The 57,671-nt window shown below is 42.1% G+C and carries 48 protein-coding genes and 1 pseudogene (2 of these 49 running past the window's edge); 28 read left to right on the forward strand and 21 right to left on the reverse strand.

Annotated features, from left to right (window positions below; genetic code table 11):
* Positions 1-973 carry the 5' portion of an adenine deaminase gene (gene ade / locus E4S40_RS08365; RefSeq protein WP_135072942.1) on the reverse strand. 650 nt of this gene lie to the left of the window's left edge, so 973 of the gene's 1,623 nt are visible here — the first part of the coding sequence; its start codon is at positions 971-973; its stop codon lies beyond the left edge, outside the window.
* A 119-nt stretch (positions 974-1,092) separates the two neighbouring features.
* Between ade and cmk the strand changes: the two genes are divergently transcribed.
* From cmk to E4S40_RS08410, 9 genes are all read left to right on the forward strand, one after another.
* Complete coding sequence (cmk, locus tag E4S40_RS08370) at positions 1,093-1,800, forward strand: (d)CMP kinase (protein ID WP_135072944.1); 708 nt, start codon at positions 1,093-1,095, stop codon at positions 1,798-1,800.
* Positions 1,781-2,677 (forward strand): 4-hydroxy-3-methylbut-2-enyl diphosphate reductase, encoded by an 897-nt coding sequence (locus E4S40_RS08375; protein ID WP_135072946.1) that lies wholly within the window; start codon positions 1,781-1,783, stop codon positions 2,675-2,677. The genes cmk and E4S40_RS08375 overlap by 20 nt, the downstream gene beginning before the upstream one ends.
* A 133-nt stretch (positions 2,678-2,810) precedes the next feature.
* Complete coding sequence (locus E4S40_RS08380; protein WP_135072948.1) at positions 2,811-4,163, forward strand: Na(+)-translocating NADH-quinone reductase subunit A; 1,353 nt, start codon at positions 2,811-2,813, stop codon at positions 4,161-4,163.
* Positions 4,164-4,165: 2 nt separating this feature from the next.
* Positions 4,166-5,365 (forward strand): NADH:ubiquinone reductase (Na(+)-transporting) subunit B, encoded by a 1,200-nt coding sequence (locus tag E4S40_RS08385; RefSeq protein WP_135072950.1) that lies wholly within the window; start codon positions 4,166-4,168, stop codon positions 5,363-5,365.
* Positions 5,352-6,119, forward strand: coding sequence for an NADH:ubiquinone reductase (Na(+)-transporting) subunit C (gene nqrC, locus E4S40_RS08390; RefSeq protein ID WP_135072952.1), 768 nt, complete (start codon positions 5,352-5,354; stop codon positions 6,117-6,119). Before E4S40_RS08385 ends, nqrC begins: the two co-directional genes overlap by 14 nt.
* A gap of 30 nt (positions 6,120-6,149) precedes the next feature.
* Complete coding sequence (locus E4S40_RS08395) at positions 6,150-6,833, forward strand: NADH:ubiquinone reductase (Na(+)-transporting) subunit D (protein WP_135072954.1); 684 nt, start codon at positions 6,150-6,152, stop codon at positions 6,831-6,833.
* A gap of 15 nt (positions 6,834-6,848) precedes the next feature.
* Positions 6,849-7,460, forward strand: coding sequence for an NADH:ubiquinone reductase (Na(+)-transporting) subunit E (gene nqrE / locus E4S40_RS08400; RefSeq protein WP_135072956.1), 612 nt, complete (start codon positions 6,849-6,851; stop codon positions 7,458-7,460).
* A gap of 147 nt (positions 7,461-7,607) precedes the next feature.
* Positions 7,608-8,234 carry a 3-keto-disaccharide hydrolase gene (locus E4S40_RS08405; protein WP_135072958.1) on the forward strand — a complete coding sequence of 209 codons (627 nt, stop codon included), beginning with the start codon at positions 7,608-7,610 and terminating at the stop codon, positions 8,232-8,234.
* Between the two features lie 59 nt (positions 8,235-8,293).
* Positions 8,294-8,848 (forward strand): DUF502 domain-containing protein, encoded by a 555-nt coding sequence (locus tag E4S40_RS08410; RefSeq protein ID WP_135072960.1) that lies wholly within the window; start codon positions 8,294-8,296, stop codon positions 8,846-8,848.
* Positions 8,849-8,852: 4 nt separating this feature from the next.
* Here E4S40_RS08410 and E4S40_RS08415 read toward each other — a convergent pair whose 3' ends face one another.
* The 8 genes from E4S40_RS08415 to E4S40_RS08450 form a co-directional block, all read right to left on the reverse strand.
* The gene (locus E4S40_RS08415; RefSeq protein ID WP_135072962.1) at positions 8,853-9,755 is read right to left on the reverse strand and encodes a TolB family protein; all 903 of its coding nucleotides are present in this window, start codon (positions 9,753-9,755) and stop codon (positions 8,853-8,855) included.
* 48 nt (positions 9,756-9,803) lie between these two features.
* A complete protein-coding gene (gene selD, locus E4S40_RS08420) occupies positions 9,804-10,844 on the reverse strand; it encodes a selenide, water dikinase SelD (RefSeq protein ID WP_135072964.1) in 1,041 nt (346 codons plus the stop codon).
* Entirely contained in the window at positions 10,816-11,871 is a 1,056-nt protein-coding gene (gene mnmH, locus E4S40_RS08425; protein ID WP_135072967.1) for a tRNA 2-selenouridine(34) synthase MnmH, read from the reverse strand. Before mnmH ends, selD begins: the two co-directional genes overlap by 29 nt.
* Positions 11,872-11,935: 64 nt before the next feature.
* Positions 11,936-12,256 carry a thioredoxin gene (trxA, locus tag E4S40_RS08430; protein ID WP_135072969.1) on the reverse strand — a complete coding sequence of 107 codons (321 nt, stop codon included), beginning with the start codon at positions 12,254-12,256 and terminating at the stop codon, positions 11,936-11,938.
* Between the two features lie 120 nt (positions 12,257-12,376).
* Positions 12,377-16,669: a DNA polymerase III subunit alpha gene (gene dnaE / locus E4S40_RS08435; protein WP_135072972.1), complete on the reverse strand. Its 4,293-nt coding sequence runs from the start codon at positions 16,667-16,669 to the stop codon at positions 12,377-12,379.
* 215 nt (positions 16,670-16,884) lie between these two features.
* A complete protein-coding gene (gene rsmG, locus E4S40_RS08440; protein ID WP_135072974.1) occupies positions 16,885-17,529 on the reverse strand; it encodes a 16S rRNA (guanine(527)-N(7))-methyltransferase RsmG in 645 nt (214 codons plus the stop codon).
* Positions 17,529-18,140 (reverse strand): RNA polymerase sigma factor, encoded by a 612-nt coding sequence (locus E4S40_RS08445; RefSeq protein WP_135072976.1) that lies wholly within the window; start codon positions 18,138-18,140, stop codon positions 17,529-17,531. The genes rsmG and E4S40_RS08445 overlap by 1 nt, the downstream gene beginning before the upstream one ends.
* The gene (locus tag E4S40_RS08450) at positions 18,131-19,267 is read right to left on the reverse strand and encodes a glycosyltransferase (protein WP_135072978.1); all 1,137 of its coding nucleotides are present in this window, start codon (positions 19,265-19,267) and stop codon (positions 18,131-18,133) included. The genes E4S40_RS08445 and E4S40_RS08450 overlap by 10 nt, the downstream gene beginning before the upstream one ends.
* A 109-nt stretch (positions 19,268-19,376) precedes the next feature.
* On the opposite strand from E4S40_RS08450, the gene tgt reads away from it, so the two are divergent.
* Genes tgt through E4S40_RS08465 form a run of 3 tightly spaced genes read left to right on the forward strand, consistent with a single transcriptional unit; the run spans position 19,377 to position 22,494 of the window.
* Positions 19,377-20,507 carry a tRNA guanosine(34) transglycosylase Tgt gene (tgt, locus tag E4S40_RS08455; RefSeq protein ID WP_135072980.1) on the forward strand — a complete coding sequence of 377 codons (1,131 nt, stop codon included), beginning with the start codon at positions 19,377-19,379 and terminating at the stop codon, positions 20,505-20,507.
* A 1-nt stretch (position 20,508) separates the two neighbouring features.
* Entirely contained in the window at positions 20,509-21,582 is a 1,074-nt protein-coding gene (locus E4S40_RS08460; protein ID WP_135072982.1) for an LptF/LptG family permease, read from the forward strand.
* Positions 21,583-22,494: a DMT family transporter gene (locus E4S40_RS08465; protein WP_135072984.1), complete on the forward strand. Its 912-nt coding sequence runs from the start codon at positions 21,583-21,585 to the stop codon at positions 22,492-22,494. It begins immediately after the preceding gene.
* A 1-nt stretch (position 22,495) separates the two neighbouring features.
* On the opposite strand, the gene E4S40_RS08470 is transcribed toward E4S40_RS08465, so the two are convergent.
* From E4S40_RS08470 to ispE, 3 genes are read right to left on the reverse strand one after another with little or no spacing between them, the layout of a single operon-like run.
* Positions 22,496-22,828, reverse strand: a complete 333-nt coding sequence (locus E4S40_RS08470; protein ID WP_135072986.1) for a type II toxin-antitoxin system PemK/MazF family toxin — start codon at positions 22,826-22,828, stop codon at positions 22,496-22,498.
* On the reverse strand, positions 22,815-23,060 hold the full coding sequence (locus E4S40_RS08475) for a ribbon-helix-helix protein, CopG family (protein WP_135072988.1): 246 nt from the start codon (positions 23,058-23,060) through the stop codon (positions 22,815-22,817). Before E4S40_RS08475 ends, E4S40_RS08470 begins: the two co-directional genes overlap by 14 nt.
* A gap of 46 nt (positions 23,061-23,106) precedes the next feature.
* Positions 23,107-23,913, reverse strand: a complete 807-nt coding sequence (gene ispE / locus E4S40_RS08480; protein ID WP_135072990.1) for a 4-(cytidine 5'-diphospho)-2-C-methyl-D-erythritol kinase — start codon at positions 23,911-23,913, stop codon at positions 23,107-23,109.
* Between the two features lie 514 nt (positions 23,914-24,427).
* Here ispE and ilvD point away from each other — a divergent pair.
* The 9 genes from ilvD (at position 24,428) to leuB (ending at position 35,641) form a co-directional block, all read left to right on the forward strand.
* The gene (gene ilvD, locus E4S40_RS08485) at positions 24,428-26,107 is read left to right on the forward strand and encodes a dihydroxy-acid dehydratase (protein WP_135072992.1); all 1,680 of its coding nucleotides are present in this window, start codon (positions 24,428-24,430) and stop codon (positions 26,105-26,107) included.
* Positions 26,108-26,111: 4 nt separating this feature from the next.
* Entirely contained in the window at positions 26,112-27,806 is a 1,695-nt protein-coding gene (ilvB, locus tag E4S40_RS08490; RefSeq protein ID WP_237563150.1) for a biosynthetic-type acetolactate synthase large subunit, read from the forward strand.
* Positions 27,807-27,814: 8 nt separating this feature from the next.
* Positions 27,815-28,315 carry an acetolactate synthase small subunit gene (gene ilvN, locus E4S40_RS08495; protein WP_135072994.1) on the forward strand — a complete coding sequence of 167 codons (501 nt, stop codon included), beginning with the start codon at positions 27,815-27,817 and terminating at the stop codon, positions 28,313-28,315.
* Between the two features lie 36 nt (positions 28,316-28,351).
* On the forward strand, positions 28,352-29,395 hold the full coding sequence (gene ilvC, locus E4S40_RS08500) for a ketol-acid reductoisomerase (protein ID WP_135072996.1): 1,044 nt from the start codon (positions 28,352-28,354) through the stop codon (positions 29,393-29,395).
* Between the two features lie 12 nt (positions 29,396-29,407).
* Positions 29,408-30,916, forward strand: coding sequence for a 2-isopropylmalate synthase (locus E4S40_RS08505; protein WP_135072998.1), 1,509 nt, complete (start codon positions 29,408-29,410; stop codon positions 30,914-30,916).
* Between the two features lie 2 nt (positions 30,917-30,918).
* Positions 30,919-32,325, forward strand: a complete 1,407-nt coding sequence (leuC, locus tag E4S40_RS08510) for a 3-isopropylmalate dehydratase large subunit (protein ID WP_135073000.1) — start codon at positions 30,919-30,921, stop codon at positions 32,323-32,325.
* 92 nt (positions 32,326-32,417) lie between these two features.
* Positions 32,418-33,008, forward strand: a complete 591-nt coding sequence (leuD, locus tag E4S40_RS08515; RefSeq protein WP_135073002.1) for a 3-isopropylmalate dehydratase small subunit — start codon at positions 32,418-32,420, stop codon at positions 33,006-33,008.
* A 37-nt stretch (positions 33,009-33,045) separates the two neighbouring features.
* Positions 33,046-34,605 carry an alpha-isopropylmalate synthase regulatory domain-containing protein gene (locus E4S40_RS08520; RefSeq protein ID WP_394345410.1) on the forward strand — a complete coding sequence of 520 codons (1,560 nt, stop codon included), beginning with the start codon at positions 33,046-33,048 and terminating at the stop codon, positions 34,603-34,605.
* On the forward strand, positions 34,574-35,641 hold the full coding sequence (gene leuB / locus E4S40_RS08525) for a 3-isopropylmalate dehydrogenase (protein ID WP_135073006.1): 1,068 nt from the start codon (positions 34,574-34,576) through the stop codon (positions 35,639-35,641). Before E4S40_RS08520 ends, leuB begins: the two co-directional genes overlap by 32 nt.
* Before the next feature lie 144 nt (positions 35,642-35,785).
* Here the strand turns inward: leuB and E4S40_RS08530 are convergent, their stop codons facing one another.
* The 4 genes from E4S40_RS08530 to E4S40_RS08545 all read right to left on the reverse strand — a co-directional run bounded on the left by E4S40_RS08530 (position 35,786) and on the right by E4S40_RS08545 (position 41,976).
* On the reverse strand, positions 35,786-36,709 hold the full coding sequence (locus E4S40_RS08530) for a hypothetical protein (RefSeq protein ID WP_135073008.1): 924 nt from the start codon (positions 36,707-36,709) through the stop codon (positions 35,786-35,788).
* Positions 36,710-36,731: 22 nt separating this feature from the next.
* Positions 36,732-37,313 (reverse strand): hypothetical protein, encoded by a 582-nt coding sequence (locus tag E4S40_RS08535; RefSeq protein ID WP_135073010.1) that lies wholly within the window; start codon positions 37,311-37,313, stop codon positions 36,732-36,734.
* A gap of 404 nt (positions 37,314-37,717) precedes the next feature.
* Positions 37,718-40,750 (reverse strand): AAA family ATPase, encoded by a 3,033-nt coding sequence (locus tag E4S40_RS08540; protein WP_135073012.1) that lies wholly within the window; start codon positions 40,748-40,750, stop codon positions 37,718-37,720.
* Entirely contained in the window at positions 40,747-41,976 is a 1,230-nt protein-coding gene (locus E4S40_RS08545; RefSeq protein ID WP_135073014.1) for a metallophosphoesterase family protein, read from the reverse strand. Before E4S40_RS08545 ends, E4S40_RS08540 begins: the two co-directional genes overlap by 4 nt.
* A gap of 301 nt (positions 41,977-42,277) precedes the next feature.
* Here E4S40_RS08545 and E4S40_RS08550 point away from each other — a divergent pair, with 301 nt between their 5' ends.
* Positions 42,278-42,526, forward strand: coding sequence for a hypothetical protein (locus tag E4S40_RS08550; RefSeq protein ID WP_135073016.1), 249 nt, complete (start codon positions 42,278-42,280; stop codon positions 42,524-42,526).
* A 70-nt stretch (positions 42,527-42,596) separates the two neighbouring features.
* Positions 42,597-43,721 (forward strand): DUF4221 family protein, encoded by a 1,125-nt coding sequence (locus E4S40_RS08555; protein WP_135073018.1) that lies wholly within the window; start codon positions 42,597-42,599, stop codon positions 43,719-43,721.
* Here the strand turns inward: E4S40_RS08555 and E4S40_RS17285 are convergent.
* Entirely contained in the window at positions 43,704-43,826 is a 123-nt protein-coding gene (locus E4S40_RS17285) for a hypothetical protein (protein ID WP_262710597.1), read from the reverse strand. The two genes, E4S40_RS08555 and E4S40_RS17285, sit on opposite strands and share 18 nt — an antisense overlap.
* Before the next feature lie 102 nt (positions 43,827-43,928).
* Positions 43,929-44,252: pseudogene (locus tag E4S40_RS17290) on the reverse strand (integrase core domain-containing protein); the annotation flags it as partial.
* Between E4S40_RS17290 and E4S40_RS08565 the strand changes: the two are divergent.
* From E4S40_RS08565 to E4S40_RS08585, 5 genes are all read left to right on the forward strand, one after another.
* Positions 44,224-44,496, forward strand: coding sequence for a hypothetical protein (locus E4S40_RS08565; RefSeq protein ID WP_161971785.1), 273 nt, complete (start codon positions 44,224-44,226; stop codon positions 44,494-44,496). The pseudogene E4S40_RS17290 and the gene E4S40_RS08565 overlap by 29 nt on opposite strands.
* Positions 44,497-45,036: 540 nt before the next feature.
* Complete coding sequence (locus E4S40_RS08570; protein WP_135073024.1) at positions 45,037-46,158, forward strand: TolB-like 6-bladed beta-propeller domain-containing protein; 1,122 nt, start codon at positions 45,037-45,039, stop codon at positions 46,156-46,158.
* A 135-nt stretch (positions 46,159-46,293) separates the two neighbouring features.
* Positions 46,294-47,364, forward strand: a complete 1,071-nt coding sequence (locus tag E4S40_RS08575; RefSeq protein WP_135073026.1) for an efflux RND transporter periplasmic adaptor subunit — start codon at positions 46,294-46,296, stop codon at positions 47,362-47,364.
* Positions 47,365-47,367: 3 nt separating this feature from the next.
* Positions 47,368-50,412: an efflux RND transporter permease subunit gene (locus E4S40_RS08580; RefSeq protein WP_135073028.1), complete on the forward strand. Its 3,045-nt coding sequence runs from the start codon at positions 47,368-47,370 to the stop codon at positions 50,410-50,412.
* A 1-nt stretch (position 50,413) separates the two neighbouring features.
* Positions 50,414-53,596 carry an efflux RND transporter permease subunit gene (locus E4S40_RS08585; protein ID WP_135073030.1) on the forward strand — a complete coding sequence of 1,061 codons (3,183 nt, stop codon included), beginning with the start codon at positions 50,414-50,416 and terminating at the stop codon, positions 53,594-53,596.
* A 34-nt stretch (positions 53,597-53,630) separates the two neighbouring features.
* Here the strand turns inward: E4S40_RS08585 and E4S40_RS08590 are convergent, their stop codons facing one another.
* The 3 genes in view from E4S40_RS08590 to E4S40_RS08600 are tightly spaced (at most 54 nt apart) and all read right to left on the reverse strand, a layout consistent with a single transcriptional unit that may run on beyond the window.
* Positions 53,631-54,317: a hypothetical protein gene (locus tag E4S40_RS08590; RefSeq protein ID WP_135073032.1), complete on the reverse strand. Its 687-nt coding sequence runs from the start codon at positions 54,315-54,317 to the stop codon at positions 53,631-53,633.
* Positions 54,318-54,354: 37 nt separating this feature from the next.
* On the reverse strand, positions 54,355-55,704 hold the full coding sequence (locus E4S40_RS08595) for a hypothetical protein (RefSeq protein ID WP_135073034.1): 1,350 nt from the start codon (positions 55,702-55,704) through the stop codon (positions 54,355-54,357).
* A 54-nt stretch (positions 55,705-55,758) separates the two neighbouring features.
* Positions 55,759-57,671 carry the 3' portion of an alpha-ketoacid dehydrogenase subunit alpha/beta gene (locus tag E4S40_RS08600; RefSeq protein ID WP_135073036.1) on the reverse strand. Its footprint extends 94 nt past the window's final position, so only the last 1,913 of its 2,007 coding nucleotides appear in the window; the start codon falls outside the window, past its right edge; the stop codon is at positions 55,759-55,761.

Below are 57,671 nucleotides of genomic sequence, written 5' to 3' on the forward strand. Positions count from 1 at the left end.
CGTTTTCAGCTACTTTTTCCCCATTTATATAAGTAGCCTGTACCTGGAAATCTTTCAGGTCTCTGACTAAAATGAAATCTGCCGGATCACCAATACGCAATTGCCCCACCTCTAAAGAATAATGATGAATCGGATTGAGGCAGGCTGCCTGAAGCACTTTAAACAAATCCTTTCCCTTTGCAATTGCTCTAGCTGCCAATTCATTGATATGCCCCAAAGCTAGATTGTCGGGATGCTTGTCATCTGAGCAGAACATAATCATCCCAGGGTATTCATCGATCAGATCGATCAAGGCTTCGAAGTTTTTGGCGGCCGAACCTTCCCGAATGGCGATTTTCATCCCAAGTTTGATTTTCCCTAAAGCTTCGGAATAGGTAAAGCATTCATGATCCGTACTTGGACCCGCACTAACATATTTCTCTGCCAATTCGCCGATCAGTCCAGGCGCATGTCCGTCTATTGGTTTGCCATATTTTTGGGCAATTCGGATTTTTTCCATGACCAAAGGATCCCGATTCACTGTACCGGGCCAGTTCATCATCTCAGCCAAATAGATAATTTCCGGTCTGCTCATCAGTTCTTCGATATGAGAGGCGTCGATTTCCCCACCGGCTGTTTCAAAAGGTGTAGCAGGCACACAGGAAGGGGCTCCAAAATAGAATTTGAAGGGAACTTGTCTTCCATTTTCAATCATGTAATCGACTCCTTCAATCCCACAGACATTGGCAATTTCATGAGGGTCCGATACGGTAGCCACAGTTCCATGGACCACTGCGAGTCTTGCAAATTCCGAAGGAACGAGCATGGATGATTCCACATGCACATGGGCATCAATAAATCCTGGAAGTAAAAAAGGAAGATCCGGGTTGGCGTCGATTTCTTCAATTGCTGAAATTTTTCCTTTTTCAACAGTAATAGAAACCGAATAAATTTTTTGGTTAGGGATATCTACTAATTGACCTTGAATGTGCATGAAAATCAGTTTAAAAGGAGGAGAAATAAAGGCGGAATTCCCGACGCTCTCCAATTCATTTGCTTTAAAACTACTATATTTGCCCCAGAAAAATAAAAGGAGGCAAGCGCACTTTTTGGATGGGAAAAATAGTCATCGCAATTGACGGATATTCTGGTTGTGGAAAAAGCTCGACTGCAAAAGCAGTAGCCAAAGAATTAGGGTACACCTATATTGATTCAGGGGCCATGTATAGGGCAGCTACCCTGCATTTTTTAAACAATTATCTCACTGCTACCAATCCGAAAGATATTCAAAAGGGCCTCAAGGATTTGGAGATCAGTTTTCAATTGAACCCTGATACCGGTCAACAGGATACCTACTTGAACGGACTGAATGTAGAGCAAGAAATTCGAAGCATGCGCGTATCCGAGCGAGTGAGTGATTTTGCCAAGGTCAAGGAAATTCGGGAAGAACTCGTTGCCCAGCAGCAACGTTTAGGGAAGGAAAAAGGTGTCGTTATGGACGGTCGGGATATCGGTTCGGTAGTATTTCCGGACGCTGAGCTAAAGGTTTTCATGACTGCTGATCTCGATACCAGGGCTTTCAGAAGGCAAAAGGAACTATTCGAACGTGGTGAGATTGTAGACCTAGAAGATATAAAGGCCAATTTGGGTGAACGAGACCGAATAGACAGCAGTCGAAAAGAAAGCCCCCTTTTAAAAGTGGAGGATGCTGTAGAAGTGGACACCAGTAATTTGAGTTTTGCGGAGCAAGTCGCACAAATCGTGGGCCTTGCAAAGCAGCGAATTAATCAATTAGAGAATTATGCAAGTAACCATCGATAAAAATTCAGGCTATTGCTTCGGAGTGGAATTTGCCATCAAAATGGCAGAGGATGAAATGGAGCAATCAGACAAACTCTATTGCCTGGGCGATATCGTGCACAATGATATGGAGGTTAAGCGCCTGGCTGACAAAGGTCTTGTGGTCATTGACCGGGATCAACTTTCTGAATTGAGTGATTGCAAGGTTTTGATCAGGGCTCACGGCGAACCGCCTGAAACCTACAGAACTGCCATCGAGAATAATATCGAGCTGATTGATGCTTCCTGTCCTGTAGTTCTGAAACTGCAGCATCGTGTAAAAACTGCTTTTGATAAAATGGAGCGGGAAAATGGTCAGGTGGTTATTTACGGCAAGAAAGGCCATGCAGAAGTGATCGGATTGACCGGTCAAACCATGGAGAAAGCTATTGTGGTGATGGAGGATTCCGATTTGGAAAAAATTGATTTCAATCGTCCGGTAACCCTTTTCAGCCAAACCACCAAGAGCACCAAAGGCTTCTATGAATTATCCCAAAAAATCCAGGATCGTATCAAAGCTTCCAAAGGGGAATTGACTGAGGTAGATTTTAACGCAAATGATTCTATCTGCCGTCAGGTTTCTAATCGGGAACCTCAACTACGCCAATTTGCTAAGGAAAATGACGTGATCGTTTTCGTTTCTGGAAAGAAAAGCTCCAATGGGAAAGCCCTTTATCAAGTGTGTTTGGAAGAAAATCCTAGAAGTTTTTTTGTTGAAAATCAAACAGAGATACAACCTGAGTGGTTCTATCCCACAGATAAGGTTGGGATTTGCGGAGCGACTTCCACGCCTATGTGGTTGATGGAGGATGTCAAAAAACACTTGGAGTCCATGGAAGCAAATACGCTTCCTGTCTGAAATAGAGGGGATTCAGGTATAAATCCTACCGCTTACGAGAAAGTTGAAAGATTAAAATTCAAATCGCCTCAAAATAAAAAGGTATTTATTAGATTTGGGGCGTTTTTCAAAAGCCCATAGTTACGAAATAGATATGTCAAAAAACGTGAAGCTTAGGAAAGGCTTTGACATCAACCTGGCAGGAAAAGCAGCCAAAGAAATGGTTGACTTTGAGCCGGCTCAAACCTTTGCCATTAAGCCGACAGACTTTGTGGGTATGCAACGACCCAAAGTTCTTGTCAATGAAGGGGACACTGTCAAAGCAGGTACACCCATCCTATTCGATAAAGCCATGGACCAGGTGCAATACCTGTCTCCAGTATCCGGCGAAATCATCGAAATCAAACGTGGAGAAAAGCGCAAACTTCTTGAGATCAAGATTCTTGCTGACAAAGAAACCAGCTATGAGGATCTTGGTAAGATCGACCTGAAATCAACTGACCGAGCTACCTTGGTTGAAAAGTTGGCTGCAGGGGGAGTTTGGCCTCATATCATCCAGCGACCCTATGGGGTAGTGGCGAATCCAGCCGACGAGCCAAAGGCAATATTCATTTCTGCCTTTGATTCCAATCCGCTCGCACCAGATATGGGATTTGTTCTTCAGGGAGAAGAGCAATATTTCCAGGCAGGTTTGGACGCTTTGACCAAATTGACTAGCGGAAAAGTTCACCTAAATGTAAATGGAGCAGAGCAAGTTTCTGCTTTGTTTGCAAATGCAAAAGGTGTTCAAATCAATAAATTCTCCGGAGCTCACCCAGCAGGAAACGTAGGTGTGCAAATCCATCATTTGGATCCAATCAACAAAGGCGATATCGCTTGGACTGTGAGCCCTGTTGGCGTGGTTCAAATTGGTAAATTGATTGTAGAAGGCAAGTATGATGCTTCCAAAACCATTGCTGTAACCGGATCTGAATTGACGAAGCGTGGTTATGTAAAAACTATCTCAGGAGCTTCTGTTTCGACTTTTGTAAAAGGAAATCTTCAAAGTGGAAATATTCGAGTGATTTCAGGTAACGTATTGACTGGAGAAAAAATCTCCATGGAAGGTTACCTTGGTTTCTACCACAATCAAATCACTGTAATTCCTGAAGGAGATTATGAGGAATTTTTGGGTTGGTTGATGCCAAGTACCAAAAAGCTCAGCTTCCATAAAGCAATCGGAATGCTTTCTTTCTTGAATAAGGGAGAATTCAAAGTTGACACCAATACACACGGGGAAGAGCGTCCTTTCGTAGTATCCGGTGTATTCGAAAAAGTCCTTCCAATGGATATTCTTCCTACCTATTTGTTCAAAGCGATCATTGCTGAGGACTTTGATGAGATGGAGGAGCTAGGACTTTATGAAATTATTGAAGAAGATGTGGCCCTCTGTGAATTTGTGGATCCTTCTAAGAATGATTTGCAGCAGTTGGTAAGAAGTGGGATTGAATTATTAATGTATAGCTAAATATGAAGGCATTACAAAATCTTTTCGATAGCATAAAGCCGAATTTTGAAAAAGGTGGCAAATGGGAAAAATTCTATACTCTTTACGAAGGGCATAGAACCATTGCATTCGCTCCTGATTTGACTACCAAATCAAAAGGTGCACAAATTAAAGATGCTACTGACCTGAAGCGAGTGATGATCACAGTGGTAATCGCCATGATTCCTGCGTTGATCTTCGGTATCCTTAACATTGGTCATCAGCACTTCTTGGCAATCGGTGAAGAAGTTACTTGGATAGACAAGGCCTTGTTTGGTCTTTGGTCTGTATTACCTATTCTGATTGTATCCTATGCGGTAGGTTTGGGAACAGAATTTACTTTCTGTGTGATCAGAAATCACCCTGTTTCTGAGGGATTCTTGGTTACAGGGATGTTGATTGCGCTGGTGATGCCTCCGCATATTCCGCTTTGGCAGGTGGCTTTGGCTACTGTTTTTGCGGTTGTGGTAGGAAAAGAGGTGTTTGGAGGTACAGGAATGAATATTTTGAACGTGGCAATGACAGCGCGTGCATTCTTGTACTTTGCTTATCCAGCTCAAATCTCTGGTGATCAGGTATGGACTTATATGGGAGATCAAACACCTGTTGATGGTTTCTCTGGAGCTACTGCTTTGGCAGTTGCATACAATGCAGGAATCGACGGTGTACCTGTCAGTGATGCCTTAGCATCTCATAACGCTTCCTTGGGAGCTGATTTCAGTTTCTGGAATATGTTTATGGGATGGATTCCTGGTTCCATTGGTGAGACATCTACTTTGATGGCTTTGATTGGAGCAGTTATCTTAATTTATACAGGAGTAGCAAGCTGGAAAATTATCGTATCCGGATTCGGTGGAGCTTATTTGATGGGCTTGGTGATGAATCTATTTGCATCCAATGAATTCATGGCGATGGCTCCTCATTTCCACTGGGTGATGGGTGGTTTGGCATTTGGTGTTGTCTTCATGGCAACTGACCCGGTATCTGCCGCTCAAACCGAAACAGGTAAATGGGTTTACGGATTTTTGATCGGTGCTTTGACCGTTATTATCCGGGTAACAAACCCTGCATATCCAGAGGGAATCATGCTAGCCGTTCTTTTGATGAACGTCTTTGCTCCATTAATTGACTATTACGTAGTGAAAGCTAACAAAACAAGGAGGTTACAACGTGCAACAGTCTAACGCATATATTATCACATTTTCGGTCATTTTGACCGTAATTCTTGGCTTGCTTCTTTCAGGTACCTCTCAGGTATTGGGACCTTTGCAGCGGGAAGCTGAAGCTTTAGATAAGAAGAAGCAGATTTTAGGAGCTGTGATTTCTGGAGATGAAATCAGCGCTATGTCTCCTGAAGAGGTAAATGCTTTCTACACTTCTCATATTGCAGCTACTGTAGTAGATATCAATGGTCAGGAAGTTACAGAAAAAGACGGTGCTGCCGTTACTGCAGAAAATGTAGATATCGCAAAGAACTACAAAATGCCTGCTGAAGACAGATTGTATCCTGTGTTTATCTATCATGCTGAAGGAAACCCTGACGCTGTTGAGTCTTACATCCTTCCTCTTTACGGAGCAGGACTTTGGGATGCTATCTGGGGATACATTGCCTTGGATACTGATATGAATACTGTTGGTGGTATTACCTTGGCTCACGCTGGTGAAACTCCAGGTTTGGGTGCGAGAATTACTGAAGCCGGTGTTCAGCAGCGATATGTAGGAAAAGAAATCTTCGATGAGTCTGGTGCTTTAGTGGCTGTTGAAATGCAAAAGGGAGAGGGAAAAGATTATTCTTCCGATCCGCATAAAGTTGACGGTATGTCTGGAGCAACTATTACAGGTAATGGTGTGAATGCAATGTTGAAGGCTTATTTGGGTCATTACAGTGCATTCATTGAATCCAAAAAATCATCACAGGCTGTTGCGGCAGCTTTTTAATCAATCAATCACTCTCTGACAATCATACGTATGAGTACTGAAACAGTAGAAAAAGCGATCGAGAAAAAGCCCGCAGAAGCTTTATTCTCTAAGCGTAGAAAAAAACTCATCACGGATCCTTTGGTGGATGACAACCCGATCACCATTCAGGTATTGGGAATTTGTTCTGCCCTGGCTGTGACTACCCAAATGAAGCCTACCTTGGTTATGGCAATCTCGGTTATTTTCGTAATCGTGATGTCCAACCTGGTGATTTCAATCATGCGGAACACCATCCCAACTCGAGTTCGTATCATCGTTCAATTGGCGGTAGTTGCGACTTTGGTAACCTTGGTATCCGAAGTATTGAGAGCCTTCGCTTACGACATGTATAAGGAATTGTCTGTATTCGTTGGATTGATCATTACCAACTGTATTGTAATGGGTCGTTTGGAAGCATTTGCTTTGGGTAACAAGCCTTACGATTCAGTTTTGGATGGATTTGGTTCGGCACTTGGATATTCTTGGATCATTTTGACCGTAGCTTTCTTTAGAGAGCTTTGGGGATCTGGTTCTGTATTTGGAATTCAAGTATTTGAATATATCTCTGGTATTTTCGGTCCTGATTTCAAATTGGCTACGAATGGCTTGATGGTTTCTCCTGTAGGAGCTTTCATCATCTTAGGATTGATCATCTGGGTACAGCGTACCAAGACTGGCTATGTAGAACACTAAAACCGGTAGAAGAAAATGGATTTAATCAATTTAGGTATTCGGTCGATCTTTATCGACAACATGGTTTTCGCTTACTTCCTCGGCATGTGTTCATTCCTAGCCGTATCCAAAAAAGTAAGTACAGCCCTTGGCTTGGGTGCTGCGGTTATTTTTGTATTGACCGTAACTGTTCCAGTTAACTGGCTTTTGAATGAATATGTGTTGAAAGAAGGTGCGTTGACTTGGGTTAATGCTGAATTGGCAACCGTTGATTTGACTTTCTTGCGATTCATTATGTTCATCGCCATCATCGCTGCCATGGTACAATTGGTTGAGATGGTTGTTGAAAAATTCGCACCTGCACTTTATGGAGCTTTGGGTATCTTCTTGCCTTTGATCGCTGTAAACTGTGCGATCTTGGGTGGATCCCTTTTCATGGCTCAGCGTGATTATACCTTGGCTGAATCTGCTGTTTATGGTTTTGGTTCCGGTACAGGATTCTTCTTGGCCATCGTAGCCTTGGCAGCAATTCGTGAAAAATTGAAGTATTCTGCAGTTCCAAATGGTTTGAAGGGATTGGGTATCACCATGCTTTTGACTGGATTGATGGGAATTGCATTCATGTCATTCATGGGTATTGATCTATAAAATTAGATTTCATCAATATTTAGAGACCCTGAAAATTTCAGGGTCTTTTTTTGTTTTAGGCTATGGGGAAAGTTCTGGATTTTGGATTCAGAAAGGAATTGACCTCTTTTCTAATTATCTTCCCATATTCAATCAAAATTCCTAGCTATGAAAAACCTATTGTCGCTCTTTTCATTTTTCCTAATTGTCTTTTCCGCACAAGCCCAAACTGGTCAATGGATAGAACTCTTTAATGGGAAAGATCTAGAAGGATGGGAGATTTCAGAGAATCCCAGTTCCTTTTCTGTGATAGATGGGATGATCAAAGTTGATGGACCTCGAGCGCATGCTTTTTATCAAGGGCCGGTTGGAAATCATGATTTTAAGGACTTCGAATTGCTAGTGGAGGTGAAGACCATGCCCAAGGCGAATTCTGGAATTTTTATCCATACCCAATATCAAGAAAGCGGCTGGCCCAATAAAGGGTATGAGATCCAAGTCAATCAAAGCCATAGCGATTGGAGAAAATCCGGGAGTCTTTATTCTTTCAATGATGTACGAGATGTCTATGTAGAAGATGGAGAGTGGTATACCTATCACATCATTGTGGAAGGAGATCAGGCTACGGTTAAAATCAATGATCGAATTGTGATGGAATATGATGAGTCTGAGGATTCGAATCGTCCTGAAAATGCCGGAATGAAGGAGTTTGATCGTGGTACTATCGCCTTACAGGCTCATGACCCTGAGTCTGTGATTTATTACCGAAGTGTAAAAATCAAGCTTCTGGATTAAGACCTGAATAATTTTTTTGAGGCAATTCGATACGGCATTTCTTTTGCCTATAATATGCTATGGCATTTACTTATAGGCGAATTCTTTCCTATTTCTTCCGGGGTTTGTTGTTTCTAACTCCCCTTGCGGTCACAGGATATGTGATTTATGCAATTTTCGTTTTTTTGGATGGATTGATTCCTGTCCCTTTTCCTGGAATAGGTATCGCCATGGTACTGGCTTTGATTACATTTATTGGCTATCTGGCCAGCCTATTTTTCACCAAGCCCTTTTTTGACCTTTTTGAGCGGGCAGTATTTAAGATTCCCTTGGTTAATCTGCTCTATACTTCGATCAAGGATTTGATGGCAGCTTTTGTGGGGGAAAAGAAAAAATTCAGCTCCCCTGTAATCGTGCAGGTTTCTGAATCACTTTCACGATTGGGTTTTATCACTCAAGAAGATATGTCTATCATCGGAGAGCCGGAATTGGTAGCTGTTTATTTTCCACACAGCTACAATGTATCAGGAAACGTATTTCTCGTTCCCAAGGAGAAAATCAAACCCTTGAAGGGTGTGAAAAGTGCCGACGTGATGAAGTTTATGGTGTCGGGTGGAGTATCTAGCCTGAAGTAATAATTCAACGATGATACCTCACAAAAGCAATCCACTCTCCATCAGGTGACCAGGAATGCACATTGATGGTCCCTTGGCCACCATAGAATACTGGAGTCAAGTCCCGGATTTCTTTACTTTCTACATCTAAAAGCCTCAACTTGACATCCTTTCCAAAAGGATGTGCTCCTTTTTGGTCTTCTAAGTAGGAAATAATCACAGCAGTTTTTCCATCTGGTGATGGATGAGGAAACCAATTGTCGTAATCATCAAAAGTTAACTGTTCTTGTCCACTTCCGTCTGGCTTCATTCGGTAAGCATGCATTCTTCCAGTTCGGTGACTATTGAAGTAAATCCACTGTCCATCATAGGAATATTCCGGGCCATCGTCCAAGCCTTCGGCAGAAGTTAAGCGAACTTCTTTCCCTCCTTCAGTAGGAATTCCCCACACATCCCAATCGCCATTTCTTTCTGCACAATAGACCAAAGTCTTCCCATCAGGACTGATTCCGTGCCAGTAACTAGGATAATTTTCTGTGATTAGTTTGGGTGTCCCTCCTTCAAGGGAGATCGTATAAATCCTTGAACTTAGCCCTTCATCATTTCGGCTAAAGACTAGTGTTTTTCCATCAAAGCTTAGCCCATGGTCATTGTTTATCCGGTCAATTTGATCAGGAAAAAGAAGTCCCAACTTTTGACCGTCTAGACCAATTTTCTCTAATTTTCCTGCGGCATTTATCAAGAGGTAGTTCCCGTCTCTAGACCAATTTGGAGCTTCAAAGTGTCTGTTTTCTAGCAGAACAGTTTTTTCCTCTCCTGTATGGACATTCAGGATAACGAGTTCGCTTTTTATATTTTCAGGCACCTGGGAAAATGTGAGGAGAGGAGCGAGCACAATCAAAAGGGATAGGAGAAATCGGGAAATCATCTTAGCTGGGGTTGATGGCTTAATAAGTTACCAATCTTCTCCCACAAATTACAGCACTTCGACTTTAAAGACCTGTTTTTCAATAAATCGTCCAATCTCCCAGACGATTTGATTTTCAGACTTCATGGTGTCTTCAAACCATTTTTGATTTTCTTCACCTACAGCTATTAATAGTCCGCCACTTGTCTGAGGATCGCAGAGTGGTACCAAATCCATTCCATTTACCCCCTTTACTTTTGATTGAAAAGCATTCCAGTTTCGGTAGGTGTTGTCTGGAAAAATGAATTGCTTGATGTAATCCTGTACCCCTTCAAGAATGGGGAGCTTTGAAAAATCAACTTGTGCAGAAATTCCAGATGCTTCAGCCAGTTCGATCAGATGCCCTAAAAGTCCAAAACCAGTCACATCCGTCATGGCATGGACTTCTTCGTGATTTCCCAAAACCTGCCCGATATGATTTAAGCGACAGGCCGTATCCACTAAAGTCAGGTAATCTTCATCTTTGATTTTTTGTCTTTTCAAAGCTGTTGCCAATACACCAATCCCTAGAGGTTTTGTTAGATAAATGAGATCATTCGCTTTGGCACCTTGGTTGGTTTTGATTTTTCGTGGATGAACAATCCCATTCACAGAAAGTCCAAAAATCGGGTCTTTTGCAGCAATGCTATGTCCTCCTGCCAATTCGATCCCGGCAGTTTTACAGATGCTTTTGGCACCTTCGAGGACTTTGGCAGCTAGTTCGGGAGAGATTTTTTCTACCGGCCAACTTAAAATCGCATTGGCGAAAAGTGGCTTTCCACCCATGGCATAGACATCCGAAATGGCATTGGCAGCGGAAATTCTTCCAAAATCAAAAGGATCATCAACTATTGGAGTAAAAAAATCAACGGTATTCACCAACGCCAAATCTTCACTCACTTGATAGACCGCAGCATCATCTTTGGCGGAATTTCCAACCAACAAATTAGGGTCTGTCTGAGTCCAGGATTCGCTGGAAGAAAGAATTTGATCTAGAACAGCGGGTGCGATTTTACAACCACAGCCGGATCCTTCACTCCATTCAGTCAATCGTATTTTTTGCTCGTTCATATAGTTGGTCTTTCGATTGGATTAGCAAATCAATTTGTTTTGCTAAAGACAAGCCTGTCAAATCCAGGTTTAAAGTATGTTCTTTCGGATGTTTTTCCAGTTCAAACTCATAGGCTTTGTCGTAGTATGTCAATAGGTTTTGAATCCAGCTTGGATGATCTCCTTCTTCTATGGCTTCCAAAGCTTCTTTGGTTCGTAGTCCTCCTAATTTCTTGCTTAGTTTCTTGACAGCCTGTTTCAATTCTTCTTTTGGAAGCCCAGCATATTCTGACTCAATATGTGCTATCCTTTCATGTTCAGATTTGCTGATATCCAAATGTGGACTTGCTTGCATTTGGGAGAAAAATATATCTGGTAGGATTACGCGGCCAATTTTTCTACTTTCATTTTCCACCCAAATAGGGGAATCTGAATTCAGTTGAAGCAGTGCTTCTGTCAATTTATTTTCAAACTGTTCTACCGAAGGTTGGGGAGCTTGGCCTATTCCACCAAAGGCAGACCCTTTGTGATGGGCTAAATTTTCCAAATCCAAGACTTGTTCTCCAGCTTCTTTCAAATATTGGAGTAATACTGTCTTTGCGGTACCTGTTTTTCCGCCGAGGACAATAAAATTTCGCTTTTTTCGAACTTCCTCAAAGGTGAAGTTTCTATAGGTTTTATAGCCTCCTTTTAGCCTAAAAACTTCAAAACCAACCATGCTCAAAAGCCAGGAGAGAATTTGGCTGCGCATACCTCCTCTCCAGCAGTATAGGATGATTTTCCGATTTGGAAAACGCTTAATGGCTTCTTTTTGAATTTGATGAAAGCGTGGTCCTACCAATTCAAAGCCTTTGAGGGTGGCCTTTTCACTACCTTCTTCTTTGTAAAGTGTACCGATTACTTTCCGCTCTTGATCATTCAAAATCGGAATATTGACGGCTTCGGGAATATGGCTTTGGGAAAATTCCCCCTCACTTCGTGCATCTAGGATGGGGAGCTTTTGCCGAAGTTCCAAAAATTCAGAAAGTGAAATTAGGGTCTCTTTCATGCAATCCGAATATAAAAAAATGCCACTGGAATTCCGGTGGCATTTCGTTTTGGATAAGTTTTTATTAAAGCTGTGCTTCCAACTTTTGAGTCAAGATTGTTTTCGGAACAGCACCGATTTGCTTGTCTACAATTTGACCATCTTTAAAGAACAATAGGGTAGGGATAGACCTAATTCCAAATGCTTGAGCAACACTTGGATTGGTGTCAACATCTACTTTCCCAATGATAGCCTTTCCTTCATAATCACCAGCCATTTCTTCTACGATAGGTCCGATCATTTTACAAGGTCCACACCACTCTGCCCAAAAATCAATCAATACGGGCTTATCTGTTTTGATAACTTCCTCAAAGTTGGCGTCAGTTATTTCTACTGCTTTTCCCATTTTATAATACGTTTAGTTTCGGTTCAATTCTTCAAATATATGAGAGAAAGTAGATTACAGGGCAATAAGTTCAAATTGCTCGGCAAATAATTTCTATGAGCGATAGTTTTTTCTTTATAACTAGTTGCTGATCACCTTATAGGCGATCTCTGGAATCAGTTTTAACTCACTAATCAACTCCTCGCAAGGGTTAATGGAAAAGCGTTTCGAAAATAGCTCCAAAGTGATATTTTCTTTCCGGTCTTTGACGGTGAAATATAATTTGGCATCGCCTTTATACTTCTCAGTAATTTCCTCCAATTTCTCCATCAGGTCATAATTGAGGTCGTCCAAATCTATATTTACTCGAAGGCCTTTGACCATTTTCCCACGAACTTCGGAAAGCAGCATAATGGAACTCACCTTGAATTCCAATTCGTTTTCAGCCCATTTCTTCTGACCGACTTTTCCCTTGACGAAAAGGAACCAGCCTTTCATAAAATACTCCTTATACTTCACATAATCATCTCCAAAAAGGAAGAAAGTGAAACCTCCTTGATAATCTTCCAAGGTTAATGTCCCAAAGGGCTTTCCATTCTTGGTGGTCCGGTGAGCAAAGTCTGTAACGATCCCCGCCAATTGAACTTCATTTTTTGACCGAATAGAATCTAAATCATTCAAATCAGGCAAGGTGGAATTGGTAAAGCTCTCAATTTCCAATTTGTATTGATCCAAAGGATGTCCGGAGATATAAAGTCCAACCACCTCTTTTTCAATATTTAGCTGTTGAAGTTGAGAAAAAGGCTCCATTGGGTTCACGGTAGGTAAAGGAATATCCATTCCACCTCCTGCTCCTCCAAAAAGACTGACTTGAGCACTTTCTTCCTCCTGTTGGATCCGTTGTGCATATTTAACTGCCTTTTCGATCAGCGTTACATCACCTTCCGGAGCCTCTAAATATTGCCTTCGATGATGCTCGGGGAAGCAATCAAAACTTCCCGCCATGGCAAGTGCCTCCATGGTTTTCTTGTTCAGAGCCCGAGAATTCACCCGCTTGGCAAAATCGAAGATGTTTTTGAATGGGCCATTCTTTTCCCGCTCTGCGATAATATCATCTACTGCTGCCGATCCTGCACCCTTGATTGCGGCCATTCCAAATCGAATCTCTCCCACTTGGTTTACGGTAAAACCTCCTTTGGATTCATTTACATCTGGTCCTAAAACGGGGATTCCCATGCGCTTACATTCCTCCATGAAGAAGGTCACCTGTGTGATATCATTCATGTTGTTGCTGAGTACCGAGGCCATGTATTCAGCAGGATAATGTGCTTTGAGGTAAGCTGTCTGATAGGCTACCCAAGCATAACAGGTCGAGTGGGATTTGTTAAATGCGTATGATGCAAAAGCTTCCCAGTCAGTCCAGATTTTTTCAAGCTTTTTAGGATCATGTCCTTTTGCAGCAGCCTGATCGATGAACTTAGGTTTCATCTTATCCAACACGTCCTTTTGCTTTTTACCCATGGCTTTACGAAGAACGTCTGCTTCACCTTTAGTAAAGCCGGCAAGCTTCTGGGACAGCAGCATTACTTGCTCTTGGTATACGGTAATCCCATAAGTTTCCTCGAGATATTCCTTCATATCGTCGAGGTCATAGGTGATTTCTTTTTTCCCGTGCTTTCTATCGATGAACTCTGGGATATAAGCTAAAGGTCCCGGACGATAAAGGGCGTTCATTGCAATCAAATCGGCAAAAGCTGTAGGTTTCAAATCCCGCATGTATTTCTGCATTCCGGGACTTTCGTATTGGAAGATGCCGACTGTTTCACCGCGCTGGAAAAGCTCATAAGTCTTCTCATCATCTATCGGGAAATTATCAGGATCCAATTCGATTCCATGTCTTTCCTTGACGATTTTGCAGGCATCTTTGATCAGGGTGAGGGTTTTCAAACCCAGAAAGTCCATTTTTAGAAGCCCTGCAGATTCTACCACGGAGTTGTCGAATTGGGTGCAAACCATGTCGGAATCCTTCGCAAGCGCAACAGGGACAAAGTTGGTGATGTCATCCGGTGTGATGATGACACCACAGGCATGGATTCCGGTGTTTCGTACTGAACCTTCCAAAACGGTTGCCTGATTGACGGTTTTGGCGGATTCGTCTTGGCCTTGAGCTACTCGTAGTAATTCCTCAGCTTTTTGAATCAATTCAGCCTGTCCTTTCAATTTATCCGCTAAGGCGGATTTATTTTTTGCTAGGTCAAAAAGGACTTTTAGCTTCAAATCGGGAACCATATTGGCTAATCTGCTAGCTTCTTGCAATGGCAAATTAAGTACGCGAGCTGTATCCCGAATGGCAGATTTGGCGGCCATGGTGCCGTAAGTGATGATTTGAGCAACCTGATTCGAGCCATATTTTTTGATCACATAGTCGATGACTTTTCCGCGACCTTCATCATCAAAGTCAATATCAATATCGGGAAGTGAAACCCGATCCGGATTCAAAAATCTCTCAAAAAGGAGATCATACTCGATTGGATCCACATTCGTAATTCCAATGCAATAAGCAACTGCCGATCCTGCTGCGGAACCACGACCCGGCCCAACCGAAACGCCCATATCCCGAGCTGCTCGGGTGAAATCTTGTACAATCAAAAAGTAACCGGGATATCCAGTCCGTTCGATTGTTTTCAATTCAAAATCTAATCGTTCCTGAATCTCCGGTGTGATTTCACTGTATCTCTTTTTAGCACCTTCGTAGGTGAGGTGTCTCAGGTAAACATTTTCACCACGTTTACCTCCATCTACTTCATCTTGTGGGTCTTTGAATTCTTCAGGAATATCAAATTTTGGCAACAATACTTCCCGCGCAAGCTTATAGGCTTCGCACTTTTCTACAATTTCCTGAGTGCACTCGATAGCTTCCGGTAGGTCAGCGAAAAGCTTTTTCATTTCCTCAGGAGACTTCAGATAGAACTCATCATTTGGAAAGCCATATCGGAATTCTCTACCTCGCTTGCCAACATATTTTTTAGGTTTTTCTACCAGTTCCCCGTCTTTCACACAAAGCAAAATATCATGTGCTTTTGCGTCACCTTTGTCATTGTAATAGGTGTTGTTGGCGGCGAAATACTTGACATTGTATTTCTTAGCAAATTCGAGCAAAACCTCATTGACCTTCTCTTCTTCGGGAATTCCATGTCGGTTTAATTCTACATAAAAATCATCTCCAAACTGCTCTTTCCACCAGATAAAGGCCTCCTCAGCCTGTGTTTCACCTACATTCAAAATTAAAAATGGAATTTCTCCCCAAAGTCCACCGGTTGTAGCAATCAGGTCTCCTTTGTATTGAACGAGAAGTTCTTTGTCAATTCTGGGCACATAATAAAAGCCCTCGATATTTGCATAGGAGGCTAGTTTGGCCAAATTGTGATAGCCCGCTTTATTCTTTGCGAGAAGAACGGTTTGGTATCCGTCATCCTTGTTACTCTTATTTTTTCGATCTCGACATAGATTAAACTCACACCCCACAATGGGTTTGATTTCTGCAGCCATAGCAGCTTTCACAAAATGAAAAGCCCCCATCATATTTCCATGATCAGTCATGGCGATAGCAGGCATATTTAGGGATTTTGCCTTGGCGACCATAGCAGGGATTTCAGTCGTAGCCTGCAAAACCGAGTATTGGGTGTGAACATGCAAATGGGTAAAGGGCACATCCACCAATTCTGAAATGTCTGCCTTCCCGGCCTGCTTTAAAATTTCCTTAGCAGCTACCTTTTGTTCATCCTTTGCTTGGGCAAAATTTGCCTCACCCAAATCCGGAGCTTCATAGATCACTTGTTCCAAAAGAATCCCTTCCTCTGGAGGATGGACTCGGTGGGTGATCAATCCAAAGAAGCATCGAGCAGTCGCATCTACGTCATAGGCGGCATCGTGTGCATCGCCAAAGCCCTTCCCAAATAGCTTTTGATGGAGTTCCGTGAGGGTAGGCCATTTGTATTTTCCGCCTTTTCCTCCTGGAATCGCGCAAAAATCAGTAGAAATATCCTTGGTATCCAGTGGATTTGCAGTCAAAGGCATTCCCAATTCAGACCGAAGGAATTCCGAACCAACCACATTGATATCAAACTCAATATTGTGTCCGACTAGGTACTTGGCTTCTTTGACATCCTTTTCAAAAATCTCCAAAACCTCCTGTAAAATATGACCTTCTGCTAATGCTCTCTTCGTAGAAATACCATGAACCTTTTCTGCATTATAAGGAATGGTAAAACCTTCAGGTTTGATAATATAATTGTGATTGGAGAGAAGTTTTCCGGTAGCATCATGCAGTTGCCATGCCAATTGAACCAGCCTAGGCCAGTTGTCCAAGTCGGACATGGGAGCATTGTAATCGCGGGGTAATCCAGTAGTTTCAGTATCAAAAATGATATACATAGTCTGTCGGAAAATTGAGGCTTTAAATTAGGGTATTTGAGGTAAGCAAAAAATGGAATGGCAGGAATTGTCAGAGATAATTTTCCCAAAAAACAGAAGAGGTTTTTAGGGAGAAAATTCGTTGGCTTTTAGAAAATTTTTGACACCTGGACTTTATTGGAACTCTCTGGTTCCTTTTTCCAAATCAGAATAAATTTATTTCGATTTTACCTGGATTACCGCTTGTCTTCCCAAGGCATGTAAACCACTTTCTTGGTTTCAAAAAAGTCCTCCTTGAAATAGTCGCTCAAGTGGTAAGTGACATAGGATTTCCCGGTTTCCTCCATTTCTTCATCTACATCACCACCTTTTAGATATAAAATGCCGTTTGGAAACTCATTGAAATCTTCTTTTCGGATTTTTCCTTTTACCCAAGGGTAAAAATTGATCATTCGGGTCACTGCCCGGCTGATCACAAAATCATATTTTCTAACTAGTGTTTCTGCTCGCGCTTGCTGAGCTTCAACATTGCTAAGTTTCAGAGCACGAGCTACTTCTTTCACCACAATGATTTTTTTTCCAATAGAATCTACCAAATGAAAGTGTGTATCTGGAAAAAGGATAGCTAATGGGATTCCTGGAAATCCTCCTCCAGTCCCAATGTCCAGAACCTTGGTTCCAGGCTGAAAGCGCATGACTTTGGCGATCCCCAGCGAATGAAGGACATGGTGCACATAAAATTGATCCATGTCTTTGCGGCTGATGACATTAATCTTGGCATTCCAGTCTTCATACAAGGACTTCAATCGGTCAAATTGTTCGATTTGCCGCTCGCTAAGATTCGGAAAATAGGATAGAATCAATTCAGTACCGGAGTTCATCAGATGTGCTTTTCTTTGCCGGAAGCGATTTCATAAAGCAATTCTCTTGAGCGGTGTAATTGCGCTTTTACCGTTCCGAGAGGCTTGTCCAGTTCTTGGGCAATTTCTTCATAAGAGAGCTCATCAAAATAGCGCAATTGAACTAGTTTCCGGTATTTAGCTGGAAGTTTGTCCACAAAAATTCTCACCATTTCAATCCGCTGAGATTTGATGAATTCATCTTGTGGGTTGTTTTCATCATCTTCTACATCAATATTGACTGCGTTTCCGCTGTCATCGGACATGGTGGTATTTAAGCTCATGGTTTTGAGCTTTTTCTTTCTGATAAAATCAATTGCATTGTTTGTAGCAATTCGGAAAAGCCAAGTAGAAAAAGTATAGTCTTTTTTAAATCGATGTAGGTTTTTGAAAGCCTTTGCAAAAGCTTCCATGGTTAAATCTTCGGCATCATCTGCATCCCGAATCATTTTGAGGATCATGAAATAAACGGCTTTCTTGTACCGCTTCATAAGGGCCGCATAGGCAGACTGATCCTTCTCGATGACTGCTCGATCGATCAGTTCGAAGTCTTCTAAAGCCTTATTTGAAAAACCGCGTTCGTTTATTTCCATTTGATGTCTTTTGACTGATGGGAAAATGTCCCTAATCCCCAAAAATACCAGATATACAAGAAGTCGTTGACTAGGATATTGGATCGGGTTTTGGTCCCGTTAAGTTTTCGGTTGGCTGATGAATAAATCCAAAGTACCAACAGAACCCTTACGAGGAATATACCGAAAACGACGGGAAATTGTTCCCAATTTTGCTCCAATCCCAAATAAATCAGCAATCCAATACCTCCCGCCCAAAATAAAAGGTGGGAAAATGCAAACCAACCAATTTTCATCTTGTCTTGGCTTTTATACTGCTTCCCTACGTGCAAATGCCTTTTTTTCTGTCGGAAATAATCCTTCCAGTTGTCCTTTGGGATAGAAATAGTTCGTGCATCTGAGTCAATGACCACTTGGGTATTTTTTCCAGTTGCATATTTATTAATGAAAAGATCATCATCGCCCCCTTCAAAATGCCACAAGTCTTTGAATGCTTTTACATCCATAAAGAAGCTTTTGCGGTAGCAAAGATTTCTTCCAATTCCCATAAATGGTGCTTTCCATCTCGCAAAGGAGAGGTAAAACAAAGCTGTTTGAATGGTTTCGAATTGAATCCAACTGTTCAAAAAGCCTTTTATTGCGTCATAACCTCCGAATCCCAAAGAGAATGTCATTCCTTCGTTTCTAACTGGTGCGGTCATCTTTCGTATCCATTGATTGGAAGCAGGAATACAATCTGCGTCAGTTAAGAGGATAACGTCATGTTTGGCGACTTTGATACCTAAAGTCAGTGCATATTTTTTGGAAGTGACGTGCTCAGGGGTGTATTTTACGGTGACTGTACGAAGCTTGGGATAACGATCCATCATTTCCGCTAATAATCGGGATGTTCTATCCCGACTTCGATCATCGATCACCAAAACATCAAAATTCGGGTAATCTTGCTCAAAAAGTTTGGGGATTAAAAGCTTGAGGTTTTTGAATTCATTGTGAGCTGCAATGACAACAGTCACCCCTTCCTCGTTTTCGGATTGCTCTTTTTGCTTTTTAGGATTAAAGAATGCCGTTCTGCCAAAAATAGGCAAGAGGTAAATGAGTTGGATGAGGACTCCTAAACCGAAAATTATCCACAATAAAAATAGGGCCATAGGTCGATTGTGCTGGGCAAATATAAAATCAATTTCAGCATTCGTTTAAGAATAAAGGGATATTTTTGCGGGCAGATCATTTCCCGGAAATACGTCTAATTTCTTTTCGATGAAATTCACTTTACAGCATGCTGATCCCCAGACCAAAGCCCGTGCGGGGAAGTTAGAAACTGATCACGGAACTATCCTTACACCGATTTTTATGCCTGTTGGTACCGCCGGTTCGGTTAAGGCAGTTCATCAGCATGAGTTATTGGATCCGATTCATGCTCAGATTATTCTGGGGAATACCTATCATTTGTATCTCCGTCCGGGATTGGATATTCTGGAAAAAGCTGGAGGACTTCATCGTTTTATGGGTTGGGATCGTCCTATTCTGACAGATTCGGGAGGATATCAGGTATTTTCCTTGTCAGGAACCCGTAAGATAAAAGAAGAAGGAGTCATGTTTAAGTCACATATTGATGGCTCAAAACATCATTTTACCCCAGAGAATGTCATGGATATTCAGCGAACTATCGGGGCGGATATTATCATGGCTTTTGATGAATGTACTCCTTACCCTTGCGAGTATGGTTATGCCAGAAAATCTATGGAAATGACCCATCGTTGGTTGAAGCGCTGCATGAATCGATTTGACGAGACGGAAGGAAAATATGGCTATTCTCAAACACTTTTTCCGATCGTCCAAGGTTCTGTTTACAAAGATTTACGAGTTCAAAGTGCCCAATTTATAGCCGATCAGGGAAGAGAAGGGAATGCTATCGGTGGATTGTCCGTAGGAGAGCCGGCAGAGATGATGTATGAAATGACCGAAGTGGTGACGGACATTTTACCTAAGGACAAACCACGTTACCTAATGGGGGTAGGAACTCCGGCAAATATTTTGGAGTGTATTGCTTTAGGTGTTGATATGTTTGATTGCGTGATGCCGACCCGGAATGCCCGAAACGGAATGCTATTTACTTCTGAAGGAATCATAAATATTCGAAACGAAAAATGGAAGGATGATTTCAGTCCGATCGATCCAGGAATAGGAAGTTCAGTTAGTTCCTTTTATTCAAAAGCTTATCTTCGTCATTTGACCATTTCAAAGGAGATTTTGGCAGCACAGATTGCCAGTATTCATAATTTGTCCTTCTACCTTTGGTTGGTGGGAGAAGCAAGAGCCCATATTTTAGCTGGTGATTTTGCAAGCTGGAAAGCCGAAATGGTTAAGAAAGTAAGTACTCGACTCTAAAATGAAATTAATAGACCGTCTCATCATCAAGGATTTTTTGAAGACCTATTTCTTCGTGGTCTTGATGTTGATTTTGGTGGTTTTGGTGCTGGACTTTACAGAGAAAAACGATAAATACATCCAGAATCAGGTGCCAACTATAGAAATTCTCAAGTACATGGGGAATTATGGATTGTACCTGAATAACCTCCTAACCCCAATTACGGTCTTTATTTCGGTTATTTTCATTACTTCCAAAATGGCTGGTCGAACAGAAATCATTGCCATTCTTGGAAGTGGGGTAAGTTTTGTCAGATTGCTATTTCCTTTTCTTTTTTCAGCGGCTTTGATTGGCGGAGTCAGTTTTTTTCTGAATGGTTGGGTGCTTCCTGCTGCCACTGAAAATCTCACTGTATTTAAATTGGTGTATTTGGAAAAAGGAACTCCTCAAAACGAGCAAAATATTCATATCAAGGTAGGAGACGAAAGCTATGCCTATTTGAGCCGATTCTTTAAGACGAGTAATACTGGCTACAACTTTACTTTAGAGACAATACGAGATGGGGAATTACTTGCTAAACTTTCCTCTGATCGAATTGAATGGGATACAGCCAAAAGTGTTTGGACTTTGAGGAATTGGAGACTGCGCGAACTTGAAGAAGAAGGGGAAAAGTGGTCCGTGGGAACAGAATTAGATACAGTTCTTTCCATCATTCCAGATGATTTTGGGGTGCCTGATAATCACCATGAAACTCTCAAACTTCCCCAATTAAGTCGTCAAATTCGAATATTGGAAGAGCGAGGAGCAGATAATGTGAATTATTATAAAATTGAGCGCTATGTCCGATTTATGTCTCCTTTTGCAGCTTTGATTCTGACTTTTATAGGAGTGATTATGTCAGCTCGAAAAACTAGAGGAGGCTCCGGTTTTCAAATTGCCATGGGATTCTTGCTGGCTTTCATTTATATACTATTATTTATTCTGTCAAGGACCTTTGCAGAAAATGGTTCGGAATATCCCATTTTGGCTGTTTGGCTGCCTAACATCATTTTTGGATTAACTGGTTTGGTGCTTTACAAAACTGTCCCTCGATAGATGCAAGCCTCCATCAAAGACTATCTCTTACTCCATCTGATTGTCCTTATTTGGGGATTTACAGCCATTCTTGGTTTGTTAATTAGCCTTCCTGCATTGGAGTTGGTTTTTTATCGAACTTTGATTGCTTCTTTGGGAGTAGCTTTACTTTTTGCTTGGAAGAGAAAACCCATTTTGATTCCGCCTAGTCAAATGATCAAAGTGTTGGGCACGGGAGTTATTATCGCTTTGCATTGGATTTTATTCTTTTGGTCGGCTCGAGTTTCCACTGCTTCAGTTTGTCTTGCAGGGATGGCAACAACATCACTTTGGACAGCTTTTGTAGAGCCTTTCTTTAATCGAACCAAGGTGAAATGGTATGAAGTTGCCTTGGGCTTGATGGTGATTTCTGGGCTTTTGGTAATTTTTAAATTCGAGACTGGATATTGGCTGGGACTCTCCATGGCCTTGGCCTCCGCTTTTTTGGCAGCTTGTTTTTCTGTGATTAATGGTAGGCTGACTAAGCGTCATGACCCTTATCAAATTACCTTCTATGAAATGTCAGGTGCTTCGTTGTCAGTTCTTCTTTTTATGCCCATTTATGCTTTTTGGCTGTCGGATGGAGCAGGGATTCAGTGGGGCTGGCAAGGCTATGATTGGTTTTGGCTTTTGATTTTAGGAGGGGTTTGTACAGTTTATGCTTTTTCTGTTTCTGTAGAATTGATGAAGCGATTGACGGTATTTTCCATCAACCTTACGATAAACCTTGAACCTGTCTATGGGATTGTACTAGCTGTTTTGATTTTTGGGGAAAAGGAAAAAATGACCCCAGAATTTTATTTAGGTACCTTGATTATTTTGGTTTCAGTCTTGATTTACCCTGTATTGAATTACTGGAATAAACGGAGAAAAGCTGTTCGGACTTTGGGTTAATCTAAAGAGTAGTCAAATCCTTAAGTGTCTCTAAAGCAAGTGAAAGCTCAGTTTTTGTAATTTCCCCAATCTTTTCTTTTAGCCTTTCTTTGGTAATGGATCGCAAATGAAAAATCAGAATTTCTGAATTCTGTTTTAATCCGTTTTTTGGATTGGCCTTTAAAATCGGATTGCCCTTGTAGTTTTTTATTTTGCTAGTGAGCGGAGCGACGATCACTAAGTTTAAATACTTATTCATCAAATTTCCACTTAGGATCACCACAGGTCTGTAGCCCGCCTGTTCAGAGCCTCTTACAGGATTGAGGTCAGCATACCAAATTTCACCTTGCCTCATGCTCTTCCAGCTGCTTGAAGTAATCTGCCATTCCCTCCTCCGCCAAAGCAAGAGAGTCTTCATCCCCCGCTGCTCGTTTAAAAGATTGAATGTATTCTACCCTTTTGAGGTGTTCTAGGTATAGACGAAGGGCGTTTTCTAAAAGCTTATTTTTCGGAAGAGAAAGCTTTTTTGCCTCTTTTGTGAGCCTTTCCAAAAGATCATCAGGAAGTGAACTGGTAAAAGTAGCCATACAAATCATATTTATGATTTGTAAATATAATTTGTAAGTAATTTGATTACAAGTGTTTCTCAAATACAAAATACTCCCCTTTCCAGCTAAGGTTACTTGGCTTTTCATGGAAAAGCCCGAAGACTGTCGAACCCGAGCCCGACATAGCTGCATAATAGGCACCGGATTCATAGAGTTGGGTTTTGATTGCTTTGATTTCAGGATGGGATTGAAAAATGCTTGCCTCAAAATCATTAACCAATTCTTCTTTCCATCTGGATTTATCAGCCAAAACCTCTTCCAATTTAACGGAAGGATGCTTTGGAGTGACTCCCGCATAGGCTTCCTTGGTTCCAATGTGAATTCCGAGATAGATTAAAACCAGATAGGAACCTTGTAAGGAAACATCAATAGGCTGGAGTATTTCCCCCCTTCCCCTAGCGATTTTCGGTGCGTTTTCTACAAAGAAAGGGCAATCGCTTCCTAATTGGGCAGCATATTCTTCTAAGAAAAAATCATCCAGATGAAGGTCGAACAGGTTATTCATCAGTTTCAAAGCAAAAGCCGCATCTGCCGATCCTCCCCCTAGGCCAGCTCCCATGGGGATGTTTTTGTGTAGATGAATTTTCAGATTAGGTAGTCCCTGAAAATCCTTTCGGAAAAGCTTTTCGGCTTTTAAAATGAGATTGTCTTTAGAGTCTCCGGGAATGAAAAGCCCCGTGCTTTCCCAGCCTCCTTTTTTATCCACGATCATTTCCAAAGCATCAAAAAGTGGAATCGGAACCATACAGGTCTCGATTTCATGATAGCCGTCTGTTCGTTTTCCGGTAATGTGAAGGCCTAAATTGATTTTGGCATTTGGAAAGGTGATCATAGAATCTAGATTTCAAGCAAAATAAGGGATTTTTAAGAGGAAGTGCTTGACTATTAAGCTTGAGAAATTTTTAAAACTTCTGAATGGTGGTTGTTGAAAAAAGACTAAATCTTCATTTTTCTTGTCAAAATTGAAAAAAAGAATCGGTTTGGTTGAAAAAGAATCAATTCGATACAAAATTTTGAAATTTTAAAAAATTTAGAATTCCAATTCAAAAAATAGCTTTAAAATAAATATTTGAAAAATAATATTTTAAAATATATGAAAATACAAGAATTTATTTTCTGCAAAATTTAAAATATGACAAATTAAATATTGTATCTATGGTTTAAGAGGGTTAATTTTGAGTCGTCATTAATTGAAAAGCAGCTCAACCCAATACTATGAACGGAAAAGTCTTTTTGCTAAGCATTATTATTCTCCTTGAATTTTAAGGTGAGGCACTAGACTAATATCAACATATCAAACAAATAAGTGCCTCATTTGAAGAGGCACTTTTTTTTATACCCAAACTATGAACCTAAAGAAATACAGCTGGGAAATTTCAGATAACCCGGAGCATCCCGCCGGGAAAGCCATGCTTTATGCAACTGGCTTGTCTGACAAAAAAATGAAACAGCCTTTCGTTGGAATCGCGAGTTGCGGTTATGAAAGTAATCCCTGCAACATGCATCTCAATGATTTTGCCGGTCTCATCAAAGCCTCCTCTCAGGAGTATGATTTGACCGGTTTGGTTTTTAATACTATTGGGATTTCTGACGGAACATCCATGGGAACCATGGGGATGCGTTATTCGCTGGTATCGAGGGAAATAATTGCTGATTCGATTGAGTCTTTCATTTTGGGGCATTCTTTTGATGCTTGTGTAGCAGTCGCAGGCTGTGATAAGAATATGCCGGGTGCCGTTATGGGTATGCTTCGCATCAATCGCCCTTCTATTATGGTATATGGAGGTACGATAGCATCGGGTAACTATAAAGGAGAAAAGCTGAATATCGTATCTGCTTTTGAGGCTTTTGGTAAGAAAATTCAAGGGACGATCTCGGATGAAGATTACGATGGAGTCATCCGGAATGCCTGTCCGGGAGCAGGAGCTTGTGGTGGGATGTACACTGCAAACACAATGTCTTCAGCCATTGAGGCGATGGGAATGTCCTTGCCATATTCGGCTTCGTATCCAGCCAATTCACCTGAAAAACTTCGGGAATGCCGGGAAGTCAGTCAGTACGTGAAAGTTCTTTTGGAAAAAGACATCAAGCCCAAAGACATTGTCACTAGAAAAAGTATTGAAAATGCTGTTCGCGTAGTGATTGCACTTGGCGGTAGTACGAATGCAGTACTTCATATTCTAGCAATCGCCAAAACTGCAGGAGTGGATTTTACCCTTCAGGATTTCAAAGCACTTAATGACGTGACTCCTATGCTGGGAGATTTCAAACCTTCTGGTAAATTTTTAATGGAGGATTTGCATGAGCAGGGAGGATTGCCTGCATTTATGAAGTTTATGCTAAATGAGGGTTTACTTCACGGTGATTGCATGACGGTGACCGGAAAAACTTTGGCTGAAAATCTGGAGAAGATTGAGCCTATTGTTCCTTCCATGGTCAATTGCATTCGACCTCTCGATCAACCGATCAAGAAGACCGGTCATCTCTGTATTCTTAAAGGAAACTTAGCTCCAGAAGGAGCGGTGTCGAAGATTACGGGTAAAGAGGGAATCTCCTTTACGGGACCAGCCAAAGTTTTCGATTCTGAATTAGAAGCCAATAATGCCATCCGGGATCATAAGGTTCAGGCAGGTGATATCGTAGTTATTCGTAATGTAGGACCAAAAGGTGCTCCAGGAATGCCTGAAATGCTGAAGCCTACTTCTATGATTATCGGAGCAGGATTGGGTTCAGATGTAGCCTTAATTACAGATGGTAGATTTTCCGGTGGGACGCACGGTTTTGTCGTGGGCCACGTGACTCCTGAAGCTTGGTGTGGAGGTCCGATTGGGCTTTTAAGAGATGGAGATATGATTACTATCGATGCAGACAAATTGGAGCTTTCCGTAAATGTTAGCGAAGCTGAATTTGCAGAGCGGAAAAAATCCTGGTCGCCAAAAGTCATTGAAGGACTTCAAGGCACTTTGAAAAAATACAATAAACTCGTTGCCACAGCTTCTGAGGGTTGTGTGACTGATAAATTCTAAACCTATGAAGGAATCCATGATCCGGGGAGCGGACATTGTAGTTCAGTCCCTAATTGCCGAACAAGCAGAGATTATCTTCGGGTATCCTGGTGGTGCAATCATGCCGGTCTATGATGCATTGTATGATTACCATGAGCAGATCAAGCATGTTTTGACCCGTCATGAGCAAGGAGCTATCCATGCTGCCCAAGGTTATGCTCGGGTATCAGGAAAAGTGGGAGTATGCCTTGCTACCTCAGGACCTGGCGCAACGAATTTGATCACAGGTTTGGCGGATGCGCAAATTGATAGCACACCTTTGGTTTGTATTACTGGTCAGGTAGCTGCTCATTTGTTGGGAACAGATGCTTTCCAGGAAACGGACGTGGTGGGGATTTCTATGCCAGGAACAAAATGGAATATTCAGGTTCGCCGCGTAGAAGATATCGCACCAGCAATTGCTAAGGGTTTTTATATCGCCCGTTCAGGTAGACCAGGACCAGTTTTGATCGATATCACCAAAAATGCCCAAGTCGATTTTGGGGAAATGAATTATGCTCCTTGTCTTGGTTTTAGGTCATACAAGGTTCACAAGCCGGTAGAACAATCTTCGATTCAGGAAGCTGCAGAATTGATAAATCAAGCGGAGCGTCCATATGTATTGTTCGGTCAGGGCGTGGTTCTTGGAAAGGCAGAAACTGAGCTGAAGTTTTTCTTGGATAAAACCGGTATTCCAGCAGCCTCGACTTTGTTGGGATCTGGAGCACTATCACAAGATCATCCTTGCTATGTAGGGAAATTAGGGATGCATGGAAATTATGCTCCCAATTTGTTGACGAATCAATGCGATGTGCTGATTGCGGTAGGAATGCGTTTCGATGACCGGGTTACAGGAGATTTGAAGCGATATGCCAAGCAGGCAAAAATTATCCATTTGGAGCTTGATCCAGCCGAAATCAATAAAAATGTAAAAGTCAATATACCAGTTATTGGTGACTGCAAGGAAAGTCTATCCATGCTGACTGAGGCGGTTGAAAAAAAGACTCATTCAGAATGGTTGGCTAAGTTCCGTGAATTGGAGGAGTTGGAAAAAGAAGCAGTCATGCAGCATGATATTTCTCCAACCAAAATCGGTTTGACGATGGGAGAAGTGATCAATCAAATCAACCAATACAAGGCAGATGATGCGGTTTTGGTGACTGATGTGGGACAGCATCAGATGATTGCTTGGCGCTATTTCAATTACAAAAAACCTCGAACTCAGGTGACATCGGGTGGCTTGGGAACTATGGGCTTTGCACTTCCTGCGGCTCTTGGAGCCCAACTTCATGATTATTCACGACAGGTAATTTGTGTTGTGGGTGATGGAGGAATTCAGATGACCATTCAGGAGCTAGGGACCATTATGCAAACAAAAGCTCCGGTAAAAATTGTCCTTTTGAATAATAATTACCTCGGAATGGTGAGACAATGGCAGCAAATGTTCTTCGATAGACGCTATTCCTTCACCGAACTGAACAACCCTGATTTTATCAAAATCGCTGAAGCCTACGGAATCAAAGCCCAAAAGGTAAAGGCTAGAGAAGAGTTGACCGAAGCGATTGAAGATATGTTGATCTATGATGGTCCTTATTTCTTGGAGGTAGTGGTTGAAAAAGAAGACAATGTGTTCCCGATGATTGCCACGGGATGTTCAGTTGAAGAGGTGAGATTAAGCTAATCCAGACTATGAAGCGTTACACGATTTTTGTCATTACCGAGAATTTTATCGGAATTCTGAACAGAATCACCATCATCTTCACGCGAAGAGGAATCAATATTGATGCTTTGACCGCCTCAGAGAGTAGAGTGGATGGCATCCATCGAATTACCATTGAGGTGACAACTTCCGAGGATATGGTCATTCAATTGGTCAATCAAATCGAGAAAGTCATTGATGTGATTAAAGCTTTCTATCATGAAGATGAAGGCGTAGTCTACCAAGAGATCGCTTTATATAAGATTCCGGTAACTCGATTGGATGGTGGATTGGAAAAAGTTATTCGACAGCATAATGCCAAGATTATCGCAGCCGAGCCTCAATTTGTAGTGCTCGAACTTACTGGGCATAAAGAGCAAACACAGGAATTACTGGAAATTTTGAAAGGTTATGGCCTTTTGGAATTTGCTAGATCGGGAAGAGTTGCAGTCGCAAAACGGATGGTGACTATAGACGACTTTATTAAATAAAATTCTGATATTCAATCTATTAAATCAATAAAAGCTATGAAGTTAAAATTTGGCAACGTGGAAGAAAATGTAGTCACTCGGGAAGAATTCCCCTTGGAAAAAGCAAGGGAAGTTCTAAAGGATGAGGTGATTGCTGTAATTGGATATGGGGTTCAAGGCCCTGGTCAGGCTCTAAACCTGAAGGACAATGGCTTCCACGTCATTGTAGGTCAGCGAAAGAATTCCAAAACTTGGGACAAAGCCGTTGCTGACGGCTGGGTTCCTGGCGAGACACTTTTCGATATTGAAGAAGCTTGCGAGCGCGGTACTATTATCCAATTTTTATTATCAGACGCAGGCCAGATTGCTTTGTGGCCAACTGTGAAAAAGCATCTGACTCCTGGAAAGGCATTGTATTTTTCCCATGGTTTTGGAGTAACCTATAAGGACAAAACTGGAATCATCCCGCCTGCTGATGTAGACGTGATTTTGGTAGCACCAAAAGGTTCTGGGACTTCTTTGAGAAGAATGTTTGTAGAAGGAAGAGGCTTGAACTCTTCTTATGCCATTTATCAAGACGCTACCGGTAAAGCCAAAGATCGAGTGATTGCTTTGGGTATTGGAGTAGGTTCCGGATACCTTTTTGAAACAGATTTTTACCGGGAAGTAACTTCCGATTTGACTGGAGAGCGTGGAACCTTGATGGGAGCTATTCAAGGGATTTTCGCCGCTCAGTATGAAGTATTGCGTGAAAATGGTCATACTCCTTCAGAAGCGTTTAATGAAACAGTTGAAGAATTGACGCAGTCTTTGATGCCTTTGGTGGCAGAGAATGGAATGGATTGGATGTATGCCAACTGTTCTACTACTGCTCAGCGTGGAGCTTTGGATTGGTGGAAGCCTTTCCGGGATGCGACTAAGCCGGTTTTCGAAGCACTATATGAATCTGTGAAAACAGGAAAAGAAGCGCAAAAATCAATCGACTCCAATTCCAAGCCTGACTACAGAGAGAAGTTGGAGGAGGAATTGAAAGAATTAAGAGAATCTGAAATGTGGCAAGCAGGAGCTGTCGTCAGACAGTTGCGGCCAGAAAACAATTAAACCCAATTTATTATGAGTGACAAGCTGTGGATATTTGATACCACCCTCAGAGATGGAGAACAAGTTCCTGGATGCCAGTTGAATACCCAGGAAAAAATTGTGGTGGCGAAAGCCCTTGAAGATTTAGGTGTTGATATCATTGAAGCTGGATTTCCGATTTCCAGCCCGGGTGATTTCAATTCGGTCGTGGAGATTTCTAAGGCTGTATCCAACCCGATCATTTGTGCGCTTTCCCGCGCGGTGGAAAAGGATATCGAGGTAGCGGCTCAGGCTTTGCAATACGCCAAAAAAGGCCGAATCCATACCGGAATAGGTGTTTCTCCATATCATATCCAATACAAACTTCGATCTACTCCTGATGAAATTATCAGAAGGGGAGTAGCTGCAGTCAAATTTGCCAAGCAGTTTGTGGAGGATGTGGAGTTTTACGCTGAAGATGCAGGTCGATCTGAGCCGGATTTTCTTTGCAAAATCATTGAGGAGGTAATTAAAGCTGGGGCGACGGTGGTGAATATCCCTGATACAACCGGATATTGTCTTCCGGAGCAGTATGGGGGAATCATCGCTGACCTCAAAAACCGTGTACCAAATATCGACAAGGCTATCATTTCCACGCACTGTCATAATGACCTCGGCATGGCAACTGCCAATACTGTAGCGGGCGTTCAAAACGGAGCTCGACAGGTTGAGGTGACTATCAACGGAATTGGAGAGCGGGCTGGAAATACGTCCATGGAAGAAGTGGTGATGGCAATTAAATGTCACCAAGCCATTCCGGTCCATACGGATATTGTCACTCAGAAAATCTATCAAACCAGCCGCTTGGTTTCCAAATTGATGAATATGCCTGTCCAGCCTAACAAGGCGATTGTGGGTAGAAATGCATTTGCCCATTCTTCCGGTATTCATCAGGACGGTGTGTTGAAACATCGGGAAAATTATGAAATCATCGACCCGAAAGAGGTTGGTGTAGAAGAGTCTTCCATTGTTTTGACAGCTCGTTCAGGAAGAGCGGCCTTAAAGCACCATTTGGATGCATTGGGCGTGGAATTGGAAGGAGAGGAACTTCGAAAAGTTTACGAGGCCTTCTTGGAGCTTGCTGATTCCAAGCGGGATATCGGTCGAAAAGATCTACTTTCTCTTGTTGGGAAATACTTGGATGAGTCCAACTTCATCGAATTGCAGGAAGTGAATTACTCCTCAAACGGTGAAGTGAAGGCCCATGTGAAATTGAAAATTGGTGACACAAGCCATGAAGCTTCGGCTACTGGAGTAGGACCTGTGGATGCGGTTTTGACAGCTATCGAAAAAATGGTACAACCACAAGTGGACTTGGAAGAATTCCTAATTCAAGCCATGTCTCATGGCTCCAACGATGTAGCAAAAGTCCACATGCGGGTCATCAAATCTGACAAACCTTATCACGGCTTTGCCTCCAATGAAGATATCGTTTTGGCATCTGCACAAGCATTTGTGGATGCATTGAACAAAATACCAGTCAAAGAATACGCGACTGCCTAATTATGGAAAAAACAACACTATTTGATAAAATCTGGGATTCCCATGTGGTGCGTCACGTACCTGCAGGGCCAGATGTGTTTTTCATCGATAAGCATTTTATCCATGAAGTAACTTCCCCTGTAGCTTTTCTCAATCTGGAGAAAAGAGGCATTGGGGTAAAATATCCGCATCGCACCATTGCGACGCCGGATCATAACGTTCCTACCGTCGATCAGGATCAAACTATCAAAGATAAACTTTCCCGTATGCAAGTTGAAAAGCTTCGGGAGAACTGCAGGAAATATGGTATTGAACTACATGATTTGGGAACGGCTCATCATGGAATCGTCCATGTGATCGGTCCTGAATTGGGGGTGACTCAACCGGGAATGACCATCGTTTGCGGCGATTCCCATACTTCTACACACGGGGCTTTCGGCGCAATTGCTTTTGGGATCGGTACTTCTGAAGTGGAAATGGTTTTAGCCACTCAGTGTATTATGCAATCCAAGCCTAAGAAAATGCGGATTTCTGTAGAAGGAGAGCTTGGAAAAGGTGTGACTTCTAAGGACATCATCCTATACATCATCTCAAAAATCTCTGCAGCAGGCGCTACAGGATATTTTGTTGAATATGCAGGTTCGGCTATCCAAAGCCTATCTATGGAAGCTCGAATGACTATCTGTAATATGTCCATTGAGATGGGTGCACGGGGAGGATTGATTGCTCCTGATGAAACCACCTTTAATTATCTCAAGGGTCGTCAGTATGCTCCAAAAGGTGAGGACTGGGGAAAAGCAGTTGCATACTGGAAAACACTCAAAACCGATGAGGGAGCAGTCTTCGACAAGGAATATCATTTCGATGCAGCTGATATTGAGCCGATGATTACTTATGGTACCAATCCTGGAATGGGAATCAAGGTGAAAGACAGAATTCCTACCGCAGAAGGACTGGAAGGAAGTAACAAAGCTTCTTTCTTGAAATCATTGGATTATATGGGATTTGAACCGGGTGAGCCAGTGAAAGGAAAGCAAGTGGATTATGTATTTGTGGGTTCTTGTACGAATGGCCGAATCGAAGATATCCGTGCTGTTGCAGAGTTTGTGAAAGGCAAGAAAAAAGCAGAGAACATCACTGCTTGGATTGTACCGGGTTCTCGAGAAGTTGAAAAAATGGCTCATGAAGAGGGACTTGTTCAAATTCTTGAAGAAGCTGGGTTTGAATTGCGTCAGCCGGGTTGTTCAGCCTGTTTGGCCATGAACGATGATAAGATTCCTGCCGGAAAATATGCGGTTTCGACTTCCAATCGAAACTTCGAAGGACGTCAAGGTCCGGGAGCTCGCACTATGTTAGCTTCTCCTTTGACGGTAGCAGCTGTCGCGGTCACTGGCAGAATTACAGACCCTAGGGAAGTATTTGATAATTGAAATACGAAGTTGGAAGTACGAAATACGAGAAAATTCGAAACTGATTTTCCCTTATAACCTTCCAACTTTCCAACCTTTGAACTATTTAAAAAATGGCTTACGATAAATTCACTGTTCTTCGAGATACGGCGGTTCCATTACCGACCGAAAACGTAGATACAGATCAAATTATTCCAGCTCGGTTCCTGAAAGCAACGGAACGTACAGGATTCGGAGATAACCTTTTCCGAGACTGGAGATACGATGTGGAGGGCAATCCCAAGAAGGATTTTGTTCTCAATGACCCAACTTATAGCGGGAAAATCCTGGTTGCCGGTAAAAACTTCGGTTCAGGATCTAGCCGTGAACATGCAGTTTGGGCATTGTATGACTATGGCTTCCGCTGTGTGGTATCGAGTTTCTTCGCAGATATTTTCAAAAATAATTGCCTGAATATTGGGGTGCTGCCGGTGACGGTTTCTCCTGAATTTGCTGATAAACTCTTTGCTGCGATTGAAGCAGATCCAAAAACTGAAATCGAGGTAAATCTTCCGGAGCAAAAAATCACTTTGCTATCCACCGGTGAGTTTGAAACCTTCGACATCAACGAGTACAAGAAGAGTAATATGCAGAACGGTTTCGATGATATCGACTATTTGTTGAATATGTCTGACGAAATTGAAGCTTTCGCTGCGTCTAGATAATCCAAATACCATGGAGGCAAACAAGAGAATTGAAATAATGGATACTACTCTGAGGGATGGTGAACAGACCTCAGGTGTTTCCTTTTTGCCTTCTGAAAAACTTCAGATTGCCAAGTTGCTCCTAGAGGAACTCAAAGTAGATCGGATCGAGGTCGCTTCGGCACGTGTTTCCGAAGGGGAACTGGAGGGTGTGCAGAAAATTACTCAATGGGCTTCCCAAAAAGGATACTTGAATCGAGTAGAAGTTTTGGGTTTTGTAGATACTCCGGCTTCAGTTAATTGGATTGTAGAATCTGGCGCTAAGGTGATGAACCTGCTGACGAAAGGTTCTTTGAACCATTTGATTCACCAACTCAAAAAATCTCCTGAACAGCACTTCGAAGATATTCGAGAAAGCATTGCTTACGCTCAAGATAAAGGAATTACGGTCAATGTCTATTTAGAAGACTGGTCCAATGGAATGCGGAATTCTAAGGAATACACCCTTTCCTTGATCGAGTTTCTTCAAGGTCAAGCTGTCAAGCGGGTGATGTTGCCGGATACCTTAGGGCTGCTTGCACCTGAAGAGGTGAAAAGCTATTTCCAGGAGATCACGCAGCAGTTTCCCAATCTTCATTTTGACTTCCATGCACATAATGATTATGACCTTTCCGTAGCCAATGTGATGGAGGCTATGCTCTATGGCGCAGCAGGGATTCATACGACCATTAATGGCTTGGGCGAACGGGCTGGAAATGCTCCTTTAGAATCCGTGGTTGCTGTGATTAAGGATTTCACGGATTTCGAAATCGGTATCCATGAGCAAAAGATTTTCCGGGTTTCCAAATTGGTTGAGCAGTTCTCCGGGCAGCACATCCCCGCTAATAAGCCTGTCGTGGGAGAAAATGTATTTACCCAAACTGCCGGAATTCATGCGGATGGGGATAATAAAAAGAATCTCTATTTCAATGATTTGATGCCGGAACGATTCGGTAGACAGCGAAAATATGCTTTAGGAAAGACTTCCGGAAAAGCCAATATTCTCAAGAATTTGGAAGAGTTGGGAATTTCTTTGGAGAAAGAAGAGCTCGCAAGGGTTACCCAACGAATCATTGAATTGGGGGATAAAAAGGAACGGGTGACGACCGAGGATCTTCCTTACATTATTTCCGATGTTCTCCAGAATAACGTGATCTCCAAGCATATCAGTATTGAAGGCTATCATATGACCCATTCCAAGGGACTCAAACCAACGGTGCAACTTCGGATGAAAATCCATGGAAAATCGTATGATGAAAGTGCCACTGGAGACGGTCAATATGACTCCTTTATGCGTGCTTTGAAAAAGATCTATAAGTCTTTAGGGAAAGAGCTTCCCAAATTGACAGATTATCATGTTTCCATTCCTCCAGGTGGGAAAACCGATGCTTTTGTGGAGACGGTTATTACTTGGGATTATGGAAAAATATTCAAAACCAAAGGTCTGGATCCAGATCAGACAGTGGCGGCGATGATGGCTACTGAAAAAATGCTCAACATCATCGAAAACATGACTTACCAACCAGAAAAAGAAGAATCTACCTATTATGGAAATGAATATCGCGCTGTTGCCGGGTGATGGCATCGGCCCTGAGGTAATCGCTCAGGCAGTAAAAGTTGTCAAAGCAGTCGGACAAAAATTTGGTCATCAAATCACCTTCAAGGAAGGTCTTGTGGGTGCTTGTGCTATCGATGCCACAGGAGACCCATATCCAGACGCGACCCATGAAATCTGTGCTGCCTCCGATGCGGTACTTTTTGGAGCGATTGGTGATCCAAAATATGACAATGATCCCAAAGCCAAAGTTCGACCTGAACAAGGCTTGTTGAGAATGCGTCAAAAACTTGGCCTTTTTGCCAATGTGCGACCAACTTTTACCTTTCCTTCTCTGGTACATAAGTCTCCTTTAAAATTGGAGCGCGTGGATGGAGTTGATTTTGTTTTCTTCCGCGAATTGACAGGCGGCGTGTATTTCGGTGAGCCTAGAGGTCGAAATGAGCAAGGAACAAAAGCTTTCGATACCAATGTGTATAGCAAAGAAGAGGTCGTTCGATTAGCTCGGATGGGCTTCGAAGCGGCGCAAAAACGAAGAAAATTGCTTACCTGTGTGGATAAAGCCAATGTGATGGCAACTTCTAGATTGTGGAGGGAAACAGTGCAGGAATTGGCAGCTGAGTATCCTGATGTGAAAGTTGAATATGAATTCGTAGATGCGGTGGCTATGCGCCTGATTCAATGGCCTAAAGCTTATGACGTGTTAATTACAGAAAATCTATTTGGAGATATTTTGACGGATGAAGCTTCCGTTATTTCTGGCTCCATGGGCTTGATGCCATCGGCTTCCTTGGGTTCCAAAGTGAAGCTTTTCGAACCGATTCACGGTTCCTATCCTCAAGCTGCCGGAAAAGACATTGCCAATCCATTGGCTACGGTTCTTTCTGCGGCTATGATGTTTGAGTATGCTTTTGATATGAAAGAAGAAGCTCAAGCGATAAGCGATGTGGTCAATCTTTCTCTTGCAGAAGGAGTAGTCACAGAAGATATCGCTGAAGGTGGAAAAGCCTACAAAACTTCCGAAGTGGGAGATTGGTTAGCTGCTAAGATTTTGGGATAGTAAAAATTAGAATAGAAGAAGAGGCTGTCCAATTTAGCCTTTGTCACATTGAGTGAAGTCGAAATTGAGTTTATTAACCTTGTATAGGCTTCGACTCCGCTCAGCCTGACAAAAGACTAATTTTAGGAAAGCCTCTTCTTGGTTTTAATAAACCGTAAATGGATGGACCATTTTTCGATTCATGGCATCTGGAACCTCCGAAATCAGGACATAATTACCTGGGCTTAGTTCAGCTTTGAAATACGCTTTTTTTCCAGCGGGCATATCTTCTGCTCCTCCCATGAAGACAAATTCTTTTGGTTCCGGAGAGGATAATGCAAACATATCCGATGGGTTGATCCAAGCAACCAAGCTATCCAATTCAGCACCTTCTTGAAGTTTTACCAGATTGATATCATGTCCGGCGAAATGTTCATATAGCTGCTGATCCAAAAAATCCACACCAAATTCAATATTACCAGCCGGAATAGAGTCTAAAAATTGTATTCCCTCTGTGCTGGAAATTGTGATGCTATAATCTGCTTTTGGTTCAGCCAATTCGGAAACTTCATCCGTAACAATTACTTCTTTGAGCATACCCATAAAAACGTGAGGTGTGCCATCGGGCATTCGGATGTAACACTCCATGGCATATACTCCTGGCTCCAAAAAGAGGGTTGTTTCTCCTGTAGAGTTCCCAGAAAGTATGCCTACCCCTCCATGATTAACCACTCCTCCAAACCATTGAGGGATTTTTTCAAAGGCTTTCATCCCTTCTTCCATGTTCCCCAATTTCATAAAGTCAAACCCTTCTTTAAATACTGGGATTAACTCATTTTCATAATTGGAAAGTCTGATGCCTTCGGGGAGTTTCTCTAAAACAAAAAAGTGAACTTCATTCGACTTGTTTACATATCGGAAAGTATTCCAACCTGAAGAAATGGAATCCACCATCTGGAAATCCATTGCATTCGTTACTACTTCGATTATAGGATCAATTTTTTCGACTTCTTTTTCTTCCTTTTTCTCATTGGAGCAGGAAAAAAGAAGGGCTGATCCAAGGATAGATAAATACTGGAATTTGTTCATAATTATTAAAAGTGTGTGTTAATTAATTTCTTGCTGGATTAATCATGATATGCGCCCGATGTGTGCCTGGATCCATAATCCAAGGCAATCCCGGTCCGGCTGGTTTTAGGGGCAGTCCGGTGCTTTCTGCAGTTGCCCAAGGAATGTACACTACAGAGCGTGTGTAGGTATTTTGTGCTTCCCCAGTAGCCCAATTGACGTCTTTTTCATCAGCCACTAAGGCATGCAAAACACTTCCTTGGTCCGGCAATTGGAGTTTTCCTGCTTTGGCTTCCGCTTCCCGGGTGTTAAAAATTTCCTGAGCGTTTTTCCCTTCTTTTCTTAAGGCCCAACCTCGTTCCATAAAAGGTTGAGCACTGCTATGGTAGCAGGATACACTTAGCCCTTCGCGATTTGGATCATCTCCTAGGCAGACGGTCTGATTACTGCCTTTTCGAAGTAAAACAATTTCTCCGTTTTGATAGCCATACACGGTAGCTTCAGCTCGCTGATCTTCCGGAGCGGCTAATAGAGCCAATTTGATTTGGATTTCCTTGCTTGGTGCTTGTTGGCAAAAGGCTGAAAAACTAAGGCTTAGAAAAATTAGGGTTAGAAAGGATTTCATGGGTTACTGGGTTTTGGATGGAATTGAATTTAAGAAAATTCTGAAAAATATAGGGTTTGGCGTGGTGGTCGATTTTTGAGGGTGCTTTTGGTGAATAAAAAGTCTAACGTGGAGATACGTAGGGATGAAGTATATTGAGATGATCCTCTGTTCTTTTTTCTTGGCAAAAAAGAACCAAAAAGCCAAGACGCAGCAAAGCTTCCCCCCACGAGGCTTTCGCACACCCCGCTGCTGCGTCAGCCCTCCGCGCAAGTGAAACTGTAAATTATTAGTGGTTTAATAAGACTTAGTTCCGAAGGCATTAAATAAAAATCCGTGCGTGAGGACACGCATGGAGGCTTTCGGAGGCAATGATGATAAATTTGGGTGGTCGGTGAGCGGAGTCGAACCGAACCCACCTTCCCTCAATAAGAATACCCAACCTGTGAACCTTTCTCGGGATCAAGTTCTACCTGAGCAAAGACTCCGATTTCCTGTTGCAATTCCTCAACATGGCTGATGATACCGACGATCCGGTTTTCGTGACGGAGGGATTTGAGTGTCTCGAAAACAACCCGAAGGGAATTTCTATCCAAAGCCCCAAATCCTTCATCCAAAAAGAAGAAACTCTGATCGGCTTGATTAAGCGCTTTGACTTTTTCGGCCAAGGCCAAAGCCAAACATAAAGAAGCCTGGAAAGTCTGACCTCCGGAAAGTGTCTTTAAGAGACGTCTTTTCCCTCCATTCAAATAATCAATCACCCAAAAGGTATTGTCCTCGTCTATCTCCAAACTCAGACTATTTTTGCTGAGTTTCATAAAGCGCTGATTGGCGGTGTGGCATAGTTCCTTGAGGTAAATCGAACTCACGTATTTTACAAAGCCACTTCCTTTGAATAGCTTTTCCAGTTCTTTCAAATAGGTTTCCCGCTTTTCCACCCGCTCCAACTCCTTTTTCAGCATCGCCTTTTCCTGAAGTTTTTGTTCGGAAACTTTCACTTCTTTCTGCAAAAGGATCACCTCCTCTTGCCGAGCATTATTCGATTGCTGCAGGTTTTCAAGTTGCTGAGAAAGCTCCTGAAAGAGCTCCTCTTCAAAATCCTTCACACCTTTCTCAGATTCCAATTCCTGAAGTCTATTTTCAGTCAAGTCAAGCTGACGATCGAATTGCTCAATTTCCTTTGCAGTCTTTTCGGCATCTAGCGAATGCTCAAAAAGTCGAATCAAAGCTTCTTCATCTTCAAAACCATACTCCTTTTTTAAAGACTCAAATTCACTTTGCAGCTCTTTGATTTTAGTCTGAGCTTTTTCCAAAGAGTTTTTGAAATTCTTTAGGTCAGCCAGATTAGTTGTTGCTTTATTTTGAACCTCCTGCAGGTATTTTTGCTTGCTTTCCAAGGCTGCAGCTGCCTGTTCGATATCATGCGCTACCCGTAAAATCATGTCCTGAATTACGGTCGGGTTTTTATCGAAAAAGCCTTTGCAAAATGTCGGATCCTTGATTTCCTCTTCTTTGGTTTTGATGGCGGTGGCTAGGCTTTCCTTTTTCAGTTGGGCTTGCTGAAGTTTTTGCTGTATGGTATCTAGTTCAGCTCTGACTTGATCAGATTCCTGCCGCTTTCGTTGAATTTTTTGAAGTAAATCTTCTCGTTTTTGATTGGAATTTTCCAATTCTGCAATTCGCGAAGAAAGCCCTTCTTGGTCCTTTAAATCAAACTCTTTCAGGCTTTCGAGAAGTTTGCTTAATTTCTCCGTTAATTGACCTTTCTCTTTCCTTCTTCGCTCGAGATTGTCTCGATGACTTTGCAAGTAAATTTCCTGTTCCTTTAATTGCTGCCTAATAAGAAGAATTTTTTCCAGCAGATCTTTTTCTTGAGAAATCTGCAACTCAATTTCTTTGATTGCTTGATTCTGAGCGGATTGATCGAGGGGATTGGGGTGCTCCACAGAACCACAAAGCGGGCATGGCTTTCCATCTTCCAAGAGATGTGCATGAACTTTCAACCCGGAATTCCTCAAGAGGTGTTCCCGTCTTTCATCCCAATTTAGAATCACCTGCTTTTGGGCTTTTTGCCAATCTTCGGTGTTTCCAAACTCCTCAGGAATCGAATAGTGGAGTTTCTCTAAAAATGCACTTACATTTTTCTCTTCCTTCTCGAATTGCCCAATGAGCCTGTCATGTTCCTGAATCTGTGATTCCCAATCTGACCAGGATTGAAGTTGGCTTTTTAGGGATGCTAATAGATTCGAGTCATTGGAAGGCGAGGTTTCAAGACTTTTGCTAAACTCCTCTATTTCCTGTTGAATCTGCTTTTGCTTGTTAAGCAGTTTTTCTTGAGAAGGAGTAATTTGAGCGATGGCATCACTTGCTTCGATCATTTTGTCTCGAAGCTCCTTGATTTCCAAGACCTTTTTGAGATCACGAATTTTACTTTCCCGGTCAGGGCGTTGTTGGTTTTTTTCTCGTAGTTTTTGTTCTTCTTCTTTGAGTTGGGAGATTTCTTGTTCGAAAGCCAATGCAAAGCGCTCTGAATCGGTGATGCTTACGCGGTATTTTTCGGCATCCACCTGAAGTTCAGAAAGTTGATTCCATACTGGACGCAAATAGGTTTTTGCCTGAATGAAATCCTTGTAAATCCGACGTTTTTCCTCGATTTCCGGTTTGCGTTCCAGAAGTTCCCGCTTCGTTATACTCAACTCTTTCCAAGTCCTGTGTTTATCCCGGAGTTTTTCGAGACTTTTTACCTCTTGGTCCAGTTTGTTGGCTTTCTTCAGTTCTTGGTCTTGTTCCGCTTGAAGCTGATTCAGCTTTTCCTTTTCAGTTTTTAAAGTTTCTTCTGAATAAGCTTCTAAAGCTTGCAATTGAGTTTCCAAGCGGATTTTTTCATCTTTTACCGTTCGAAGCAAGAATCCTGTTTTAGCGGCAAGATCGAAGCGTTCCAAACCAAAAAGTTCCTTCATCATCTCCGCTCTTGGGCCCGGAGTCAAGTCGATGAATTCACGGAATTTTCCTTGAGGGATGATGACCGTTTGCTTGAAATGCTCCTTTTTCATTCCCACAATTTCCTCTGCCCTAGCTTCGAGAGGTTCCCAATCATTTCCAGACTTTTTGTAAAAGGTGTGGGTGGCAGGATCTACTTTTTCGGGATCTTTTTTATTCCGTTTGGCTTCGTATCGGGCAAGGAAGGTTTCGCTGTTGTTTTTTCCGGAGTTAAAAATAAACCGAATCAATACCTCATCGCTCTGCAGGTTTAGCATAGAGTTTTTTTCACCCCGATCAGAAAGTCGCTCGGTACTCCCATAAAGGGCCAATAAAATCGCTTCTAAGATGGAGGATTTTCCACTTCCTACTGCTCCAAAAATCCCAAAAAGCCCGGCAGCCGTCAATTGACTGAAGTCAATGACCTGACGCTCCCGGTAGGAATACAAACCTTGAATTTCTAGCTGAACCGGAATCATTTGCTTTCTTCTTGACTGATGACTTCCTTAAAAACTTCCATTAATTCTTCATTAGGCTCTTTTCCGCGCACGCTTTCGAAATAGAGTTTGAATAGGCTAAGCATGTCTTTTTCCAGATCCTCTGCCTTGAGGGTTAATTCATCCCGATCCCGTGTATTTTGTATTTGAGGAATCAAATTGACAATCCCATCATGGGCTTTGAGAATGGCCTTACGAGTGGCCGCATCGATGGAGTCTTTTGTTTGATAGGTCAATTCTACAAAGCAATAGGGGTTTTCCTCAAGCCATTGGACCGTTTCTGGTAGCTTGTCAAAAGTCTTGCGATACAGTGGTCTACCTTTTTTCAAGCCAATAGGCGTGTAGCTAGCGGATTTTCCAGCCTCCAATTCAATCATCACAACCTGTTTTTGCTGGTCAGCCTCCGAAAAGGAATAGGCAAGGGGACTGCTGGAATAGACGACAGGACAAGGATTTTTATCCACTGCATGGTAGCGATGCAGGTGCCCTAGCGCTGCATATTGAATCTGTGGAGGGAGATTCTCTGTAAAAAGTGCCTGTGTACCGCCCACATGTAGGATGGGGCGCTCGGATTCAGGTTCGGGCTCTGGGGCTTCCCCTTCTTTGACAAAAAAGAAATGTCCCAAAAAGAGATTTACGCCACGTTGATCACAATAGCGCTCTGCTAAATCTTGCCATTTTTCAGAAAGAATTTTCCGCAGTTCCGCTTCCCGATTTTCTTCCCCGAGATAGGTTTTCAGACTCACTTCATGCGCATAGGGCGCTAAAATTATTCGGATGGGATCTTCGAAAGTAGGGAGTTTTACTTCTATAAATCCACTTTCGGAATGAAGGACTTCAACCCCTGACTCCAATTTTCCTGTGGGAATAACGGTATCATAGCGACTATAGAAAAAGATCCCCATCTCTCGGGCCAAAGGATCCGGTGCTTCCACAAATTGACTGCTATCATGATTGCCAGAGATAGCGATGATTGGACGGGTTCCGTTTTTGGAAAGTCGATGAAGGGTTTTATAAAGAAGTTCTACTGCTTCATGGGAAGGATTAAATGAATCAAAAATATCACCGGCTAGCAGAACTAGATCCGCCTGCTCCCGATCGGCAATCTGACAGATTTCATCAAGAACCAGCTTTTGCTCATCCAAGCGGGAATATTCCTGTAAGCGCTTACCTAGATGCCAGTCAGCTGTATGAAGAATTTTAAGCATAAAAAGAATGAAATTTTCTTTATCGAAAGTAGCCCTAAAAGCTCAGGAAGTCAATTTACATTTTCAAACTGACAAAAGCTGTCATAATCATTCAAGACGAACTTATTCTAGAAAAGTATTTTGAGTATTTGGGGTGTTAAATTTTTAAGGTAATACTATAAAAGAGCGTAACTATATTTGTATTATTAGTTTGAAATAAATATATTGAAAATTCAAAGATCCAAAAGCTGGCCGGTGATCGATTTTTCCCCGGAGTCAGGGTGGCTTCGGAAATACATGTTTTATCTAAAATCTAATAAAAATGAGAAAGTCAATTTTAAAACTTGGAGTTTTAGGCTTATTCCTGTTCTCTGTATTTTTTATCAATGTTACAGAGATTGATGCACAATCGTCAAGCACTTGGTATGAAGTTGAATACACAACTTCTATAACTAGCAGTGGCATTTATTTGGTTACTACTTGTACAAATATTCAAGGTTCTGCTTGTAACATGCCTGGTTCTGTTCATAGAACAGATTTATCACCAATAATATCTAGGATTGGTGTTTGATAGGGTTTAAGTTTTATTTTAATCATGAGCCAATAATTGAAAAAATTATTGGCTCTTTTAAGTGCAATTGATGATGAGAATATTTATATTTTTAATTTTATGGGTTATACTCTTGCCCTCTTGTGACTTTAGGGATAATAGGTTGGAACAAATAAATTCTTTGCCTTTTTCCGATACTCTTGTAATTGATTTTGAAAATTTACCAATGCCAAATGAAAAAAGTTCTTCAGGCACCCATGAAGGACGATTTTATTTTACTTTCAATTTCCTCGATTCTATGGGACTTTATTTTTATGATTTTGTTTCAGAGAAATGGGAGTCTAATTTTTTCCAAAAGCAAGGTCCCAATGGAATTATAAAAGATGGCCCATTTCTTATTATTAATGATAGTTTAGCCTTTCATCCCTTAATTGGTTTGTCTGGATTTCAATTAGTTAATTATCAGGCTAGGCAAGTACAAAATTTTAAATTTCCGGATAATCGTTTTGAAGTAGGTAAAATATCTGATAAGTCGATTCATTTTGATGGTCGATTTATTCGTTTTCCAGTCTCATTCTCGAAAAGCAATTGGGATGAAGACTACGTATCCGAAGTACCTATTTATGGGGTTTTTGATACATACTCTTCAAATTTTACCTCACTGATGAAGTATCCGGAAGAGCTTTTTGGTGGTACCTATAGTTTGAATTTTTTATCCAAAACATTTTTGGTTGTAAATGATCATATTTACTTAAATATGGCTAAATCACACGAGATTTATAAGTACGATCTGGGTTTAAATCTGGTAGAAGAAATAACTCTTCAGTCACAAAATGTAGATGTATCAAATCCTGGCTTACTGAACGATCAAATTCTCAATATGATGAATTCCAAATTGGGGGGAGAGTACTCTTCTCTTTTTGAATCAGACGGCTTTCTTTACAGAACTGTTTCTTATTTGCCGAATTCATCAAATAATTCAGTAGAGAATTTAAATGGATATATAGAGGTTTTAGAAACATTACGTTTTGAAATTCTTAAATTTTCACTTTCAACAAAAGTTATTAGTCGATATGATTATTCAGGTTCCCCTACCTCAAAAGGGATTGGAGATGGTTTGGTTTTGAAGAAAAATTCAAATCTATATTTTTGGCTTTTTGACAAAGTGGAAGACGGAAAAGAAAAATTTGTTTCTCTTTCAAATATTAGCGGTTGAAAGTTCAACATCATTTTCGAGAATTCTTCCGCCTCCTTTGATTTTGATCTTATCAATCAAAAAGTCTATACCTTCGATAGCCAAACTGATCAATTTAAAGTTCATGATCTACCCTTTGAATTTAACTTGAAGGCTTCCCATTTTTTGGACAATACTAAAATAGACCAAATCAGGTTTTGATTATGACTATTACTACTATTACGGGTGTTAATTGTGGGTAACTTCGGAGAAGTTATCCACTGTTAACGCCCATTGCTTTGCAAACTCAACCGGAGAATAGTCATTCAGACTTCCATGTGGTCGATTCTGATTGTAATCTTCCACCCATTCCCTGGTAATTTCTCTTACTTCCTGTATCGAGACAAATGAATAGTAGTCCAATACTTCTGTTCGGTAAGTTTTATTGAACCGTTCCACAAAGGCATTTTGCATCGGTTTTCCGGGTTGGATAAATAGGATTTTTACTTGGTTTGTTTCCGCCCAAGCCCTGAGTGGTTCTGCGATGAATTCCGGACCATTATCGACTCTAATCCATGACCGCCTTCCGAAAAACTCCAGAAGGATCATTGATTTGTCAAGGCATGTAGCCTCCCTGCTTCAGATGTTCGATGATGGAATAGCACAGGTCAAGATTGAAATGGCTTCGATAGATGCCATGAATGATTTGTATGATCAATTCGAAGGGGAAGCGCACGGGACCTTAAGGATTCGGTACTTTGAGGAGGCTGTTTTATTTCGAAAAAGACCGGTTTCCTGGGCTTGGCCGATTTGGTAAGGGCATGATTCTTTGAAAAATAGGACTATTTTAAAACTAAAATTATTCAATCCTTAAAAAATATTTCTAATTGATTGTCAACAATTTAAATCAACTAATTATTTTTATTTATTAAGACAACTTGCAGGCTTAGGAATTAGGTTTTAGTTTAGACGAAGAAAGATCAAGGTACTGGCCAATCATCGATTTTTCCCCGGAGTCAGGGTGGCTTCGGTCTGCGATGTTTTATTAAAACCAAACAAAAATGAAAAGACTATTTTAAAACTATCAATCTTAAGTATGCTTCTCATTGGGGTTTATTTTTTAATCCCAACTGAAAGTGAAGCTCAAAGTGATTGTATTCCTTCTGGTTGTTGGAAAACGATAACTCAACGAAATGGCTGGCCAGCCATGTATTGTGACACTTGCACCTATATAGAAAATAGTATGGGAGTGGGAACGGATACAGGCCTTTGCTATCAATGTCCTGGTATAGGTTAAATAATTTATATAAAGTAAGGCACAATTCCGTGGAAAGTGTGCCCATCAAAAACTTAAATAATGAAAATTAAATCTAGACTCAAGCAATTAGTATTTTTAGTATGGACTGTGCTCATGGCCTGCTCTCAAAACGCCGATGATAAGGTTTTTGTCCAGGCGGTACCCCAAAACCCCAATTTTATGACCTTTGATTCTGTTTATTTGGTCAATAAGTTTCCAAAAATTCACAGTATCGAAAAGGGAGTAAGCTTAGGGAAGGAATTTATTGGAATGAAAGATTTTGAGATCATAGATAGTCTCATGGTCGTTTCTACATCTTTTCAAAAGTTTTGGAGTATTTACCAACTTCCTAGCTTTGATTCCTTGGGTAGTTTTCTGTCCTTAGGAGAAGGGCCAAAGGAATTTTCCTACCCGTCAATTGCTTCAGATAAGGTCCTTTTTCAATCGGAAGGGAATGATATTACAGCCTTGATTTATCAATTCTCAAAAGGAAACTTACTAAAATTCAACCTAAATCAATCTATACAATTAGGACAGGATAGCCTGGAGTTAGTTGACTATGATTTGCCACTATTTCTTTTTGATTTTTTGATTCTGGAGTCTGATCATTATTATCTAAGACAACCTGAAAATCAGGAGACAAAACAAAATCGGTATTTGCTATCTCAAGGTCAATTGTCCACCAATGTACTTCTTGATCAGCTAAATCGGGCGGAAGTTTCCAATGGAATGTTAAATATGTCATTGATGGCATCGATGACAAGGCTTAGTCCTGATCGAAATAAAATCTTGGAGATGTATTTTCGTCTGAATTACTTTAATCTATACGCCTTGGATGGTTCTTTGAAGAAAACGATTGCTATCGAACCGATGCTCGATGATCTGAGTCTCCTTGAAAAAGTCCCTCAACCTGAGCGCAATTATCGATTTTCAGATGTTCGGGCTTATGACGATTTCTTTGCGCTTTTACATCTAAATGAATTGGAGCAGGATTTTGCTACTGGTCGAAAGTCTTTTCCCGAAATCCTGATTTTTGATTGGGAGGGAAACCCGATTTCGAAATTAGTCTTTGAGGATTTCTTCACTTCTTTCGACTTTGATCTTATCAATCAAAAAGTCTATACCTTCGATAGCCAAACTGATCAATTTAAAGTTCATGATCTACCCTTTGATTTTAACTGAGCTAATTATCACTTGAGTTTTGGTTTGGATTGAGAAAAAGGAAAATTACTTTCACCTTTTTTAACAGCTTTTTTCTGTGAGCAGGTTTGAAACCTACTAATAAATTATTTTATTAGTGGTCTAACGATTGTTTAGATGAAAAACTACCACTATTTAGCCCTGATTTGTTTGCTGGGTCTTAACTTTTCCTGTAAGGAAGACGCTGAAAAACAGGAGGAAATTCCTGCTGAATCTTTTCGAAATGAAGTAGCTGCTACGGAAGTGCGAGTGGCTCTGGCTGAAACAAAAAGCTTTGACTACCTGATCAATGCTACCGGAAAGCTGGAAGCAGCAGCTCAGGTCAAAGCTGTTATCGAGCAGCCGGGATACCTGATCGAATTGCCTATACGCGAAGGACAAGCTGTCTCCAAAGGGCAAGTCATTGCCAAGCTCGATCCTACTGAAGCAGAAATCAGGCTTGAAAAGGCCAAAATCTCACTTCAAAATGCCTTGGCCGCTTATGAAAATGATAAGCTTGGCTTTTCCCGTGATTTTGCCTCCGGTGATGAAGAACGAAAAGCCTTTCTGGAGCAGCAGCTAAAGGCCAAAAACGGAGTCTTTTTAGCTGAGATCGAGTTGAGAGAGGCCCAATTGAACTTGGAAAGATGTGAAGTCAAAGCTCCGATTAGCGGGCGAGTGGCAGACCTGAAATTCAAGATGGGAAGTCTGATCGCCACAAATTCGGAGCTATGCGAGATCCTCAGTACTTCCAATCTAGAGCTTCGTGTGAAAGTGCTTGAATCAGATATCAGCTTGATTTCAATCAATCAAAAAGCAGAGGTCTATCCTGTTTCCAATACGCAGGAGGCTTTGGAAGGTAGGGTCATCGCCATCAATCCCAAAGTAGATGAAAGTGGTTTGGTAGAAGTAGCTATTCGGCTCAGCACTACCCAAAATCTCCTTCCCGGTATGAATGCAAGAGCCATTATCCGAGCTCCTCAAGCTAATTCCCTTGTCGTTCCCAAAGACGCCGTAGTGTATCGCTCCGGTCGGGCTGTGGTATTCACAATTGATAATGATGAGTCCCAGTGGAACTATGTGGAAGTAGGAAGAGACAATGGGCAAGAAATTGAAATTTTGGATGGAATCGAGGCTGGTAGTACGGTGATCACCACTAATAACTTGCAGTTGGCGCACCAAGCTCCTGTTCAAATCGTAACTGAATAAGCCATGGTTCGATTTTTACTGGCACGGCCCATTGCCGTATTCATGACTTTTTTGGCATTGATGGTTTTCTCCTTCATTGTCCTGCGGACTTTGCCGATTTCGCTGCTTCCGCCCATTGATGTGCCTCAGATTGTAGTCAAGGTCAACTATCCCAATGCTTCTCCTGAGGCAATTGAGCAAAATGTACTTCGAACTATCCGGGAGGGATTGATTACGCTGAATGGGCTGGAGGAGATGGATTCCAAAGCAGGTTCGGAAGTGGGAACCATCCGTTTGACTTTTGATTATTCCACGCAGATGGAATTAGCCTATATCGATGTCAATGAAAAAATTGACCGAATCACCAATTCTTTACCGGAAGGATTGGCGCGCCCTGAAGTCATTCGAATCAATACATCTGATATTCCTGTAGCTCGGGTACAAGTCATTCCCAAGGAAGGAATTGATGAAATTGAAGTCAGCCAACTCGCTGAGAACGTCCTAAAAAAGCGAATCGAGCAACTGCCTGGAGTTTCCTTGGTGGATATCAATGGTAAAAAAGAACGCATCATCACCGTCGAACCGAATGAAGCCGCCATTCGTGCGCTGGGCATGACGCAGCAACAGTTAATCAGCGCAATTCAAGCTGGCAATTCGGAGTTGCCGGGAGTGTCAGTAAAAGACGGTCAGTTCCGCTATTACCTCCGCTTAGCTACCCGTGTAGATACCCCTTCGGATATTGAAAGCCTTCCGGTTTTAGCTCCATCAGGGGCGATTGTGCCTTTGGGAAGATTGGCTAAGGTGAGCTATCAGGCTCAGGAAATGCTCGGCTACCATCTTTTTGGGGATCGAGAGGCTTTGGTAATTACAGTTCATAAGCAGGCCGCTGCCAAAATGAATGAGCTCATGCCGGAGCTGAAAAAGGCGCTGGAACTTTTCAAAACAGATTATCCGCAGGTAGATTTTGAACTGACCCAAGATCAGTCCAACCTTCTAAATGCAGCCATATCCAACTTGCAGACTTCCTTACTTTTCGGGGGGCTATTTGCATTTGGGGTCTTATTCCTGTTTATGAAGGACTATCGGCTTCCCATCATCATTGGGGTGAGTTTGCCGTCCTCCTTGTTGATTTCCTTTCTGGTCTTTTACTTCTTCGATATTTCTATCAATATCATTTCTCTTTCTGGGCTGGCTTTGGGGATCGGGATGCTTATTGACAATTCCATCATTGTGTTGGATAATATCACACGCAAGCGGGAATCCGGGCTTTCGCTCTTTGAAGCCTGTGTGGCTGGGGTAAATGAAGTGATGAGTGCTTTGGTAAGTTCTGTCCTGACCACGCTGTCGGTATTTGTGCCTTTGGTGTTTTTGAGCGGAATTTCGGGGGCCTTATTTTTTGATCAAGCAGTGGCAGTAGCAGCCATTCTTTCGGTTTCCTTGGCAGTGGCTTTTATTCTTTTGCCCATGTTGTATTTTCTCTTTTTCAGCAAAAACAAAAGGAAGGAGGATGGATCAGAAGGAGCTTTCTTTAGCCGGATTTTAGCTTTGTATGAAAAAGGATACCGTCTTGTTTTTGGTAAGAGAAAGCTTGCCATGGTGTTCTTTTCTCTGCTTATTCCGCTTGGTTTGGGATTGAGTTATTTTCTGGATTCGGAGGGATTGCCTCAGATTGAAAAGCTCGATGCGACATTAGAAATTGACTGGAATGAGCCGATCTCGGCAGTTGAAAATCGAGACCGGGTAATAGCTCTCATGAATGCGATGAATGGTCGCTACGAAAAGGCTGAGGCTGATGTGGGTGTAAGACAGTTTTTGCTATTTGATGGAGAAAATTCCATTCAACAATCCCTGCTTTATTTCCTCTTTAATTCCTTGGAAGATAAGGCGATGATGACTCAGGATTTGATTGACTTTTTGTCTAAAAATTATCCTGAAGCCAATTATAAAATCGGGGATGCACCCAATGCATTCGATCAATTGTTCAGTTCCACCTTGCCTTATTATGAGGTTCGCTGGAAAGACCTGACTTCCAAAGAACCTGTACCTGAGGAGAAAATGGATCCTTGGCTCAGTCAATTCCCTGTTTCCGATTGGGAAAGAGGTCCTGGCTTGCAAAAGGAAGCTTCTGTCGTCTTTACTCTTCGGGCAGATCGATTGGCCACTTATGGGATTTCTGTGGATCAGGTTCAAGAGCAACTTTCACGTTTGTTTGGTACTTACACAATTACGGATATTCGACGATTTGGAGAGATTACGCCGATTAGATTGAAGGAATCAGAAGCCCGCTTTGAGGACTTGCTTCGAACGACCCAATTGGCAGCTTCGGACTCTGCTTTTTACACGCTTGGGGAGTTTGTCGATTATCGGTATGAAGACCATTACAAATACGTCACAGCTGATAAGGGTGGAATCTATCAATCTGTTTTGGTGACCGCGTCAGAGCCGGATGCCCACAATACCGACTATATTCGTTGGGGAGCCGAGCGAAATTTGGGTGTGAGCATGGTCGGGCAGTATTTCAAGGATAAGGAAAATATTCAGCAGTTGATCGGAATTCTACTGGTTTCGGTGCTCTTGCTTTACTTCATTTTGGCAGCTCAGTTTGAGAGCTTTATACAGCCTTTGATTGTGGTCTTGACCTTGCCATTGGGTATTGCCGGTGCATTTTTGGTGATTCTTGTAGCCGGAGCCTCACTGAATGTCATGTCTGCCATCGGTTTGGTAGTGATGCTCGGAATCATGGTGAATGATGCTATTCTGAAGATTGATACTATTAACAGACTAAGAAAGGAATATGTGGAGAGTCCTGAAGTTTCTGCAAAAGAAGCTTTGGAAATGGCCATTCATCGGGCGGGTCAGATTCGATTGAAGCCTATTTTGATGACTTCCATTACGACGATTTTAGCATTGATTCCGATTATTTTCAGTTCGGGTTTGGGCGCTGATTTGCAGCGACCTTTGGTGTACTCAGTGATTGGTGGTCTCACTATTGGGACTTTGACAGCTTTGTATTTTGTGCCTTTGGCCTATTGGTTTTTTGTGTCCAAAAAGAAATTAACCGAAGCATAAAATGACACCATTTCGGGTTTTAGTGGCATTTGTGGTTTTAGCTATTTTGGGTGTAGCTGTCATTCCTTTGTTGTCGGTGGATTTGAACCCCCGGGACAAAGAGCCTGTGCTTTCCATATCGTATGGAATCCCCCGAACTTCTCCAGAAATCATCGAAAAGCTGGCCACTTCTCCTTTGGAAGGTGCTTTTTCCCAACTGTCCGAACTCAATAAAATCACCTCAATATCCAATTATGACCGGGGTGAAATTACACTTCGATTTGACAAGGAAGCAGACATGGAATTGAAGCGATTCGAAGTTTTGTCGCTGATTCGTCAGATTTATCCTCAGCTTGATTCCAGACTTTCGTATCCGGTAGTGACCCAGTCAGCGGAGGCCCGCTCCGATATTAAGACTCCCATTTTGACCTATTCGGTGAATGGTCCTTTTGCTGCCTTTGAAATCAAAAAAATCACGGAAGACATACTCAAACCTGCCCTCACTCAATTTGAAGAGGTGGAAGAAGTGTCCGTAAGAGGAGCGACGGATTTGCAGTTGTATATCACCTTTGATATTCAAAAGCTTCAGGCTTATGGGCTTACCCGAAGTCAGTTGAGTAGCCGAATCAATCAGGCTTTTGGAAGGAGCTTCCCGGGGTCAATACTGAATAAAGAGGGGAAAACCCTCTTCGTGCAGGTAGATCGCTCGCTTCGGGATTTGGAGCAACTGGAGAACCTTCGAGTAGCGCAACTGAATGGACAGGATGTCCTGCTGCGGGATGTGGCCAAACTGACTCTGGAGGAAGCCGAGCAGTCGAGCTATTATCGTATCAATGGGAATAATTCGGTCACGCTTACAGTCTTCAATCGGGACGGGGTCAATAAGGTACTCCTTGCTCAAAATCTCAAAGCTGCCATCGAGCGAGCTCAACCCCTGCTTCCGGCTGGATTTGAAGTGAGACTAGAGCGGGATGATACGGAGTTTTTGGACAAGGAACTGGATAAAATTTACAAGCGATCCGGACTTTCTATCTTGATTTTGATCGTTTTTATCTTTTTGATCAATCGCAACTGGAAATATCTAGCTGTGCTCTTTCTGGGGATTTTGATCAATCTGAGCCTTTGCGCCATGGTCCTCTATTTTTTGAAGGTGGATATTCATTTGTATTCCTTGGCAGGCTTGACGATTAGTTTTGGATTGATCGTAGACAATGCGATTATCATGATTGATCATTTGCATAAGCACCGAAACCGAAAAGTGTTTTTGGCATTATTAGCCGCCTCTTTTACGACGATCGCTGCCTTGATGATTGTCTTTTTCCTTCCTGAAGAGGATCAAAAAAACCTGACGGAATTTTCCATTGTGGTGTCCGTCATGCTGGCTATTTCCTTGATTATCGCCTTGTTTTTCACCCCTGCTTTTTACGAGATACTATTTAAAGAATCTTCCAGAAAAGGTAGAAAACTCAGCATTTCACAGTTGCGTAAGCGGGTAAAGTCTCTTCATCGCTTTGAGCGAACCGTTTCTTGGACTGCTCGTTATCGCAAAGCTTTTATTACCCTCTTGATTCTGCTTTTTGGGATTCCGATTTTTTACCTACCAGCCAAGTGGGAAGGGCAGGAGTGGTACAATAAAACGGTGGGAAATACATTTTACCAAGAAGAAATCCGTCCCTATGTGGATCAAGCTTTGGGTGGATCGCTGCGGATGTTTGTACGGGGAGTTTTTGAGAAAAGCTCCTATCGAGAAGCGGCAAAGACCCGATTGTATGTCTCTGCACGTTTGCCTTTTGGGAACACATTGGATCAGATGGACTTTATTATGCGGGAGTTTGAAGCCTATCTGAAGGATGTGGAAGGGATAGACAAATTTGTGACTTACGTGATGTCCGGTCAGCGCGCGCAAATAGAGATTACCTTCAAAGAGGCTTATGAAAATTCGGCTTTACCCTATCAACTGAAAGGAAAACTCTCCGTCAAATCCACGGATTGGAGCGGGGCTCAATGGAATATCTATGGAGTAGGACAGGGATTTTATACCGGTGCTGGTGGAGAGGGAATTCCTCAGTACCGAGTTACGATGAAGGGCTACAACTTTGATGAACTGGAGCGACAGGCCGAGATTTTGGCAGAAAAACTCTTGAAGCACAAGCGGATTCAGGAGGTCAATACCAATGAGAGACTGGGTTGGGGAGAGCAGAAAACCGAGGAATACGTACTTCGTCTGGATCAGAATCAAATCGCCCTCGGGCAGACCAACCAATTTGAATTGATCAATACCATGCTGGACTTAAGTAAACCGCAAGGTGCGATGGGTTCTTTAACGCTGGAGGAAAAGAACTACGGCATGGTGATTCGGGAAGCTAAATCCAATGATTTCAGTAAGTTTGATTTGGAGCAAAAGGGATTGATCAGTGGGGAAAATCGCATTTTTAAAATCTCGGATTACGGTACCTTGACAAAGGAAACGACCACCAATGCGCTCAATAAAGAAGATCGACAATATATCCGTGCAGTGGCTTTTGAGTACATGGGTTCAGCGAAGTTTGGTAATGAATACTTGGATGAGGTGCTGGAAGAAATGAAGCAGGTTATGCCGATTGGCTACACGGCGGATAAGCAAACTTGGTCTTTTAGCTATGAAAAAGCAAAGAGGCAGTATTCCCTATTGGCCTTTTTGATTGTGGGGATTTTTATGATTTGTGCAGTGCTTTTTGAAAATCTCAAGCAACCTGTCTACATCATCGCCATTATTCCGATCAGCTTTATCGGCCTCTTTCTGATCTTTTCGCTCTTTGATTTCTACTTCGATCAGGGAGGCTATGCGGCCTTTGTCATGCTGGGAGGCTTGGCTGTGAATGCCGGGATCTTTATTGTCAATGACCTGAACAACCGAACTTCAGGAGTCTATAATCGCAATGTGCTCAAGTCAGTAGCCGGAAAAGCCATTCCGATTTTGCTCACGATTTTGTCTACCTGCTTTGGCTTGATCCCCTTTATCATGGAAGGTCAAAATGAGATTTTCTGGTTTTCACTGGCGATCGGTACGATTGGGGGCTTGGTTTTCAGTATGCTGGGAGTGTTTTGGGCTTTGCCGGTTTTCCTTTGGAAGAAGGAGGCTGCCTCTGTTACTCAAAGAATCAAATCTGAGCTTAAACCAACCCAACTGAAGTCTAGATGGAAATTCTGGAAAAAGAAGGGTTGATTTTCTTCCTTAAAACGTGAGTGAGAATAACACCTCAATGAAACAAATCATAATAAATCAGGCCAACCGAAAAAGTCATATACTGTAATGGACTTCGCCGGATGTTATATTCAAAAATCCCCTCGTCTGGCAGGTAGGTAACATCTCCTTTTTGAAGGAATCGCACACTATTGCCGTCTTGAAAGGTGGCTCGGAATTCCAATTTCAGAAATTCATCAATGGGAAATTGAAGTCCTCCTCCTATGCGATAGGCCAAGGCCCAATCCTCAAAATCCTTATCACTTTCAATAGACTCTTCAGCCAAGATTGTTTCCCTAATTTTGTATCGGGTATACAGATAATTCACACCCATTTGGGCTTCGAAAAAGGGTGTGATTTTCGTGTTGACAGCTGGAAGGAAGCGAATGACCGCCATTCCAGTCGCTAGGTTGTTGTTTCTTCGTAGGCGGAGTTCATCCGAAAATCCCGGATACAAATCCGTCCTTCTTTCCACCTTACTTCCATAAATTCCATAGCCTAGTTCCAGGCCGATTTGAATAGGTGCACTTTGGAACTCATGAAGGAAAATTCCCGAAATGGTAGGGAAAAAGAGAGAGCCGGTTTCTTCCTTAAGTTTTCCGACAGGTATAGAACCATTGAAATGGCCTCCTGCAAGAAAGAATTGGGCGGAGGCAAAATGGGAGAAAAGACAAAACAGTAAAATGGAAAAGAGTCTACTCATATTAGCCTTAAATACGAGTATTCGGGTAGCTCATGTTTCATTTTTGGCTTCCTTTGACTCCTTTTCTGTAAAGCGGAATCTGAAAACCTAAATAGGCATCGATGCTGCGAGAGTTTTTGGAAATCAAATTAGTAAGAATCGATCCGGAACCGATGGTAGCAGGACCGATCCTGAACCCAAGGCCCCAAGACAGTGATCCTTCATATTGCCGATAGCTAATAGGGCTGTAAACACTTAGCCATCCCGTTTCCATTCTTGGAGTAAGCATGAAGTTATTTACGATTTGGCTGACCGGTAACTCTTGATGATTTCGAAGAGAGATCGAGCCCTGAGCAGCAAGATAAAAGCGGTTGGTAATGGCATAATCCGCAAAAATCTGCAAAGAGGTAGGCATTCCTAACTTACTAGCTTTATCGGTTCTTAGGCCTTCATAATTTTCCTCTAAGACATCCTGAAAGTTACCCTCATTCAATTCATCCAGTGAAATGGTGTTGTTCATATCGTAATTCCACCTGCTAAACTCGGCGTAATTAACTCCCCCTATATCAAGTACTGAAACTCCAGCTTTGAATTTATATCCATCAGTGTAGGCTCTTTCAGTTTGATTTTTCATTTCAAAAATAAACCCGAGATCCATTCCAAATCCTGATTTTAGGTTATCTAGATTAATGTTCTCGATGTCAAAATTATTCGAGTAGCCATAGCGAAATTGACCTTGGGTGGTGAGTGTGTTGGGATTTTGAAGATAAACGGCTCCAAATAAATCACTGGAACCGATAGCTCCTCCAGCACCACCAAGATATTTGAATGTTGCGGCACCTCTTATTGAATAGTTTTCCTGTTCAATGATGACACGGCCATAAGTAAGTCCTATTTCTCCCCACAAGTGAAAGATGCCTTCAAGGTCTCTCATCAATACCTCATAATTTTCGGATTCATCTCCTGGACTCGATATGGATTCAAAAAATTCCCCACCGATATTATTGAGATTGAAGAAGGTTCTCAATCGGGTACTAAGTGCAATACTGTGTTTAGGGCTGAGGTTCATTTGAAAGCCCGGTCCCATGAAATCTAGATTTCCTACAAAATTGTTGTTCGGTTTTGGGTTTAAACTGCTGTTTTCCTGCAAACTCCGAAAGGTTGTGATATTATTCAGATTGGACAGATTGATACCGATGTAATCATTTCCGACATAGCCACTGAATGATAAAAGGTGTATTTCTGCCTTGAGTCTGGGATTGATCACATTGGCAGGATTCAAGGTAAGGCCTTTGATTCCCGCACGGTTATCAATTTGAGCTCCAAAAAGGGTTTGTGACCAGGTCTGATAGCTAATCGAAAAAGAGAAAATAAAAATTAATAGTCCCTGGGAAATGGAAGCTTTCATAGTGAAAGATTTTTGGATAGTGCCAATTATCTAGACAATACCCGAAATAATCTTTTAAAATTCAATGAGTTTCCTCAGTTTTTCTCTAAATCTTTCTTCAGGCAAAAACTGTTTTTCCAAATTTGGTGCAAAGGGAACCGGGGTATCCAAACTTCCTTCCCGCATCACAGGTGCATCCAAGAATTCAAAGCAATGCTCAGAAATCCAAGCACAGATTTCAGCTCCGATTCCTCCGGTCAAACAGTCTTCCTGAAGAAAAATTACTTTCCCTGTTTTTTTGACAGTTTCCCTGACGGCTTCCTGATCCCAAGGAAGCAAGGTCCGAAGATCTAAAATATCAGCCGAAAGCCCCATTTCGGCAACTGCCTTCTTTGCCCAATGAATCCCCATGCCATAGGTAATGATCGACACATCGCTTCCTTCTTCTACCAATTGAGCTTTACCAATTTCAATCGTATAGTAATCATCCGGAATTTCCGCACTCAAGGAGCGATAAAGAGCTTTGTGCTCAAAGTACAAATAAGGATTTGGGTCCTCGATTGCAGCATTCAACAGTCCTTTCGCATCGTAGGGATTGGAAGGGTAAACTATTTTCAATCCAGGTGTGTGAAAAAACCAGGCCTCATTGGATTGGGAATGAAAAGGTCCGGCTGCTACTCCAGCACCGGTGGGCATCCGAACAACCACATCAGCATTCTGCCCCCAGCGGTAATGGATTTTCGCAAGATTATTGACAATCTGATTAAAACCTACCGACACAAAATCCGCAAACTGCATTTCGACCATAGCCTTAAAACCCTTAACTGATAGACCTAAGCCAGCTCCGATGATGGCACTTTCGCAAAGTGGTGTGTTTCGAACCCGCTCCGCTCCAAATTGCTTGACAAAGCCTTCCGTAATCTTAAAAACCCCGCCATACTCACCGATATCTTGGCCCATTAGGACGAGGTTTGGATATTTTTCCATGGACTGTCGAAGGCTGTCGCTGATGGCATCTACGAACCGTCTTTCGCTTGTTTTTCCGGAAACAGGTTTGATCAACTTTTGCTCGAAAGGAGCATAGACATCCTGTAGCTCTTCCTCAATTATTGGAGATATAGCTTCTTCGGCGAAGGCTTTTTCCCAAGCTTCAGTGATCGCTTTTCTTACTTTTTTATTGACTTGTTCTTTTTTCTTTTCATCCAGCACACCGATGGACTCCAAGTAGCTTTCATAGGTTTCCACCGGGTCCAGTTTAGCCCATTCTTCCATCAATTGCTTAGGGACGTATTTGGTACCGGAGGCTTCCTCATGACCTCGCATCCGGAAAGTGATGGCTTCTACAAGAACTGGCCGAGGCTTTTTTCGAATGTCAACGGCTAATTTGGATATGGTTTGATAAACATCAAGAATATTGTTCCCTTCGATTCGGACAGTTTCGATCCCATAGCCAGGGCCTTTGTCGGTGAAGTTTTTGAAAGCAAATTGCTCTCGGTTTGGCGTCGAAAGTCCATAGCCGTTATGCTCAATCACAAAAATGACTGGCAATTTCCAAACCGCTGCCACATTTAGTCCTTCATGGAAATCTCCTTCCGAACTCGCACCATCGCCTGAAAAAACCAGTGAGACTTTCTTTTCCTTGGAAAGTTTATGCGCTAGGGCGATTCCGTCAGCAATCGCCAATTGAGGGCCTAAGTGAGAAATCATTCCTACGATATGATGCTCTCTTGACCCAAAATGAAAAGACCGATCACGGCCCTTGGTGAATCCGGATTTTTTCCCCTGAAACTGTGCAAAAAGTTTTGCTAAAGGGACTTTTCGCCCTGTGAAAATCCCCAAGTTTCGGTGCATGGGAAGAATAAATTCATCCGCCTGAAGTGCTTGTACCGCACCGACCGAGATGGCTTCCTGACCCCAGCCACTAAACCATTTGGAGATTCTTCCCTGTCGAAGAAGGATTAGCATTTTTTCTTCGATTCGTCGTGGAA

The organism is Algoriphagus kandeliae (genome assembly GCF_004571135.1).
GTDB classification, from domain to species: domain Bacteria; phylum Bacteroidota; class Bacteroidia; order Cytophagales; family Cyclobacteriaceae; genus Algoriphagus; species Algoriphagus kandeliae.

Bases quoted from the DNA above. Each gene is read 5' to 3' on its own strand.
- cmk (WP_135072944.1), top strand. From the start codon at position 1,093: ATGGGAAAAATAGTCATCGCAATTGACGGATATTCTGGTTGTGGAAAA.
- E4S40_RS08375 (WP_135072946.1), top strand. From the start codon at position 1,781: ATGCAAGTAACCATCGATAAAAATTCAGGCTATTGCTTCGGAGTGGAA.
- E4S40_RS08380 (WP_135072948.1), top strand. From the start codon at position 2,811: ATGTCAAAAAACGTGAAGCTTAGGAAAGGCTTTGACATCAACCTGGCA.
- E4S40_RS08385 (WP_135072950.1), top strand. From the start codon at position 4,166: ATGAAGGCATTACAAAATCTTTTCGATAGCATAAAGCCGAATTTTGAA.
- E4S40_RS08395 (WP_135072954.1), top strand. From the start codon at position 6,150: ATGAGTACTGAAACAGTAGAAAAAGCGATCGAGAAAAAGCCCGCAGAA.
- nqrE (WP_135072956.1), top strand. From the start codon at position 6,849: ATGGATTTAATCAATTTAGGTATTCGGTCGATCTTTATCGACAACATG.
- E4S40_RS08405 (WP_135072958.1), top strand. From the start codon at position 7,608: ATGAAAAACCTATTGTCGCTCTTTTCATTTTTCCTAATTGTCTTTTCC.
- E4S40_RS08410 (WP_135072960.1), top strand. From the start codon at position 8,294: ATGGCATTTACTTATAGGCGAATTCTTTCCTATTTCTTCCGGGGTTTG.
- E4S40_RS08415 (WP_135072962.1), bottom strand. From the start codon at position 9,755: ATGATTTCCCGATTTCTCCTATCCCTTTTGATTGTGCTCGCTCCTCTC.
- selD (WP_135072964.1), bottom strand. From the start codon at position 10,844: ATGAACGAGCAAAAAATACGATTGACTGAATGGAGTGAAGGATCCGGC.
- mnmH (WP_135072967.1), bottom strand. From the start codon at position 11,871: ATGAAAGAGACCCTAATTTCACTTTCTGAATTTTTGGAACTTCGGCAA.
- trxA (WP_135072969.1), bottom strand. From the start codon at position 12,256: ATGGGAAAAGCAGTAGAAATAACTGACGCCAACTTTGAGGAAGTTATC.
- dnaE (WP_135072972.1), bottom strand. From the start codon at position 16,669: ATGTATATCATTTTTGATACTGAAACTACTGGATTACCCCGCGATTAC.
- rsmG (WP_135072974.1), bottom strand. From the start codon at position 17,529: ATGAACTCCGGTACTGAATTGATTCTATCCTATTTTCCGAATCTTAGC.
- E4S40_RS08445 (WP_135072976.1), bottom strand. From the start codon at position 18,140: ATGGAAATAAACGAACGCGGTTTTTCAAATAAGGCTTTAGAAGACTTC.
- E4S40_RS08450 (WP_135072978.1), bottom strand. From the start codon at position 19,267: ATGGCCCTATTTTTATTGTGGATAATTTTCGGTTTAGGAGTCCTCATC.
- tgt (WP_135072980.1), top strand. From the start codon at position 19,377: ATGAAATTCACTTTACAGCATGCTGATCCCCAGACCAAAGCCCGTGCG.
- E4S40_RS08460 (WP_135072982.1), top strand. From the start codon at position 20,509: ATGAAATTAATAGACCGTCTCATCATCAAGGATTTTTTGAAGACCTAT.
- E4S40_RS08465 (WP_135072984.1), top strand. From the start codon at position 21,583: ATGCAAGCCTCCATCAAAGACTATCTCTTACTCCATCTGATTGTCCTT.
- E4S40_RS08470 (WP_135072986.1), bottom strand. From the start codon at position 22,828: ATGAGGCAAGGTGAAATTTGGTATGCTGACCTCAATCCTGTAAGAGGC.
- E4S40_RS08475 (WP_135072988.1), bottom strand. From the start codon at position 23,060: ATGGCTACTTTTACCAGTTCACTTCCTGATGATCTTTTGGAAAGGCTC.
- ispE (WP_135072990.1), bottom strand. From the start codon at position 23,913: ATGATCACCTTTCCAAATGCCAAAATCAATTTAGGCCTTCACATTACC.
- ilvD (WP_135072992.1), top strand. From the start codon at position 24,428: ATGAACCTAAAGAAATACAGCTGGGAAATTTCAGATAACCCGGAGCAT.
- ilvB (WP_237563150.1), top strand. From the start codon at position 26,112: ATGAAGGAATCCATGATCCGGGGAGCGGACATTGTAGTTCAGTCCCTA.
- ilvN (WP_135072994.1), top strand. From the start codon at position 27,815: ATGAAGCGTTACACGATTTTTGTCATTACCGAGAATTTTATCGGAATT.
- ilvC (WP_135072996.1), top strand. From the start codon at position 28,352: ATGAAGTTAAAATTTGGCAACGTGGAAGAAAATGTAGTCACTCGGGAA.
- E4S40_RS08505 (WP_135072998.1), top strand. From the start codon at position 29,408: ATGAGTGACAAGCTGTGGATATTTGATACCACCCTCAGAGATGGAGAA.
- leuC (WP_135073000.1), top strand. From the start codon at position 30,919: ATGGAAAAAACAACACTATTTGATAAAATCTGGGATTCCCATGTGGTG.
- leuD (WP_135073002.1), top strand. From the start codon at position 32,418: ATGGCTTACGATAAATTCACTGTTCTTCGAGATACGGCGGTTCCATTA.
- E4S40_RS08520 (WP_394345410.1), top strand. From the start codon at position 33,046: ATGGATACTACTCTGAGGGATGGTGAACAGACCTCAGGTGTTTCCTTT.
- leuB (WP_135073006.1), top strand. From the start codon at position 34,574: ATGGAAATGAATATCGCGCTGTTGCCGGGTGATGGCATCGGCCCTGAG.
- E4S40_RS08530 (WP_135073008.1), bottom strand. From the start codon at position 36,709: ATGAACAAATTCCAGTATTTATCTATCCTTGGATCAGCCCTTCTTTTT.
- E4S40_RS08535 (WP_135073010.1), bottom strand. From the start codon at position 37,313: ATGAAATCCTTTCTAACCCTAATTTTTCTAAGCCTTAGTTTTTCAGCC.
- E4S40_RS08540 (WP_135073012.1), bottom strand. From the start codon at position 40,750: ATGATTCCGGTTCAGCTAGAAATTCAAGGTTTGTATTCCTACCGGGAG.
- E4S40_RS08545 (WP_135073014.1), bottom strand. From the start codon at position 41,976: ATGCTTAAAATTCTTCATACAGCTGACTGGCATCTAGGTAAGCGCTTA.
- E4S40_RS08550 (WP_135073016.1), top strand. From the start codon at position 42,278: ATGAGAAAGTCAATTTTAAAACTTGGAGTTTTAGGCTTATTCCTGTTC.
- E4S40_RS08555 (WP_135073018.1), top strand. From the start codon at position 42,597: ATGATGAGAATATTTATATTTTTAATTTTATGGGTTATACTCTTGCCC.
- E4S40_RS17285 (WP_262710597.1), bottom strand. From the start codon at position 43,826: ATGAACTTTAAATTGATCAGTTTGGCTATCGAAGGTATAGACTTTTTG.
- E4S40_RS08565 (WP_161971785.1), top strand. From the start codon at position 44,224: ATGAATTCCGGACCATTATCGACTCTAATCCATGACCGCCTTCCGAAA.
- E4S40_RS08570 (WP_135073024.1), top strand. From the start codon at position 45,037: ATGAAAATTAAATCTAGACTCAAGCAATTAGTATTTTTAGTATGGACT.
- E4S40_RS08575 (WP_135073026.1), top strand. From the start codon at position 46,294: ATGAAAAACTACCACTATTTAGCCCTGATTTGTTTGCTGGGTCTTAAC.
- E4S40_RS08580 (WP_135073028.1), top strand. From the start codon at position 47,368: ATGGTTCGATTTTTACTGGCACGGCCCATTGCCGTATTCATGACTTTT.
- E4S40_RS08585 (WP_135073030.1), top strand. From the start codon at position 50,414: ATGACACCATTTCGGGTTTTAGTGGCATTTGTGGTTTTAGCTATTTTG.
- E4S40_RS08590 (WP_135073032.1), bottom strand. From the start codon at position 54,317: ATGAGTAGACTCTTTTCCATTTTACTGTTTTGTCTTTTCTCCCATTTT.
- E4S40_RS08595 (WP_135073034.1), bottom strand. From the start codon at position 55,704: ATGAAAGCTTCCATTTCCCAGGGACTATTAATTTTTATTTTCTCTTTT.